The sequence below is a fragment of the Streptomyces sp. NPDC049954 genome (assembly GCF_040656295.1).
GTDB lineage: Bacteria > Actinomycetota > Actinomycetes > Streptomycetales > Streptomycetaceae > Streptomyces.
On record NZ_JBFALS010000010.1, the window covers coordinates 1 to 56125 of the forward strand.

Below are 56125 nucleotides of genomic sequence, written 5' to 3' on the forward strand. Positions count from 1 at the left end.
CGGGGTATCAACATATCTGGCGTTGACTTTTGGCACGCTGTTGAGTTCTCAAGGAACGGACGCTTCCTTTGTACTCACCCTCTCGGGCTTTCCTCTGGGCGCTTCCCTTCGGTATTTCGTGTTCCCGACTCTATCAGATCCTCGCGGTCCTGATTTCCTCGGTGCCTTTCCGGTTCCCGGTCCGGCCTTTCGGCTTTTCCGTTTCCCTTTCCGGCGGTTCCCACCGTATCAGTTCCTTTTCCTGGTTCTGACCAGGGTCTGCGGACATGCAGACGCCAAGCCGGAAGGGAGTGGATCCGAAGTGGTGGGTGCTGCCCATCCGGTCGCCTTCGGCGTGGCCGGTCGCGGGCAGGTCTAAGACTGTACAGGCCCGGGCGCGGGCGGTGCAAATCGTTTCCGCGGGCCCCGTACCTCGGCCAACTGGCCGCTGCCTGCCGGAATCGGGACGAGCTGTGACTTACGCTGCTCGCGAGTGCGCCGTGCCTGATCAGCGGGGGCGGCGCGGGACTTCGCCCCCCTGGGAGGCTTGCCATGACCGATGTGACCTCACCTCTCTCCGGACGTGCCGTCGGACTGTCCGCCGTACCCGACCCGGTGTTCTCCGGCGCGATGGTGGGCCCCGGCACGGCCATCGATCCCGGGCGCGAGCCCTCGGAGGCCGTGTCCCCGGTGGACGGCGTCGTCGTCTCCCTCCACCCCCACGCCTATGTCGTCGTCGACGGCGAGGGCCACGGCGTCCTCACCCATCTGGGCATCGACACGGTGCAGCTCAATGGGGAGGGCTTCGAGCTGCTGGTGAACAAGGGGGATTCCGTGCGGCGCGGACAGCCTCTCGTGCGCTGGAACCCCGCTGCCGTGGAAGAGGCCGGCAAGTCCCCGATCTGTCCGGTGGTCGCACTGGAGGCGACCGGGGAATCGCTGTCGGACATGGTCGAGAGCGGAGACGTCCTCAGCGGGGATGCTCTCTTCCACTGGGAGTGAACCCGACCCGTGCTCCGCACAGGACGAGCCGGACGGGACACCGGGCAGAGCGCGGCGCTCTCGCGCCGTGGTGACAGGAGACGGTGAGATGGAAACAGTGCTGCGGGGCGTAGGGGTCAGTCACGGAGTGGCGATCGGCGAGGTACGGCACATGGGGACTGCCGTACTGGAACCACCCGCCAGACGGATTCCCGCCCAGGACGCGGACCGCGAGCAGGCCAGGGCCCGGCAGGCGGTGGAGGCCGTGGCCGCCGACCTCACGGCGCGCGGCAACCTCGCGGGCGGCGAGGCACAGGCCGTACTGGAGGCCCAGGCCATGATGGCCAGGGACCCCGAGCTGATGTCCGACGTGGAGCGCCGCGTGGCCGTCGGGTCCACCGCCGAGCGCGCCGTGTACGACGCCTTCGCCTCCTACCGCGCCCTGCTCGCCGGAGCGGGCGAGTACCTCGCGGGCCGGGTCGCCGACCTCGACGACGTGCGCAACCGCATCGTGGCCCGGCTGCTCGGGGTGCCGATGCCGGGAGTCCCCGACAGCGACGAGCCCTACGTGCTGATCGCCCGCGATCTCGCGCCGGCCGACACCGCTCTGCTCGACCCCACACTCGTCCTCGGTTTCGTGACCGAGGAGGGTGGACCCACCAGCCACAGCGCGATCCTGGCGCGCGCGCTCGGCGTGCCGGCCGTGGTGGCGCTGCCCGGAGCGGGGGAGCTGGCCGAGGGCACCGTCGTCGCCGTGGACGGCAGCTCCGGAGAGGTGTTCGTCTCCCCCGACGCGCGCCGCCGGGCCGAACTGGAAGCGGCCGCGGCCCAGCGGAAGGCCGCCCTCGCCGCCTCGCACGGCCCGGGCGCGACCTCGGACGGCCACATGGTGCCGCTGCTCGCGAACATCGGCGGCCCCTCCGACGTGCCGGCCGCGATCGAGGCGGGTGCCGAGGGTGTCGGACTGTTCCGCACCGAGTTCCTGTTCCTCGACGACAGCCGACGGCCGCCCTCCGAAGGTGAACAGGTAGCGGCGTACCGCTCGGTCCTCGAGGCGTTCCCCGGGCGCCGTGTCGTGGTGCGAGTGCTCGACGCGGGGGCCGACAAGCCGCTGTCCTTCCTCACCCCCGGCGACGAGCCCAACCCCGCGCTCGGCGTGCGGGGGCTGCGCTCCCTGCTGGAACACCCGGAGGTGCTGCGCACCCAGCTGGCGGCGCTGGCCACCGCCGCCGCCGGCCTGCCCGTGCACCTGGAGGTCATGGCGCCGATGGTCGCCGACCGGGCCGACGCGCGGGCCTTCGCCGACGCCTGCCGGGCGGCGGGGCTGCCCGGGACCTTCGGGGCGATGGTGGAGATTCCCGCGGCCGCCCTGCGGGCCCGGTCGGTTCTCCGGGAGGTCGAGTTCCTCTCCCTGGGCACCAACGACCTGGCGCAGTACACCTTCGCCGCGGACCGGCAGGTGGGCGCGGTCGCCCGTTGGCAGGACCCGTGGCAGCCCGCCCTGCTGGACCTCGTGGCGTTCGCCGCGGAGGCGGCCCGGGCCGAGGGCAAGAGTTGTGGCGTGTGCGGGGAGGCGGCCGCCGATCCGCTGCTGGCCTGTGTACTGACGGGGCTCGGTGTGACCTCCTTGTCGATGGGTGCGGCCTCGATCCCGTATGTACGCGCGACTCTCGCCAAGCACACCCTCGCGCAGTGCGAGCGGGCCGCCGCCGCCGCTCGGGCCACGGATTCGGCCCAGGAGGCACGGCAGGCCGCTCAGGGAGTGCTGTCCGGGGAGTAGGCACGGTTCGGCCGCGCGGCGTCCGCTTCTCGTCGGGGGCGTCCTGCCCGACCGCCCGGGCCGGGCAGGACGCCTCCGGCGCTGTTGCGGGCTCCGCTCAGTCGCTCCTTCCCTCGTGGCCGTGGAGCCGGTCGGGGTGGAACAGGTCGAGGGCGGGCGCGGCCCGGTAGTCCACGCCGGGCTCGGGCGGGATCGGCTCACCCGTCTCGGTGTCCGTGCAGTAGGCGTCGAAGACCTCGGCGGCCGACAGGGGGCGCAGGGTCGCTTCCCGCAGGCGCCAGCCCCGGACGCTGTCGGGTCGGCCGGTGCGGGCCGTGCGCGCGACGAGCCCGGAGGGCGCCTCGGTCGCGAGGGCCGAGGCGAGGACCGTGGTCAGGTCGAGGGCGTCGGTCTCGTCGAGCCGGAAGGCGCCGTCCGGAGTGACGGTGACGTCGAGGTCGGCGAGCAGGGTGCCGGAGGGCGCGCTCGTGCTGCACACGAGGTGGTGGTCCCCCGGCCCGGCGACCTGGAGCACCGCCACGAGGAGGTGGGCCGCGTGGTCGAAGGCGGCGCGGCCCAGGCTCTCGCCGCAGTCCGCGCAGTCCCCCGCGTCGCCGAGCAGTTCGCTCGCGTAGGCGAAGGTCGCCTGGCGGACCGCGGCGTCCACGAGGTGCGGCAGGAGTTCACTCAGGGGGCGGCCCTCGTACGGGACGGCCGGTCCGCAGCTCTGGAGGTGGGCTGTGAACCGGGCGCGGCTGGCCGGGTCGTCCGCTTCGAGGCCGGACTCGGCGCAGAACTCCTCGTACTCCTCGGGGTCGAACAGGGTCAGGGTCGTGTGCCTGCCCTGTGCAGCGCGCTGTTTGAGGCAGCGGTCCGCCTCGTCGAGGTAGGCGGTGTGCGTGTCGAAGGGGAAGGTGCGGTAGCGGCGCATCCGGGCGAAGTCCTCCTCGTCGGTGAGGAGGGCGAGGGTGCCGGTGATCTCGCGGTGCAGACCGCTGTCGCGCTGCCGGGGCCGGGTGCCGCGTGACGATCGCTCGCCGGCCGGCGGCTGGGTGGTGGTCTTCTGTCGTGCCATGGTTCCCCCTGGTGACGTAACGTCATGAGCTGTTGCTCATTCGTCACTCACCGTAATCGCCGGGACTGACAATCGCTTCTCGGCGAGGGGGGCGCGGACCAGGCGGTGCTGGCCGAGACAGGTGCCCGCGAGGGCCGCTCCCAGGATCGCCCAGCCGAGCGGACCGGTACTGATGACGGCCGTGACGGCGAGCGGGCCGAGGCTGCGCTGGGCGGACTGGGCGAGACCGTGCACACCGAGGTAGGCGCCCAGGGCCCGCTCGGGGGCGAGGGCGACGGAGAGCTCCCAGGAGATGGTGGCGTGCAGCATCTCCGCGAAAGTGAAGGCGGTGGCCGCGAGCACGAGGGCGAGTACGGCGGCCCAGGTCCCGACACCGGCGGAGAGGGCGAACGCCGCCGCCCCGGTGGCGAAGGCGAGGCCGAGCGGGACGAGGACGGCGCGAGCCTGGTGGGGCGTGGCGCCGAAGCGGGCGAGGGGGAGCTGGAAGCCGATGACCAGGGCATTGTTGAGGACCAGCAGGATCGGGGCGAACCCGTGGGGGGCGTCGGTGGCGTGGGCGATCCACAGCGGGATACCGACCTTGAACACGGCGTCGTCCACGAAGAGGACGGTCTCGGTCAGCGTGTAGAGGAGGTAGGTCCGGTCGCGCCAGGGGTTCGGGGCCTTGTTCTCCTGCGGGGCCGCCGCGCCCGAGCCCGCGGGCGATCCGCCGACCACCCGGGCGGGGGACCGGGCCTCTCCGCAGCGCAGGACCAGCGCCGCCACGGCGAGGAAGGAGAGGGCGTCGCCGACCAGGAGGGCGCGGTAGACGGCCGTACTCGCGAACCCGAGGGCGACCGCGGCCGCGAGGCCGCCGATCGCGAAGCCGATGTTCATGCCGGTGCGGTTGAGGGCCTGGTACCTGACCCGTTCGGGGCCGGCCACGCGGGTCGCGTACAGCTTGGTCAGGACGTTGGAGGAGCGGTCGCCGAGGCTGCCCACGGCCGAGTACAGGAGCAGGAGCCGGAAGTCATCGGTGGTGAGCAGGGCGAGCGCGCCGAGTACGCGGGGGACCTGGGTCGCGGCCAGCAGCCGGATCAGGGAGAAGCGGTCCGCGAGCAGGCCGCCGAGCGGGGAGCCCGCGACGCCGAGGGCGCCGGAGAGGCCGACGAGCAGGCCGACCTGGGCGACGGAGAGGCCGGTGACGTAGGTGAAGTAGAGCGCGGAGGTGCCGGCCCACATGCCGGTGCCGATCTTGTCGACCAGGTTCACGCGGAGCATGCGGCGGCCGTCGCGGCCCCCGGGTACGGAGTCGAGGGCAGCCCGCAGGCGGCTCGTGCGGTGTGGTGTCGGGCCGCTGCCGGCCATCAGTCCCCCTGATTCGCCGTGGCCCGGTGGCGGCGGAAGCGGCCAACCCCTTGCCTCGGTTTATGTATTGATACATACTCATGTACGTGGCAACACAATATGAGATCAGTGGGGACACTGCCAAGGCCGTTACCGCGTCCGTCGAACGCGGGGTGAGCACGGGTGGGCTGGCGCCGGGGACGGCGCTGCCGCCGGTGCGCCGGCTCGCGGAGCGGCTGGGCGTGAGTCCGGGGACCGTCGCGGCGGCGTACAAGGAGTTGCGCGGGCGGGGCGTCGTCGTCACGCTCGGGCGCGGCGGGACGGTGGTGGCGCCGACCGCCGCCGTGGGTTCGCGGCGGCCGCCCCGGGTGCCGGAGGGGGTGCGGGACCTGGCCGGCGGGCATCCCGATCCGGCCTTCCTGCCGACGCTGACTCCCCCGTCCCCGGTGCCGCCGGTGCCGGGCTCGCACCGGGCCGCTCCCCGGCTGCGCGAGCTGGAGGAGCTGTCGGCCGCCTGGCTGCGGCGGGACGGGGTGCCCGCCGAGGAGGTGTCCTTCGCGCACGGGGCGCTGGACTGCGTCGCGCGGCTGCTGTCCACGGAGCTGAAGCCGGGGGACGCGGTCGCGGTGGAGGACCCCGGCTTCCACCATCTGCTGGACCTGGTCGCCGCCCTGGGGCTGCGTCAGGTGCCGGTGGCGGTGGACGACGAGGGGGTGCGGCCCGGGGAACTGCGGGACGCGCTGCGCGGCGGGGCGCGGGCCCTCGTGTGCAGCCCGCGGGCGCAGTGTCCGCGGGGCGGGGCGTTCACACCCCGGCGGCGGGACGCCCTGCTGGAGGTGTTGCACGCGTATCCGGAGGTACTGGTGATCGAGGACGATCACAACGCGGACATCTCGGGGGCGGACTCGTACGCCCTGGCGGCCTGCGGCCTGCCGAGGTGGGCGCATGTGCGGACGGTGTCGAAGCACCTGGGGGTGGACCTGCGGTGGGCGGTGCTGGGGGCCGATCCCGCGACGCTGGCCCGGCACGACGGGCGGATGCTCATGACCTCGGGGTGGGTGAGCCGGGTGCTTCAGGAGACGGTGGCGCGGCTGCTGACGGACGAGGCCGTGGCGCGGCGCGTCCGCGAGGCCGGTGCGGCGTACACCGAGCGGCGGTCCGCGCTGGTCGGGGCGCTGGAGCGCCGGGGGGTCCCGGCCTACGGGCGCAGCGGGATGAACGTGTGGGTACCGGTGCGGGACGAGTCGGCGGTGGTGGGCGGTCTGCGTTCGCGCGGCTGGTGGACGGCTGCGGGGGCACGGTTCCGGATCGCCTCGCCCCCGGCCGTACGGATCACCACGGCGACGCTGGAGCCGGCCGGTGCGCAGCGGCTGGCCGCCGACTTCGCCGAGGTGCTGCGCGAGGGCGAGGCGACGTACGGGGGGTGAGCGCGGGCGCACCGGGCGCGGTGGGGCCCGGTGCGCCCGTGTTCAGGACGAGCGTTCGCGGGCCAGTTCCTCGTACGTCCGCAGCAGGGTGACGTCGTCGACCGAACCGGGATTGACGGCCTCGGTCAGCGGGGTGCCCTGGAGGAGTCGTTTGACGGGGACCTCGATGCGTTTGCCGGTGAGGGTGTGCGGGACGGCGGGGACCTCGATGATCTCGTCGGGGACGTGGCGCGGGGACAGTTCGGAGCGCAGGGCCGCGGCGACGCGGGCGCGCAGCGCGTCGTCGAGCACGACGCCCTCGGCGAGCTGGACGAACAGCGGCATCCAGTAGCCGCCGTCGGGCTGTTCCACGCCGAGGACGAGGGATTCGCGGATCTCGGGGAGCCGTTCGACGACCTCGTAGATGTCGGCGGAGCCCATGCGGACGCCCTGCCGGTTGAGGGTCGAGTCGGAGCGCCCGTGGATGATCACCGATCCGTGCGAGGTGAGGGTGATCCAGTCACCGTGCCGCCACACGCCGGGGTAGGTGGCGAAGTAGCTGTCGTGGTAGCGGCTGCCGTCGGGGTCGTTCCAGAAGCGGATCGGCATGGACGGCATGGGCCGGGTGACGACGAGTTCGCCGACCTCGTCGACGACGGGCCGGCCTTCGGGGTCCCAGGCCTGGAGGTCGACGCCGAGGCTCGGCGCCTGGAGCTCGCCGAGGCGTACGGGGAGGGTGGGGACGGCTCCGGCGAAGCAGCTGCACACGTCGGTGCCGCCGCTGACCGAGGCGATCCACAGGTTCTCGCCCGCCTCCTCGTGCAGCCAGCGGAATCCGTCCGGCGGGAGCGGCGAGCCGGTGGTCGCGACGCAGCGCACGCGGCTGAGGTCGAAGTCCCGGGCCGGGTGCACTCCCGCCTTGCGGCAGGCCATGACGTATGCGGCCGAGGTGCCGTACAGGGTCGTACCGGTGGTCTCGGCGACGCGCCACTGCCCGGCGGTGTCGGGGTAGCCGGGGCTGCCGTCGTACAGGACGAGCCCCGCGCCGGTGAGCAGGCCGGAGACGAGGAAGTTCCACATCATCCAGCCGGTCGAGGTGTACCAGAAGAAGCGGTCGCCGGGGCCGAGGTCGCAGTGCAGGCCGATCTGCTTGAGGTGTTCGAGCAGGATGCCGCCCTGGGACTGGACGATGGCCTTGGGCAGCCCCGTGGTGCCGGACGAGTAGAGGACCCACAGCGGGTGGTCGAAGGGCACCTGCTCGAAGACCGGTTCGGTGTCGGCGGCGACCAGGCCGGCCCAGTCCAGGGCGCCGTCCGGGGCGGCCGTGCCGAGCAGGGGCACATGGACGAGGGCGCGCAGGGTGGGCAGTTCGGCGCGCAGTTGTGCGACGGTCTCGCGGCGGTCGTGTTCCCTGCCCCCGTAGCGGTAGCCGTCGACGGCGAACAGGACGACGGGTTCCACCTGCTGGAAGCGGTCGAGGACGCCGCGGGCGCCGAAGTCGGGGGCGCAGGAGGTCCAGGTCGCGCCGACCGTCGCCGCCGCGAGGAACGCGACGACGGCCTGGGGCACGTTGGGCAGGTAGCCGCTGACCCGGTCGCCCGGGCGCACGCCGAGCTCGCGCAGGGCGGCGGCGAGGGAGCCGACCTGGCGGCGCAGTTCGGTCCAGGTGACCGGTTCGGGGCCGTGGGTCTCGTCGACGTGCAGGAGGGCGGCCTCACCCGCGCGCAGCGGGTCCTCCGCGGCGCGCAGGGCGTGTTCGGCGTAGTTGAGGCGGGCGCCGGTGAACCAGCGCGCGCCCGGCAGCGCGTCGTCGGCGAGCACCTGGTCGTACGGGGTGGAGAACCGGACGTCGAACCACTCGGCGACGCTCTGCCAGAAGGTGGCGAGTTCGGCGACGGACCAGCGGTGCAGGGCGGCGTATCCGCCGTCCGCGGGGGCGCCGTGGTGTGCGGCGGCCCAGGCCTGGAAACGGCTGACTGCGGCGCTTGCTGCGCGGGCCTCGTCGGGCTCCCAGAGCGGCTGGGGCGGCTGCGGCGCGGCGGTGGACACGGGGGCGGCTCCCTGGTTCTCCGGGGTGGTGCGCGGTCCTCGGCGACGATGCCACGGGTCGCGGTCGCACACCAGGGCAGCCGCGGGTGGGGCGGGTGTGTCGGTGTTCCTCGGCGCCCGGGCGGGCGGGGCTCGCGCGCGGTTCGTGGCGGGGAACGGCCGGGACCGGGTGGCTCAGGTGAACGGCAGCTGAACGCGGGCCCCGTGCGGGCGATTCGGTGACACTCTGGCTCCATGATCGGTCGTGACCTGGTGCGTTCGGTGGCGGCTGCCCGCGCGGGCGGCCCCGCTCTGGGGCTGCGGGCCTGGCGGGCCGCCGTGCGCGCGTGCCGCGCCGAGGCGGAGGTCTCCGGGGCCGCGGGGCGGGGCGGGGAGCGTGCGCGGGTCCCCGGTGCCGTCACGGGGGTCGAGCCGGAGCCGGGCGGCGGCCTGATCCGCTTCGGGCGCTCGGCCCTGTACGTGCGGGTGACCGTGCGGGGCGCGGTGTTCCTCGGCTGGGACGGGGCGCGGCCCGGTCCTTCGTACGCCCTCGCCGAGGCGGGGGCGGCCGATCCGGACGAGCGGGTGCTGCTGGAGCCCGGTACGGAGGGCGGGTACCGGATCGTCGCGGAGCGGGTGACGCTGACGGTGTCGCGGCGCGGGACGGTCGAGGTGTGCACGCCCGGCGGGGTGGTGCTGCGCAGGGACGAGCCGCCGCGCTGGTGGGAGCGGTCGGCGCAGCCGCGTACCGCGCGTCCGGCGTACCCGGCCGGGGACGCCGGCCGGGTCACCGTACCGGGCCGTCGGGCGGCGTCCCCGCAAGGCCGGGACGGGGCGGCGGGGGCCGTGGAGAACCGGGAGCCGCCGCCGCTCCCCGTGGCGGACGCGGAGCGGGACGGCCTGTCCTGGCGGCGGGAAGCCCCCTGGGGCCAGGAGCCGGGTGGGCCGGAGGCCGGAAGCGGGCGCTGGGAGCAGCGCTCCGAGGTGGGCGCGGACGCGCGTTTCTTCGGGTCCCTCGCGGGCGGCGGACCGGCCGGGAGCGCGGGAGGCGGCGCGCGGCCGGACGGGGCGGGGGCCGCCGGGTTCCGGCTGGTGTCGGGCGCGTACCCGCTGGGCGCCCGGGACGCGGCCGGCGGCCTGCGGATGCCGGTGCAGGTCGTGGTGGCGGACGCCGGGGCTCATCTCGTGTTCCACGACACGACCTGGGAGGGGACGCTCACCGTCCGGGAGGGGGTGGAGGGGGCCGGTTCCGGGCACGACCGGCCCGGGGTGGCCGTGCTGGGGATGCGTGGCGGTCCGGTGCGGTACTGGATCGTGGTGGGCCCCCCGCAGCGGCTCGCCTACGGCTGGGCCTCGCTCACGGGGGCGCCGGTGCCGCCGCCGGACTGGGCGCTGGGCCATCACCACGCACCCGGTCCCGCTCTCGGTGCCGGAGAGGTGCGGGAGTTGGTGCGCGGGTTGCGCGCGCGGGCGCTGCCCCTTGACGCGGTGCTTCTCGACCCCGGGGCGGTGGCGGACGGGGCCGGTGACGGTCCGTCGAGTCCCGACCGGGAAGGTTTCCCCGGCCCGGTGGCGCCGGTCGCCGGGCCGGCCGGCCTCGGGGTGCGCACGGTGGCGGTGGTGCGCCGCCCGGACTTCACCGACACCGGCGTACGGGGGTGGCAGGGCGGCCAGGACGGGCGGCGGCCCGCCGAGGGGTACGCCGCCTTCGTCCACGACGAGGGGGCGGGCTTTCCGTCCGCCGCGCCGCGTGTCGGCCCTGGCGTGGCGGGCTCCGTCGTGCCGCCGCCCCGGCGGTCCGAGGACTCGCGCCCCTTCCTCGTCTCGGACTCGGGGTGGGCCGGGGCCCAGCGGTACGGCGGGGTGCGGCTCTCGCCCGCCGGTGCGGCCGACGGATGGGAGGCGCTGCGGGCCTCGCTGGGGCGGGTGCTGGGGCTCGGGCTGTGCGGGGTGCCGTTCAGCGGTCCGCAGGTGTCGGGGGACGGGGAGCTGGGGCTGCGGTCGCTGCAACTGGCGGCGTACCTGCCCCTGTTGTGCACCGGCCCGCAGGCGCTGGCCGATGCCGGACGGGACGAGCAGGTCCGGGCGGTGCTGCGGGAGCGGGCGCGGCTGCGGCCGTACTTCGTGACGCTGGCCCGGTACGGGACGCTGTGGGGCGCTCCGTGGGCGCGTCCGCTGTGGTGGCTCGCCCCGGAGGACCGGGCGCTGCGGGACTGCGAGGACGCCTTCCTGCTGGGTGACGCGCTGCTGGTGGCCCCGGTGCTGGCGGCCGGGCAGCGGCGGCGGACGGTGCCACTGCCGCCGGGACGCTGGTACGACACGGCGACCGGAACGGCGTACACGGGTTCCCGCGGGGTCGAGGTGGCGGCGCCGCTGTCGCGTCCGGCGGTCCTCGCGCGGGCGGGGGCGGTGATCCCGGTGCGGGGCGCGGACGGTGCCACGGAGCTGGAGGTCTGGGCGCCGGCCGAGGGGCAGGCCGGGAGCGGCGGGACGGTCGTCGTCGGCCCCGGGGACGGCTGGGAGCAGCCGGTGGTGGAGCGCTACGTCTCGCGGCGCGAGCCGGACGGGCGGGTGGTCGTGGAGCGGACGGACGACGGTCCGGACACCGGCCGCGCGGTGCGGGTGCGCGGCGCGGGGCCCGGGCCGCAGGCGGCCCGGGGTCAGATGTAGCGGCCCTCGAACCAGGCCTGCGCGGCGAGGGTGTGCAGCGGGAAGCCGAGCCGGGCGGGTGCCCGCAGGACGTGGCGGCCGTCGGTCTCGTCGGTGGGCACCGACCTGGGGAGCTCGGCGGCCGGCCGTACGGGCAGCAGGCCGAACAGGAGCAGGTGGCCGTCGTTCGAGGAGAGGGCGTCGGCGAGCCGTACGTCGCGTACGGCGGCCTCGATGCCGGTCTCCTCGCGCAGTTCGCGTACGACGGCGTGCCGCCAGTCCTCGCCGTGGTCGACGAAGCCACCGGGCAGGGCGACGGTGCCCCGGGCGGGCTCGATCGCGCGGGTGATGACGACCAGTCCGGTGCCGGAGCGGTCGTACACGGGCTGGAGGGCGACCGCCACCGGCAGCGGATTGCCGTAGGCCACCGCTCCGCACGCGCGGCAGGTGCGGGGCCAGCCGGCCGGATCGGGGTAGCGCGCTCCGCAGCTCGAACAGTGGGAGTCCCGCTCCGGCCGGGCGGGGGCGGGGGCGGGGGGACCGTCGGCGGTGGGCTGAGTCCGGGACACGCGCGGACTTTATCCGATCCCGTCGAACCTTTGCTCTCCCCCTCCCCCGCCGTGCCTCCGGCGTGCCGTCAGGGGCGCTGCAGGGAGCGCAGTGCGACGGGGAAGTCGAAGTAGGTGTCGGGGTACTGCTCGGGCTGGTGGGTGAAGTGCCACCACTCCTCGGGGAGGTTGGTGAAGCCCTCGTGCTCCAGGGTGGTCTTGAGGAGCAGGCGGTGGGCGCGCTGGACGCCGGTGACGCGCGGGTCCTCGGTGTGGGCGAGCGTGTCGAAGCAGTCGAAACCGGTGCCGGTGTCGACGGAGTTGTCGGGGAACCGTTCCTTCTTCGGCCCGTAGCACGGGGTGAGCGTCTGGCCCGGCCGGTAGGGGCGGGTGGGCAGGGCCGGCAGCCGCACCACGGTCAGGTCGAGGGTCGAGCCGCGGCTGTGGCCGGACTTCTCCGCGATGTAACCGTCCTCGAACAGGCGGGTCTTGTCGACGCGGGGGTAGAACTCGGCCTTCATCCGCTGGTCGCCGAGGTCCTTGGCCCACGCGACGAAGTGGTCGACGGCGCGCTGGGGCCGGTAGCAGTCGTAGACCTTGAGGGAGTACCCCTGGCGCAGCAGCGTGCGCTGGGCGCGGTGCAGGGCCTCGGCGGTGGAGCGGGTGAGCAGGCACAGCGGCTGTTCGTACCCGGTGACGGGCACGCCCATGAAGTTGTGCGGCGTGAAGTAGCGGATCTCCTCGATGATCGTCGGATCGACCCGGCGCAGCTCGACGAAGGACGCGGGCGCCTTCGGGTCGCGTCCGGCGCCCCGCCCGGCCTGGGCGGGGGCGACGGTCGCGCCGACGGCGAGCAGGGTGACGGTCGCGAGCGTGAGCAGGGCACGCACAGGGGCGGGAAGTCGTCGTCTCATGGAGCACCGGTCTACCAGGAACCACCCTCGTCCCACAGGTGCCTGACAGCACATCGCATACAACCGCGGGAGTGGCCGGACCGCGCGGTGGCACCTGGGGCGGCCTCAGGCGGCGCGCAGCGTGTCGGCGGTGAGGAGGGACCGCAGGCGTATCCCGTCCGCCGCGAGCGCCTCGGTGCCGCCCTGCTGCCGGTCGATGACGCACAGGGCCTCGCGGACCTCCGCGCCGAGCGCGCGCAACTCCCCCGTCGACAGGACGATCTGCCCGCCGCTGGTGACCACGTCCTCGACGACCAGTACGCGGCGGCCGCCGATCTCGGCGCCTTCGGCCAGCCTGCGGGTGCCGTAGGGCTTGGCCTCCTTGCGGACGAACGCGCAGGGCAGCCCGGTGTGCCGGGCGAGGGCGGTGACGACGGGGACACCACCCAGTTCGAGGCCGGCGAGGACCTCGGTGCCCTCGGGCACGAGCCGGGCCATCTCCAGGGTCAGGGCGTCGAGCAACGCCGGGTCCGACGCGAAGCGGTACTTGTCGAAGTACTCGGTGCTCCTGCGTCCCGAACGGAGCAGGAAGTCGCCGGTGAGGTGGGCCACGGCGTTTACCCGGCGGGCGAGTTCGTCAGTTGTCATGATCGGCAGTATCCCGCTCGCCGGAATCGTACGAGCCCTCCCGCTCCCCTCCCGTCCCGCTGTCCCGCGCGCTACCGTGCCCGCATGGAGCAGGGAGCGGAACGGGAGTTCGACGGTTACGAGGAGTTCTGGCCGTACTACGTGGCCATGCACTCCCGGGCGGCGACCCGGTGGGTGCATCTCGCCGGCACGCTGAGCGGGCTCGCGGTGAGCGCGTACGGGCTGGCGCGCGGGCGACGGCGGTACGTGGTGGCCCTTCCGCTCCTCGGGTACGGCACGGCCTGGCCCGCGCACTTCCTGATCGAGAAGAACAATCCGGCGACCTTCGGGCATCCGGCGTGGTCGCTGCGCGGGGACGTGCGGATGATCCGGATGATGCTCGCCGGGCGCGACGGGGAACTCGCCGAGACCGCGCGGAAGTGGCTCGCCGAGCACCCGTGAAACGGGCGGGGCGACCGGCCTCACCTGGCGGCGGTCGGCTGCCCGGCCGCCGCGACGAGGGCCCTGGCGTGTTCCACGACCTCGATGAGCACCGTCTTGGCCGAAGCCCGTTCGCGCGCGTCGCACAGCAAGACCGGGACGTGCGGGTCGAGGTCGAGGGCCTCGCGGACGGTGTCGGCGGGGTGCCGGTTGGCGCCCTCGAAGCAGTTGACGGCGACGACGAAGGGGATGCCGCGGCGTTCGAAGTAGTCGACGGCGGAGAAGGAGTCCTCCAGTCGGCGGGTGTCGACGAGCACCACCGCCCCCAGCGCGCCCTGGGCCAGTTCGTCCCACAGGAACCAGAACCGGTCCTGGCCGGGGGTTCCGAAGAGGTAGAGGACGAGGTCCTCGCGCAGGGTGATGCGGCCGAAGTCCATCGCGACGGTCGTGGTGCGTTTGTGTTCCACCCCCCGGACGTCGTCGACGGGGCGGCTCGCCTCGGTGAGCGTTTCCTCGGTGCGCAGCGGACGGATCTCGCTGACCGCGCCGACGAGGGTGGTCTTGCCGACCCCGAACCCGCCGGCCACCAGGAGCTTCAGGGTGACCGGGGGCGCGGCGGAGGCGAGTGAGGTGTTCATACGGCCTCTTCTCGTGCCGTCCCCGCCGGTGTGCGCGACGGGGACGTGCGGGGTGAGCGGTGCGGGCCCCGGTTCACAGGGCGCGCAGCCCGTCGATGACATCGCGCAGGATGCTCTCGTCGGGCAGTTCGGCGGGCGGTACCGGCCGGGTGACCGTGACCAGTTCGCCCTCGGCGAGGTCGCCGATGAGCACCCGGACGACGCCGACCGGCAGGTCGAGCCCGACCGCGAGTTCCGCCACGGACTGCGGCGCGTCGCCGCAGAGCCCGAGGATGTCCATGTGCTCGGGGGACAGCAGCGCGTCGCCCGTCGCGTCCTGCGGGGGCGAGGCGGCGGTGACGAGCGCGATGAGGTCGAGCCGGTGCTGTCCCGCGCCGCTGGTGCGGCCCCGGGTCATCGCGTAGGGACGTACGACCGGGCCCGCCTCGTCGTCGAACCAGCGGGCGCTCTCGTGACCGGCGTCGCTCATGTCCTGCCTCTACCCCCCGGCGGACACGTCGGAGCGGGGGGCCTGGCCCAGATGGGCGCCGACCCGCTTGACGAGCAGGGTCATCTCGTAGGCGATCTGGCCGACGTCGGCGTCGGAACCGGCCAGCACGGCGAGGCAGCTGCCGTCCCCGGCCGCGGAGACGAACAGGAACGCCTCGTCCAGTTCGACGATGGTCTGGCGGACGCTGCCTGCCTCGAAGTGCCGCCCCACCCCCTTGGCGAGGCTGTGGAACCCGGAGGCGACGGCGGCGAGATGCTCGCTGTCCTCACGGTCGATGTCCTCCGAGACGCCGGTGGGCAGCCCGTCTCCGGACAGGACGATCGCCTTGCGGATGCTCGCTACCCGCGCGACCAGGTCGTCGAGGAGCCAGTTGAGTTCGCGGGTGCCGCCTGGGGCATTCGCGGGTGACGTAACGGCCCTTGGTGCAGTCATCGACCGTCCCTTTCCGGTGTGGTTCGTGGCGCTGTGCTGTCGGAGGCGGGTCCGGTGGCACCGGCCCGCCCCGCGTTCTGGCCGGCCGGTCGGGAACCGGCCGTCGTGTCCTTCGCCGTGCCGCCGGGCTCCTCGCCCGTCTCGACGCGGCCGCGCTGCCAGCCCTGCTGGAGGGCCGCCATGCGCTCGCGCACCTCGTCGGCGTCGCGTTCGGCGTTCTGTGCCGTGGACGACGCCGCCGGGGCGGGCGGCGGTTCCTCGCGCAACTGCCGCGCCAGGCTGGCCTGCCGTACCCGGCGGGGCAGCCCGCCCGGTCCGGCCGGCGGACGTCCGGGGGCCGTGGTGGGCGCCGAGGCCGGGGCGCGGTCCGGGGCGGGGCTCGTGGCCGAGGCCCTGTCCGGTGCGGACGACGGCGCCGACGACGCTTCCGGGGAAGGCTCGGGCCGGGCGGCGCCCGGGGACGCGGTTCCCGTCCGCGCGCGTTCCGCCTCCGCCGCGCCGTCCGGGCTCTCCCCGCGCACCGGCCTGCCGTGCGAGCTGACGAGCTTGGGCACCGGCCGGCGCGGCAGGGCGCCGAGGTCCGTCAGCGGGCCCCTCGGCCGGTCCCCGCCCTCGGTGGCCCCGGCGATCGCGGTCTCGCGTTCGTCCCTGGCCTGTTGGTGCTGTTCGCCGCCGTTGTCACCGGCGGGGCCCCTGCCGTTGCCGCGGGCGCGGAACAGTCCGCCGTGCTCGGTGCCGTCGTCGTCGGTCTCGTCGGGCTCGTGCGGGGCGTCGAGGCCCGTCACGCCGAGCGGGGCCTCCAGTTCCACGGGGCCGTCGAGCACCGCGTGCGCGGCGGCCGGGACCCGGCCCGGCTCCTGTGTGCCCGCGCCCTTCCGGGTCGTGCGGCGCGGCAGTCCCTTCTCCTCCCGGGACGGCGGCAGGTCGCCGATCCGCAGTCCGGCGCCGTCGGTGTCCCCGGCCTCCGTCAGCAGGGCCTCGGGCAGGAACACGACGGCGGTGGTCCCGCCGTACGGGGAGGGCTGGAGGGAGACCCGCACGCCCCGGCGCCGGGCCAGCCGGCTGACCACGAACAGGCCGAGACGGTCGGTGTCGGAGAGTTCGAACTCGGGTGTCTCGGCGAGGCGCTGGTTGGCGTCGAGCATCGCCTCGGGGGCCATGCCGAGGCCGCGGTCGTGGATCTCAAGCGTGAACCCGTTGCCGACGTGCTCGCCGAGGACCTGGACGGCGGTGTGCGGCGGGGAGAACACCGTGGCGTTCTCCAGCAGTTCGGCGAGCAGATGGGTGAGGTCGCCGACCGTGGGGCCGGTCACCGCGATACGGGGCAGCCGGCGCACCTCGACGCGTTCGTAGTCCTCGACCTCGGAGACGGCGGCGCGCACGACGTCCATGAGCGGCACCGGTCTGCGCCACTGCCGCGAGGGCGCCGCGCCCGACAGGATGACGAGGCCCTCGGCGTGCCGGCGCATACGGGTCGTGAGGTGGTCGAGGCGGAAGAGGTCGGCGAGTTCGTCGGTGTCCTCGGTGCGCCGTTCCATCGCGTCGAGCAGGGTGAGCTGCTTGTGCAGCAGCACCTGGCTGCGCCGGGCCAGGTTGACGAAGACCTCGGAGACGCCCTGGCGCAGCTCCGCCTGCCGGACGGCGGCCTCCACGGCGGCCCGCTGGAGCGTGTTGAGGGCCTGGCCGACCTGGCCCATCTCGTCCTTCTCGTAGGTCAGGCGCGGGGTCTCCGTCTCTACGTCGATCTCCTCGCCGGCCGCGAGTCTGCGCATGACGGCGGGCAGGCGCACCCCCGCCGCCTCGTGCGCCTGGCGGCGCAGCCCGGACAGGTCCCGCACGAGGCTGCGGCCGATGCGCAGCGACAGGTAGACGGAGAGCAGCAGCGCGAGCAGGCCGAGGACGCCGGCCAGGGTGGCACGCAGCAGCACCCCGTGCGCGTACGGGCTGATCTTGTCGCGGTAGCGGGTCTCGGCCCGGTCGTTGCGCGCGGCGAGGGTGTCGAGGACGGTGCCCGATGCCTCGGACCACATGCGGGCGCTCACCGAACTCGGGGCGCTGGGCACGGACTGACTCACTCCGTACTCGGCGTCGCGCAGCGCCGAGGTCCGGCCGCCGGACCAGTACGCCGTGAACTCCTTGCGCTCGCTCTCGGGCAGCAGCGCGAGGTTGGTCTCGTAGACGAGGTCGCGTTGCGCGACGAGGTCGGAGACGCTCTGGATCTCCTCGCGCCCGAGCCGTTCCTGGGTGAGGGCCGCGGTGACGACGGCGTCCTCGCGGGACAGGAGTTCGCGTGCGCGGTCGATGCCGACGACGCCCCGGCCGTACTTGTCGAGGGCGACGTCCTTGACCGAGCGCAGGTCGGTGAGGAAGCCGAAGCAGGGGTTGATCAGCCGGGTGTACAGGTCGAGCGCGGTGGTGCGCGAGACGCGGTTGTCCTCGACGGTGCTGCGGATGGATTCGAGGTCCTTGAAGCCGTCGACGAGGTCCGTGAGTTCGGACCGCGAGGTGGGGTTCATCCGTTCGCGCAGCCCGCGGTCGCGGGCCACCTCCTCGACCTTCGCGAGCGCCGTGTCGGTGCCGGTGCGGCTGCGCCGCAGCGCTTCGAGGACGTCGGCGCCGCGCGGGTCGGCGAGGTAGACGAGGGTGCGCAGGCGCTCGTGCTGGAGGGCCCGGGTGGCTTCCTGGACGGGGCGCGCGCCACGGTCGAGGAGTTCGCTCACGCCGAGGACCTGGTAGGCCTCCTGGCCGCTGATGACGGTGGCGTAGGCCCAGACCGCGCCGAGCGAGAGCAGCGGCACCAGGAGCAGCGCCACGATCTTCCTGCGGATCGATTTCCCGCGAAAGCGCATGGTCTCCCCCAGATCCGACCCCCTGCCGGCCCCGGACCGGCAGCCGGCCACCGGGAACCGGCCCCGTTGGGAGGGGCGCACGTTCCTCGTGAATCGGCGTGACTCTACTACTGCCTCAGCGACAACTCGAAGACATGTCCGGATACTTTTCGGCCGGATCGCGTGGGAGCATTCGGGAGGTGTCAGGTCATTGCGCGAGATGGCAGGTCAGTGGGGGGATGCCGGAGACCGCGCGGGAGAACCTCGCGGCCCTGCCGTACGTCTGTCCGTAGGGAAACGGTTCCGGTACGGGCCGCAGGTGAGCGGCGTGCCGCGGCCGTACGGGTAAAGCCGCGCGGGGCGGGCAGCGAAGAGAAAGGCCGCCCGCAGCCCCCGGGCGGTGGCCCGGTCCGTGAGAGTGGGGAGTTGACGGGTTGATGAGCACGGCAGAGCGCGGGACGGAGGACGTCCGGGAGAGTGCGGGGGCCCGCCCCGGGAAGCCCGCGGAAGAGGACTTCGACACTCCGCTGCCCGACTGGAGTCTCGCGGAGTACGGGGAGGACATGGAGGCGGACACGGAAGTGGCGCGCCGGCGGCGGGAGTCGGTTCGCCGGGACTCGCTGTGGGTCGAGGAGCCCGCGGTACGGCGGCGGCTGCCCGATCCGGTGCGCACCTCCGCGGTGCGCGCGGTCATCGTCGTGGCACTGACCCTGAGCCAGGCGGTGACCGCCTTCCTGTGCACGCTCGCCGGTTCCTGGCTCGCCTTTCCCATGGTGATCAGCAGTGTGGCGAGCACCGTGGTGGCGACCTGGGCGGTGCTCGACGTGTGGGTGACCCGCCAGGTGTGGAACCAGCGCAACGGTGTGGAGTCCCTGCCCGGCAGCACGGCACGGCAGTTGCGCCGGGAGCGGCGCCGGGCCCGGCGGGCGGCCCGTGCGGCGGCCAGGGACGCGGCACGCGGAAGGACCGGGGAACCGGCCGGCGCCGACGGGGACCCCGGTGTGGGCGGATCGCAAAGGACGGTCGCCGCCGCGCGAGCCGCCGCCCCGGCCGCCGCCGGGCGCCGGGCCCCGTCCAACGGTGTTCCCGCCGCGCGGCGGTCCGGTGAGGCTGCCGCGACGGGCGCGGAGACCGGGGCCGGGAGCGAGGCCCGCCGCCGCGAAACCGGCCGCACCGAGGCCGCTCGTCGGGCGGAGACGGAGAGCGCGGCCGCGTAGGGCCGCGTACGAGGGCGGGAGAGCCACCGGAGCCGAGTAGATCGACTCGGCTCCGGTGGCTCTCCCGTCTCCCGGTTGCCTCAGAGCGTGGCCGTGCCCCGGGCGCCCGTGTCGCCGGCCGGTCGCTTGTACATGCGCGTGGCGGTGATCTCGCCGTGCACGGCTTCCGCGTCGGTCGGGCCGGGCAGTCCCGGGCGCAGGTGCTCCTCGACGCTGATGTACTTGAGCCCGGCGCGCAGGTCCGCGTCGTTGCGCAGGCGGATGACGAGGGGGAACTCGGCGAGCGCCGTCGTGTCGAACAGGCCGGTCGTGTAGAGCAGCTGGACGCCGAGCGCGTCGGCCACGGCGCGCTGGAGTTCCAGCAGGTACGTCGCGTTGGCCCGGCCGATGGGGTTGTCGAGGAACAGCGTGCCGGCGTGCCGGTGCTTGTCGCGGCCCCGGTCGTTGGAGCGCAGCGCGGCCATCGTGCAGTACAGGGCGATCGCCGCGGTCAGCAGCTGGCCGCCGGAGAACACGTCCCCCATCTGTCCGACCGGGACCCGCTCGGCGCGCAGCACCGCGTCCGGCTTGAGGATCTCGACGCTGATCCCGCGCGGCTGGAGGGCCGCGTGGACCGAGCGCAGCAGCAGCGACATCCCGTCACGGCGCAGGTCGGAGTTCTTGCGGACGGCGGAGCGGGTCGCCTCGTCGATGACCTCGCCGAGGCGTTCGGCGAGCGTCGCGTGGTCGGGCTCCTCGAAGCGGATGCGCAGGAACTCCTGTCCGGACCACTCCCCCAGTCCTTCCGGGAGCCGGGACAGGCGCTGGGCGGAGCGCAGCGTCGCGAGGGAGGACTCGACGAGGCCGCGCAGCCGGTCCACGATCGAGTCCCGGTTGCGTTCGAGCTGGTCGAGTTCGTCGGTGAGGACGCGCAGCCGGGGTGCGAAGGCCTCGGCCCACTTCGCGGCGTGTTCGGGCAGCGCGGCGGCGGGCAGTTCGCGGATCTGCTGGCGCGCGGGGGTGCGGACCTGTTCGTAGCGCGTGGAGTTGGCGTGCCGCACCAGGATGTCGCTCGCCTCGCGGACGGCGGCCTCGGCGGCCGACAGGTCGGCCGCGCAGCCGCGCAGGGAGCGGCGCGCCTCGGCGGTGGCGGAGCGGGCCTCGGCGAGGGGGCCGTCGAAGGGCTCGGGCGTCTCCGCCGCGGCCTCGGGTCCCGAGGCTTCGGGATCGGCCGGGTCGCGCAGCAGATCGCGCAGCGCGGCGGTGCTCTCCTCGAAGCCGGCGGTGGCCTCCTCGGCGGAGCGGTGGGCCTGCTGGAGCTGTGCGTGGGCGGCGCGGGCGGTGTCGAGGGCGGCGGTGTGCTCGGCGAGTTCCCCGGTCGCGGTCCGCAGCAGGGCCTGGGCCGCTTCTGCGTCGGCCGGGACGCGTTCCTCGGGCAGTTCGGTGTGGGCGGTGCCCTCCTCGGGGGCGAGACGTTCGGCTTCTCCGCGCAGTCGGCCGAGCTGTTCGCTGGCCGTGGAGGCGCGGGTCTCCAGCATCTGGACGAGGGCTTCGGCGCGTCCGGCCGCGGCCTGCCGGGAGGGGCCGTCGGCGCCGTCGGGGCCTTCGAGGAGCTGGGCGGCGCGGGTGCGGACCTTGTTGCTGAGCCGGTGGAGTTCGGCGAGCGCGGCGCTCTCGTCGCTCTCCGCCCGGGCCTGTTCGGCGCGCAGGTCGGCGCCGACGCCGACCTTCTCGTACAGCTGGGAGGCGGCGCGGTACGCCTCGCGCAGGTCGGGCAGGGCGGCGCGGGCGGCCTGTTCCGAGGGTTCGGGCAGTTCCTCCGGGGCGCCGGCGATCTCGGCGCGCTCGGCGCGCAGGGCGCGGGCGGTGCGCCGGGCGTCGTCGGCGGCGCGCTGGGCGGCGCGGCGGTCCTCGTCGGCGGCGCGGGCGCGCTCCAGACAGGTCTGGGCGCGGGCCTCGGACTCGGCGGCGTCCTCGGCGAGTTCCCGCAGTCGGGACGTCCACCGGGCACGTTCCCGCAGCCGGTGGGCGAGGCCGGCGAGGGCGTCGGCGGCGCGGCGGGCGCGCTGCGCGGCCTCCTGGCGCTGGTCGCGGACGGCTGCGGCCTCGGCGGAGCTCTCCTCGGCCTCGGCGCGCAGGGTGTGGGCCTCGGCGCGCTGCCGCTCCGCCTCCTCGGCGGCCTCTCCTGCCTCGCGGGCGGCCGTCTCCAGTTCGCGCAGACGGCCGGGCGGGCACGCGGAGCGCCAGGAGGCGAGCCGGACGGACAGCTCGCGGTCCTTGGCGAGACGCGCGGCGAGCGCGCGGATGTCCTCGTCGCGGGCGGCGGCCCGGGCGCGCAGTTGCTGACGTTCCTCGTCCGCGGCGTGTTCGTCGTGCATCGCCGGGTTCGGCGGTACGAGGAAGACCCCGGATTCCCCGGTGGAGTCGGTGGCGGGGGCGAGGAGGGCGGCGGCGGTGCCGACGGCGACCGTCGAGCGGGGCAGCAGGGCGGCGCCGGCCAGGACCTCGCGGGCACGGCCGTGGGTGTCGGGGTCGGTGATGACGACGCCGTCGACGAGTTCGGGCCGGGCGGCGAGCACGGCGCTGTGGTCGGCGGGGTCGACGGCCTGGGCGAGGTAGCGCCAGCCGGGCAGGGCGGGGATGCCGTGCTCGCCGAGGTACTCGACGGTGGCGAGGACGTCGGGGCCCGGCGGCAGCAGTCCGCCGTCGCCGAGGGCGCCGAGGATGCGCGAGTCGTCGGCGGCGGCGGTGCGCAGGTCGAACAGCTGCCGTTCGGCGGCGGTGACGGACTGGTCGAGGAGTTCCCCGAGCGCTTCGGCGTTGTCGTCGAGTCCGTACGCGTCCAGGCCCGGGGCGAAGGGGTCTCTCTCGCCCCCGTCCTTGGTGCGCGGGGACGTACCGGTCCGCGCGCCCCCGCTGCCCGCGGCCCGCCGGGGCTGGGGTACGCCGGCCGCGTGGCCGGGCAGGCCGAGGAGTTCGGCGAGGCGTTCCTCGCGGGCGAGGGCGGCGGCGGTGGCGTACTCGGAGCGGTGGGCGTGGTCGGCGGCGTGCGCGGCGTCGGCGGCGCGGGCCGCGGCGAGTTCGGTGCGGGCGGCGGCGGTCGCGGTCTCCTTGGCCTGGTCGTTGGCGCGGGCCGCGGCGGCGCGCGCGGTCTCCCACGCGGCGGTCGCGGCCTTCTCCGCGTCGCTCGCGGCGAGCGCGGCGCGGGCCGGGTCGGCGTCGGGGGCGGTGTCGTCGAGCCAGCCGGCCTCGACCGCCTCCGCGGTCTCCTGCTCGACCTCGGCGAGGCGCTGGCGCAGGTGTCCGGTGTCGCTACGGGCGCGCTGGGCGTCGGTGGCGGCGGCGGTCGCGTCGCGGTGGGCGCTCTCGCTGTGTTCCTGGAGGGTCGCGGAGCGCTCCTCCTCCACGTTGGCGTGGCCCTCGGCGGCGTCGGCCGCGTCCTGGAGGGCGCGGACCAGGTCGGCGGCCGCGGCGGCGCGGGCGGCGAGCGCGGGGGCGGCGTCGCGTTCGGCCTCGCGGATGGCGGCGGAGACGCGTGCGGAGCGGTCGGCGGCGGCGCGCGAGCGCAGTACGGTCTCGGCGGCCTGCCACGCGGAGTGCAGCGTGCGGGCGTCGGCGAGTTCGCGGCGCTGGGCGGCGGCGGACTTCTCGGCGGCGGCCAGCGCGAGGGAGGCGTGCCGGTAGGCGAGTTCGGCGGCGACGAGGACGGCGCGGCCACGGGCGCCGCCCGCCTCGGTCACGGTGTGCTCGGCGGCGGTGACCTGTTCGGCGAGCTCGGCGGCGCGGCCACGTTCGAGGGTGGCGCGGGCGGCGAGGCGGCGGCCCAGGGTACGCGTGCGGCGCTCGGCGGCGGCGTGGATCTCGCGGCTGCGGGAACGGCTCGCGGTGGCGTCGACGATGCGGCCGAGGAGGTCGACGGAGCCGGCCGTGAAGTCCCGTTCGGCGATGAGTTCGGCGCGCCGGCCGAGCTTCCCGCCGAAGCCGTGGACGAGGTCGGCGAGTCCGTCGGTGTCCCGGGTGTCGGTGACGGCGCGCAGCAGCAGGTCGGTGAAGTCGGAGTCCTTCTTGACCGCGAAGAGCCCGGCGGCCTCTCCCTCGTCGGCGTTCATCTCGCGCTGGTAGCGGAAGAGTTCGGGGTCGAGGCCGAGTTCGCCGAGGTGTTCGGTCCAGCGCTCGTGGGTCTCCTCCCAGTGCACGTCGAGGTGGGCGTAGAACTTGCCCGCGTCGACGAGGGCGTCCCGGAAGCCCTTCATGGTGCGGCGCCTGCCCTGGGCGGCGGAGACGCCTTCGGCGAGGGGCCGCACGGCGGTGGACTCGGCGACCGGCAGCGCGTCGAGGCTCATTCCGGGCCCGGGCCGGAAGGAGTACCAGGCCTCGGCGAACTTCCGCGGGTCGTTGGACACCTGCCGGCCGCGCCACTCGCTGACCTTGCCGACGACGACGTACTCGCCGGTGCGGGTGTGCTGCCACTCCAGGGCGACGTGTCCGCAGTCCTCGGCGAGCAGGAACTTGCGCAGCACCCCGGAACTCGCACCGCCGAGGGTGTTGCGGTGGCCGGGCAGCATGACGGAGAAGATGAGTTTGAGCAGGACGGACTTGCCGCCGCCGTTCTCCAGGAACAGCACGCCGGCCGGGGCGGGCCGGCGCGGCGGGCCGACCGGCTCCTCCTCGAAGAACTCCGCCTGGGCCGGGGCGGGATCGGGCACGGGTTCGCCGACGCCCCGCAGGTCGAGCACGGTGTCGGCGTAGCGCGCGCCGGCCGGGCCGATGGAGTAGAGGCGGATACGGGACAGCTCGTACATGGCGGCGGACTCTCGTGGACGGTGCGGGAGTGGGGCGGGACGGTGCGGGGCGGGTCAGCCGTGGAAGGGGAGCCCGGCGTCGGCGACCAGGTCCAGGTCCTCGGTGTCGTCGGGCGGCAGCAGGCTCGCGCTGCCGTCACTGACCGGCACGATGCCGAGTTCCAGCAGTTCGGCCATGGCGGCGCTGCCCGCCATGTCGCGGACCTGGAGCTGGTAGCGGGCCGTGGTGCGGTAGGTGCCGCCCGAGTCGTCGCCGGTGCGCTGGAGGAAGCCGGACTCGGTGAGGAAGCTGACGGCCTTGGCCACGATGCCGGTCGTGGAACCGGCCAGCCGCCGGGCGTCCTTGGTGGCGCCGGTCGCGCTGCGCCGGGCCCAGACGCGCCAGGCCGCCTCAAGTCCGGGGGCCTCGGTGGCGGGGTCGGTGTTCTCCCCGGCGGCCTCGGCGCGCTCCTCGATGCGGCGGCAGGCCTGGCGGACGAAGGCGTCGACCCCGTTGACGGTGAGGCGGCCGATGTAGCCGTCGTCGGCGAGGTCCTCGGGGCGGGGGAAGGCGAGGGCGGCCACGGACAGGTGGGCGAGGCCGTGCAGGAAGCGGTCGGCGGTGTCGGTGGAGGCGCGGCGCGCGTAGTCGCCCATGCGGACCGCGAACAGGGAGTCCTCGGCGGCGGTCACGGCCATCCCGGCGCGCGGGGACACCTCCAGGACGATCAGCCCCAGTCCGGTGGCGACGGCGTCGGCCAGGCGCGCGAAGGCCGGGTCCTCGCGGTGCCGGCGCAGCAGTTCGGCGTACTCGGCGTCCCGGGCGGGCTGGAGCTTGGGCTGGAGCCCGAACGCGACGAGCCGCGCCGCGTCCGCCGCGTCGGCCGGGGTGAGGGCGGCGGGAGCGGGGGCCGGGCTCTCGGGCTCTGCCCAGGCGGGCGGCTCTGCGGCGTACTCGGTCACGGCTGGGGCTCCTGGGCGGTGGGACGGATCGGGGCGTACGGGGAAGGGTGCGGGGCTGGGGCCCGGTGCGGCGGGCGGGCGCTCACGCCGGCTCGGTGCGGTCGGCGGCCATGCCCGCCGCGTCGAGGAGCGCCGTGCCCAGTATCAGGTCGGCGCCGCCGAACTCCGGGTCGTCCAGCCGCGCGCCGTCGTCCACGGCGAACAGGAGGCTGGGCTCGCCCTGGCGGTAGGCGGTGCCGAAGGGGGGGCTGGCGGCGTGCACGGCGAGCAGCGCGACGAGGTAGGGCAGTTCGGGGTCCGTGTGGCCGTGGCGGTCCGGGCGGCGGGCCTCGGCGAGCAGTCCGGACAGGCGGCGCGGGGCCTCGTACTCCAGGGTCAGCAGTGCGGTGGCGCGGGCGAGTTGTTCCTCGCTGAAGCGGCTGTCGTCGGGGGTGGCGACGAGGTCGGGTTCGGGCATCTCGACGCCGAGGTGCTCACGTTCCTGCGGGGGTGTCAGGAGGAGGTCCACGAGGTCGCCGACGCGGACCGAGACGGGGGTGCGCAGCCCGGTGCCGCGCGCGAAGAACGCGTCGGTGACGCGCAGGGCCGCTTCGACGGGCAGCGGCAGCACGGGGGCGAGCAGCTGGCCGTAGAGGTCGAGCCCGGGGCGGCCGGAGCGGGTCGCGAAGGACTGCCGGTCCTGTTCGGCGCGGAACAGGGGGCCGGCCTCCAGCAGCCGGGACTGCAGCTGGGTGTGGCGGCGGATGCAGTCCTTGACGATGTCGACGAGCTCGGCGGCGCGCCGCTTGTTGTCGGGCTCCTCCGCCTCGTCGCGGGCCTTGCGGATGTTGGTGAGGATCGCGTTCTCGTGCCGGTAGCGGTCGGCGACGTGGTCGAGCGCCTCGGCGATCATGTCGGGCACGGTGTTCAGCCAGTCGACGGCGCGTACGTCGCGGCGGGTGGCCTCCAGGGCGCGGCGCAGCGTCTCGGAGTACTGGACGGTGCGGTAGCGGGCCTGTTCTGCGGCGAGCTGGGCGTCGGCGAGCCTGCCCCGGCTCACCAGCACCTCCAGCTTGACCTCGGCGGCGATCTGGGCGCTGGTGACGTCCGTGTCGAGGGCGCCGACCAGGACGTTGACGGCCTCGTCGGTGGTGCGCAGGTAGACGCTGCCGCCGGTGCCGGGCACCTCCTCGATCAGCTTGAAGTCGTAGTCCCTGCGGACGTAGCCGCCGTCCTGTCCGAAGGTGCCGTAGACGGCGCGGAAACCCCGGTCGGCGCTGCCGACGTTGATGAGGTTCTCCAGGACCCAGCGGGCGACCCGTTCGTGTTCGGCGGCGGGCCGGTGCGGGGCCTGCGCGGCCACCCGGGGCAGGAGTCTGGCCACTATCTCGTCGTGGTCGGCTCCGGTGTCGAAGTCCATGTGGAGGGTGACGAGGTCGATCGCGGAGAGGGCGACCTCGGCCATGGCGTACCCGGAGTACTCGCCCGCGAGGTTGGCCTTGCGGGTGTCCAGGTCGTGCAGCGGGGCGGTGCAGGCGAGCGCGCGCAGCCGCCGGGCCAGCCCCTCGTCGGCGGCCGGGCCCGGAGCGGGGCGCGGCCCCGCGCTGAGCTGGGACGGAAGGAGATCCGGGACGGCAGGCGAAGTCACGCCGAACAGAGTAGATCCTCGGTCCGACAACGGTCGAAACGGCGCTTTTTCGCGCGGACGGGCCCGGCCGCGCGAAGGCGGGGGCGGGCCCACGCCTGAGGGGTGCCACGGCTGACCCGTGACACCCCTCGGGCGCTGGTTTCCGGCCTCGGGCCGGGTGTCCTCGGGCCGTACGGCCGGTCAGGCGGCCGCCGTGTCCGGGCCGATGCGGCCGCGTACGGCGGTCTGCACCTCGTCCTCCTCGGCGGGGTCGGTCGCGAGGCGGCGGAGCTGGGCGACGACGCGGGCGTCGGCGGTCTCGGCGTGCCGGGCGGCGATCTCTCGGGTGGACTCCTCGCAGTCCCACAGGCATTCGACGGCGAAGCCCGCGGCGAAGGAGGCGTCCGTCGCGGCGAGGGCGCGGGCGGCGCGGCCGCGCAGGTGCGAGGAGGAGGTCTCGCGGTAGACGTGCCGCAGCACTGGCGCCGCGCACACGATGCCGAGGCGTCCCGCCCCGTCGAGCAGGGGCCCGAGCCCCGTGTGGTCGGTGCCCTCCCCGCGTACCGCCTCGCGCAGCGCGCCCAGCACGAGCGGGGCGTCCTGCGTGCCGCCCCGGCAGGCGAGCAGCCGGCCGGCCGCGGCCCCCAGGCGGTCGGGGCGGTGCGCCCAGCGGCGGGCACGGTCGACGGCGGCGACCGAGGCCATGCGTTCGAAGAGGTCGAGGGCGACGTCCGCCACGAGGGAGGAGCCGCCGAGCGCGGCCTCCTCGACGAGGTCGAGGGAGAGCGGGTCGTGCGCGTCGACGAGGTAGCGCAGAGCGGCGCAGCGGGCGCCGTCCACTCCGTCGGCGGCCGCGGCCAGGAGTGCGGCGCGGTCCTGGGGACCGGCCACGGCGACCAGACAGCGGGCGGCGGGCACGTGCAGGGCCGCGCCGCGTTCCAGTCCCTGCTGGGCCCAGTCGAGGACCGCCTCGACACTCCAGCCGGGCCGGGGCCCGCTCGGGGCGAGCTGGCGCTGCCAGCGGTCGAAGGAGCCGCGTTCGAAGGCGGCCCGCACCCGGGTGCCGGCGCGGGAGGCGGTGTCCTCGGCCCACAGGCGCCAGGGCCGCGGCTCGTAGGAGTCCCGGACGGCGGCGGTGAGTTCGGCCTCGCCCTCGGGGTCCTCGGGGAAGCGGGCCAGTACCGGTGCGGCCAGGGCGCGCAGCGCCTCGTCCTCGTCGCGTACGGCCAGCTCGTCCAGCGCCCACGCCCAGTTGGCGCCCTGGGCGGCGTACCGGCGCAGCAGCGCGAGCGCGTCGGCCCGGCCGTAGGAGGCGAGGTGGCCGAGGACGGACAGGGCGAGCCCGGTCCGGGTCTCCGCCGGGTCGAGGAGGTCCTCGGGCCCGAGGAGGTGGCGCTCGACGCGGTCGAGTCCGCCGTCGAGGTCGATGTAGAGCCGGGCGTAGTAGAGGGAGCGGTTCTCCACCTGCCAGTCGGCGCGGGGGTCGTGGCACACGCACTGGTCGAGAGCGGCCAGCGCCTCGGCGCGGGGTGCGGTGAGCGCGTGCAGGGTGCCGTCGCCGCGCCCGCGTTGCAGCAGGCCGAGCAGCGTCCCGCTGGGCGCTATGACCGGTTCGAACATGGGAAGGGCCTCACATCAAGCTGTCGACGCAACCGGGGACTCACGCGTTACCTGGTGCGACAACACGTCAGTGGGCCCGTGGTCCTGTGCTTGTCGTCAGACATCTTCCTCTGCCTCTCGTCGGTGGCCCCGAGGGGGGCCGGAGCGCGGTGCGGGTGGTGCGCCCCTTCTTCCCGGGGCGTACCGGCGCGAACCATGTCGTCATGATGACCCAGCCGTGAAGGCTGTGGCGAGCGCATTTACGGCGGCTGCCCAAAACCCCCGGAACCGACCTCCGTTTATTGCTGTTCACGCAGGTCGGGAGGGGGTTTGATCAATTGACGCCGAAGCGGGCCACCAGCTCGTCCCTGCCGAACATCCGGGCCGTCTCGATCGCCGAGGGGGCGCCGGCGGCGGGGTCGGCGCCGCCGTCGAGGAGGGCGGTGATCACGTCGTCCTCGCCCTTGAAGACGGCTCCCGCGAGCGGGGTCTGTCCGCGGTCGTTGGGCCGGTCCGCGTCGGCTCCGCGGGCGAGCAGGGCACGCACCGCCTCGGCGTGGCCGTGATAGGCGGCGAGCATGACGAGGGTGTCGCCCCGGTCGTTGCTGAGGTTCGCCGGGACGCCCGCGTCGACGTAGGCGGCGAGCGCCGCGGCGTCTCCGCCGCGGGCGAAGTCGAAGAGGCGTCCCGCGAGTTCCACGACCTCGGGGCCGGGCGTCTCTTCCGGTGCCTGGGCGTTGTCATTCACAGTCGATGGCCGCCTTGTCCATGGGGGTGAACGTGGGTGGTCCGGGAGCGTACCCGGCGGGAGACGGCACCACGGCCGTCCGGGTGAATCGCCAGGGTACTGCCCGGTACGGGCCGGGGGCCGTCGCCGGGGCGGCAAAGATCGACAAGGCCGCGCGAGGGGCGGAATTCCGGGCTCCACCGGTGTACGGAGCACCGGCCGGAGGCCCGGCACACCACCAAAAAAGTCCGTTGTTCACTCATTTGCACCTTTTGTCGTATAGATACATGCTGTGAGCCTGGAAGAACTCATGGTGACTGTCCCCTCAACCAGGAGAAACCCTCATGATCCTGTCCATCTCCGGCGTCATCCTGCTCGGCATCATCGTCTTCCTCTTCTTCAGGAAGGACGGGCTGAAGCCCTCGCACATGGTGGTGTGCGCGCTCTTCGGCTTCTACCTCGCGGGCACCGCGATCGCGCCGAGCATCAAGGCGGGCGGGGCGAGCCTCGCCGGTCTGCTGGGCGGCCTGAACTTCTGACCGGCTCCGCGCACGCCGGGCCCGACGCGTCCCGGCGTGTGCCCCCCTTCCCCATGGATTCCCCGCGGCACCGACGGGGCCGCACGGCCCTCGGCGGCGACGCGTACGACTCACCAGGAGACCGACGTGGCACGGCGACCACTCCCCCGCATCCTCCGCGACGGCGGCGTCCCCCTCGCCCGGGGCCGGGACCTCGCACGGACGGCCGCCGACGGCGCCACCGACGTCCTGCACCCGCTCATCGCCCTCTCCCGGGGGCTGGGCCGGCTCGCCGGGGCGGGCCGCCGCAAGTGGAGCGGCACGCCGAAGGACCGGCGCGGCCCGCTGCTGTTCCTGGTGGCCGCGCTCGCCCTCGTGGTGGGCCTGCTGCCCTACGGGCCGGCCACCGCCCTCGTCACCCTGCTGGCGGCGGCGGCCTGGCAGGGACGGGACCGCACCCCGCCGGTCCCGGAAGGGCCCGACGAGGACCAGGTGGTGCGGCTGTCCTCCCTGTACGAGGCCCTCGTCCCGTACTTCTCGGTCCCGGAGGACCCGGACCCGCTCTACACGTACGGCGGCGCGTGGGACCGGGCGCTGAGCGACCCGGTGTTCGACGACTCCGGCAGGCTCACCGAGCTGACCGTCACCTATCCCGCCTACTTCGACGACGGCGATCCCGGGGCCCGGGCGGGCGTCGAGCGGCTGCTGCACAACAAGTCCGGCCGGGGACGGGAGTACCACTTCGCGTGGGAGGAGGAGGCGAACCGGCTGACCGTCACGGCGCTGCCCCCGCTGCCCACCGACATCGCCGCCCAGCGCTTCGTGACCTCCCCGGGCGAGACGGTGCTCGGCTTCTGCGACCCGCTCGGCGTACGGCGCACCCTGCCGGTGGTGGACGCGAGCGGCACCGGCTCGCGCGACGTGCCCCCCGTCGTGTGGCGCACCGGGCCGCGCTCCGCCGAACCGCACCTGCTGGTCACGGGCCGGCCCGGGAGCGGCAGCAGCACCCTGCTGCGTTCGATCGCCCTCCAGGCCCTGCCGCACGGCGAGATCCTCGTCGTGGACGGCGGCGGCAGCGGTGACTACGCGTGCCTGAGCGGACGGGACGGTGTCCTGGGCGTCGAGTGCTCGCTGGCCGGGGCCCTGTCCAGCCTCACCTGGGTGGTCCGCGAGACGGAGCGGCGGCTGGTGGCGGCGAACCTCGCGCGGCAGGCCGGTGACCCTCCGCCCGAGGACACGCGGCGTCCGCTGTGGGTCCTGGTGGACCGGCCGGCGGTGCTGACTCACCTCGCGCGCTCCGAGGGCGTGGCCGATCCCCAGAGCCTGCTCCAGGTTCCGCTGCGTCACGGCAGGGCGGCCCACGTGACCGTCGTCGTCGCCGAGCAGTACGACTGCTTCGACGCGCTCACCGAGCCGGTGCTGCGCCACACCCGTGCCAGGGCCGCGCTGGGCCAGGTCGGCCACGAGCAGGTCGCCGAGGTCCTGGGGGCGCGCCCGGGCACCACCGCGGCCGGCGACATGCCGCCGGGCCGGGGCTACGCGCGTCTGGGCACCGGACCGGTCCTGCGCCTGCAGGTGCCGGCCACCCCCGACCCGTACGACGAGGCGGCCGCCGACAGCCACCGGCAGGCCGTCCTCGACCTGCTCCCGCAGCGTTTCGGCGTGCCTCTGGAGAAAAAGGCGGGCGCCCCGCCCGCGCGGGAGCCCATGCAGGAGCCCGCGCGGGAGCCCGTGGAGGAGGCGGACTGCCTGCCCGCACAGGAGGAACCCGACACCCGGCCGGTCCCCCGGGCGGTGTCGGTCGCCGAGGCGTAGGCGGGCCCCCGCCCCGGAGGCCGTCTCCCCGTCCGGGCCGCAGCCTCGGGCGCCCCGCCCCTCCCGCCCTCAGGCGATGAGGGTGCGGGGCGTCGCCGTGTGCGGACCCGCGCCGGAGCGCACGAGGTCCACGGCCGCCGCGAGCCGGGCGGCCGCCTCGTCGGCGAGCGGTCCCGACACGGTGAACGGCAGCCGGACATAGCCCTCGAAGGCCCCGTCCACCCCGAACCGGGGCCCCGAGGGGACCCGTACGCCGACGCTCTCCCCGGCCGCCGCGATCCGGGAGCCGGACAGCCCTCCGGCGCGCACCCACAGAGTGAGCCCGCCGCGTGGCACGGTGAACTCCCAGTCGGGCAGCTCGCGGCGGACCGCTTCGACGAGCGCGGTCCGGTTCTCCCTGGCCTGGGCCTTGCGCAGGGTCACCGCCGACTCCCAGCCGCCCGTGGTCAGCAGCCAGTTGAGGGCGAGTTGTTCGAGGACCGGCGTGCCCATGTCGGCGTAGGCGCGGGCGGCCACCAGGCTGCGGATGATCTCGGGGGCGGCGCGCACCCAGCCGATCCGCATCCCCGCCCAGAACGCCTTGCTCGCGGAGCCGACGGTGATGACGCTCGACCCGGCAGGGTCGAAGCCGCACACCGGCCGGGGCATCGCGGCCCCGGCCTCCCGGTCGAGTTCCTCGTCGAGCCGCAGTTCCGCCATCGTCTCGTCGGCGAGCAGCACGGTGCCCGCGTGCCGCGCCGCGTCCACGAGCGCGCGCCGCTGCTCGTCGCCGGCGAGCGCCCCGGTCGGGTTGTGGAAGTCGGCGACGACGTAGGCGAGCCGGGGCGCAGCCTCGCGCAGCACCTGCCGCCAGCGGTCGAGGTCCCAGCCGCTCAGCCCCTCCCCCATCGCGACCGGCACGAGCCTGCTGCCCGCGTCGCGCATGAGCTGGAGGATGTTGGCGTAGCTCGGCGACTCGACGGCGATCCGCTCCCCGCGCGGCGCGAACAGCGTGCGGATCGCGTCGATGGCCCCCATCGCCCCGGTGGTCACCATGATCTGCTCGGGCATCGTGGGCACCCCGCGTGCCGTGTACCGGTCGGCGAGGCTCCGGCGCAGCGCGGGCAGCCCCGCCGGGTAGTCCCCATGGGTGTGCGCGTACGGAGGCAGGGCCTCCAGCGCTCCCTGGAAGGCGCGGGTCAGCCACGGCTCGGGGGCGGGCAGCGAGGCGCAGCCCAGATCGATGTGCGAGCCCTCCTGTTCGGGCGGCAGCGGGGCGAGCCCCCGCGCGGGCAGCGGGGAACCGGCCGGGGCGGCGGTCCAGCTGCCCGCTCCTCGGCGGGATTCGAGGAAGCCCTCGGCGCGCAGCGCCTCGAAGGCGGTGGCGACGGTCGTGCGGCTCACGGAGAGCGCGAGGGCGAGTTCGCGTTCGGCGGGCAGCCGGGTGCCGACCGGGACCCGCCCTTCGAGGACGAGCAGCCGTATCCCGTCGGCGAGCGCCCGGTAGGCGGGCAACCTGCGCCCGTCCCCCGGCCGTTGCTGGGACTCCAGCAGCCGGGCCAACTGTGCGGAACTGACCGCGGAGGTCCACTGCGCCGCCATGGAAAATCAGTCCACCTTTCTTGGATTGGCCCTGTCGAGGCCAGGATAACGAGCCACAGAGTGCGGAGAGCAGTCCACTTCCGCCCTGGGGGCCTCTTGTGACCGCACCGCACGCCTCGTCCGATTCCTCCGGCACCGCCACTGCGCCCCTCCCCTCCCGTCGCTTGCCGCGCCGGCTGGTCCAGCTCTACGCGGGGCTGGTGCTGTACGGCGTGAGTTCGGCGCTGCTGCTGCGCTCGGGCCTGGGCCTGGAGCCGTGGAACGTCCTGAACGAGGGCGTCGCCGAGCGCACCGGTCTCAGCATCGGCACGATCACCGTGCTGCTGGGCGCCGTGATCCTGCTGCTGTGGATACCGCTGCGCCAGCGGCCGGGGCTGGGCACCCTGTCGAACGTGGTGCTCGTGGGGGTCTCGATGGACGCGGCGTTGTCCGTGCTGCCGGACGCGCACGGCTGGGCGCCCAGGGTCGGCGTGATGGCCGGGGGCATCCTGCTCAACGGCGTGGCGACCGGCCTCTACATCGCCGCGCGCTTCGGCTCGGGCCCGCGCGACGGGCTCATGACCGGTCTGCACCGGGTCACCGGCCGTTCCCTTCGGCTGTGCCGCACGGCGGTCGAGGTGGCCGTCGTCGTGACGGGCTTCGCCCTCGGCGGGACGCTGGGCGTGGGCACCGTCCTCTACGCGCTCGCGATCGGCCCGCTCGCGCAGTACTTCCTGCGGTTGTTCGCCGTGCCGGAGCCGGCCGCCACCTGAGCCAGTACCCCGCCCCCGGGGTGCCGGGCCATACTGCCGCCGTGATCACGCCCGTACGCCATCCCTTTTTCGACCGTCCGGTCCCGCTCGCGTTCGCCCACCGGGGCGGTGCGGCCGACGGCCTGGAGAACACCGTCACCGCCTTCCGGCGAGCCACCGATCTCGGCTACGTCTACCTGGAGACGGACGTGCACACGACGTCCGACGGCACCCTGCTCGCCTTCCACGACACGACGTTGGACCGGGTCACGGACGGGGCGGGGCGGATCGCCGACCTGCCCTGGTCCGAGGTGCGGCAGGCGCGGGTCGGCGGCGTGGAGCCGATCCCGCGGTTCGAGGAACTGCTGGAGGCCTTTCCCGCCGCGCGGTGGAACGTCGACGTCAAGACGGAGAGCGCCCTGCTGCCGCTGCTCGGCCTGATCCGGCGCACCGGAGCGTGGGACCGGGTGTGCGTGGGCTCCTTCAGCGAGGGGCGGGTGCGCCGGGCCCAGCGGCTGGGCGGCCCCCGGCTGGCGACCTCGCTGGGCACGTCGGGGGCGCTCGCGTTGCGCCTGCGGGCCTGCGGCCTCCCGGTCGCGCCGCGCCGCTCCGCCCTGTGCGCCCAGGTCCCCGAGCACCACGGCCGGGTCCGGCTCGTGGACGCCGCGTTCGTCCGGGCCGCGCACCGCCGGGGCCTGCAGGTGCACGTGTGGACGGTGAACGAGGCGGCCCGGATGGAGCGGCTCCTGGACCTCGGCGTGGATGGCATCATGACCGACCACACCGGGACGCTGCGCGAGGTCCTTCAGCACAGGGGCCAGTGGGACTGACGCGTCCCGGGGGGCGCGGCGGCCGGTCCGGACGGACGAGGGGCGGGGATGGGCGCGGACACCATCGGTACGGGGGCGAGGGGCGCGGACGGGGGCTCCGCCCTGGAGCGGCGGCGCCGGGAGCAGCGCGGCTGGTACTTCTACGACTGGGCCTGCTCGGTGTACTCGACGAGCGTGCTGGCGGTGTTCCTGGGGCCCTACCTCACGGAGGTCGCGAAGTCGGCGGCCGACGCCGACGGCTACGTCCACCCGCTCGGCATCCCGGTGCGGGCCGGTTCCTTCTTCGCCTACTCGGTCTCGCTCTCGGTGATCGTCTCGGTCCTGGTGATGCCGCTGGCGGGCGCCCTGGCCGACCGGACGGGACGCAAGAAGCCGCTGCTCGGTCTCGCCGCCTACCTGGGAGCCGCGGCCACGGCGGGGATGTTCTTCCTGGACGGCGACCGCTATCTGCTGGGCGGTGTCCTGCTGGTCGTCGCGAACGCCTCGATCGCGGTCTCGACGGTCGTCTACAACGCCTTCCTGCCCCAGATAGCCCCGCCCGAGGAGCGCGACGCGGTGTCCGCGCGGGGCTGGGCCTTCGGCTACGCGGCAGGCGCCCTGGTCCTGGTCCTCAACCTGGTGCTCTACCTCGGTCACGACAGCTTCGGGGTGAGCGAGTCGACGGCGGTGCGCATCTGCCTGTCCTCGGCCGGACTGTGGTGGGGCGTGTTCACGCTCGTGCCGCTGCGGCGCCTGCGGGAGCGGCCGGTGGCCGGGGCGGAGGGCGGCCGGGTGGGCAGCGGCTGGCGGCAGCTCGCCTCGACCCTGGGCGACATGCGCCGCCGCCCGCTGACCCTGTGGTTCCTGCTCGCCTACCTGGTCTACAACGACGGCGTCCAGACGGTGATCTCGCAGGCGTCGGTGTTCGGCTCGCAGGAGCTGGGGCTGAGCCAGTCCACGCTGATCGTGGCGATCCTGCTGGTGCAGGTGCTCGCGGTGGCGGGGGCGCTGGGCATGGGCCGGCTCGCCGCGCGGTACGGCACCAAGCGCACCATCCTCGGCTCGCTCGGCGCCTGGACCCTGATCGTTGCCTGCGGCTACTTCCTGCCCTCGGGGGCGCCCGTGTGGTTCTTCGTGCTGGCCGCCGGGATCGGCCTGATCATGGGCGGCAGCCAGGCGCTGTCCCGTTCCCTGTTCTCGCATCTGGTGCCCGCGGGGAAGGAGGCGGAGTACTTCTCCGCGTACGAGATGAGCGACCGGGGGATGAGCTGGCTGGGCCCGCTGCTGTTCGGGGTGACCTACCAGCTCACCGGAAGTTACCGGGACGCGATCATCTCGCTCGTGCTGTTCTTCGTGGTCGGTTTCGCCCTGCTCCTGCGGGTACCCGTACGGCGTGCGGTGCGCGAGGCGGGCAACCCGGTACCCGAGAGGATTTAGCGCCGGGCCGGGAAGGACGGTAGTGTACGCGTTTGGCCTGCGAGGCGTACCGTTACTGCGCGTCAAAGACAGGGAAACGGCACCTGATGTTCAGCACGATCCCCTGTCAGACGTGACAAACCGGACGCCGGTGGGTAAACAATGGGGCGGCTACGACGGCGACGCTTGACCCTGAACGGGAATCTTTACCGCCGACCGGACGTTGACCGGATGACGACGACAGCGACATACCTGTCCTGTGGGCGACCAAGCCCGGGAGGCACGATTCATGAGTGAGCGAGCTCTTCGCGGCACGCGTCTTGTGGTGACCAGCTACGAGACGGACCGCGGCATCGACCTGGCTCCGCGCCAGGCCGTGGAGTACGCATGCCAGAACGGACATCGCTTCGAGATGCCGTTCTCGGTGGAGGCGGAAATCCCGTCGGAGTGGGAGTGCAAGGTGTGCGGGGCACAGGCACTCCTGGTCGACGGCGACGGGCCGGAGGAGAAGAAGACCAAGCCCGCGCGTACCCATTGGGACATGCTGATGGAGCGGCGTACGCGGGAGGAGCTGGAGGAGGTCCTGGCCGAGCGCCTGGCCGTCCTGCGCTCCGGGGCGATGAACATCGCCGTGCACCCGCGCGACAGCCGCAAGTCCGCCTGACGGGCGGCAGCCGCCCCGCTGGGGCGGTTCACCGGCCTTGAAGGGCTGCGGGCCGGGACACGTGAGCGTACGTGTCCCGGCCCGCAGCCCTTTCGGCATGTCGGGGCCCGGTTGACGTGCAGGAGGCCCGGGCAGCCGCTGCCCGGGCCTCCTGCACACTCTGTTGGTCACCGTCCCGCCCCGGCCGGGCACTCACCGGTCCGTATCACCGGGGAGGCCGGCTCACTTCGTCAGCGGCGGCCTGGGCCCCTCGCCCTCGTCAGGACCGGGCGGCTCGGTGCCGTCCTGGTGGATCACCTCGCCCTGGACGACCTTGCCGTCCGGGCGGTGCATACGCGCCTGCTGGTAGGCCGTGCCGAAGGTGCCGCCACCGGCCCGGTCCAGCCTCCACTGGAAGCCGCGCTCGATCCTGCGGCTGAGCACCGAGCGGACCGGCGGGATCAGGAGGAGCAGGCCGAGGGCGTCGGAGAGCACACCGGGGATCATGATGAGCAGGCCACCGAGCATGAGCAGCCCGTTGCCGTCCCCGCGTCCGCGCTGCTCGGCGGCCGGGTCCTGGCGCTGTTGCAGGGTCTCGCTCAGCGAGCGGAAGGCCCGCCGCCCGGCGCGCTTGACGACCACGGCTCCGAGCACCACCCCGGCCACCAGCAGCAGGAACACCGTGAATCCGCCGGCCGCCCCGCCGATCAGGGTCAGCAGCCAGATCTCCAGCACGATCCACGCGGCGATGCCGAGCGGCACGAAGGTACGGGCCCGGGATCGCCGGGGTCGCTCGGGCCGGGGCGGCGGGCTGCTCGTCGTCATGCTCCCAGTGTGCCTGCCCGCCCCGGCCTCCGAAATCCGGGGGACGATCAAGGACGTGTCCTGGCCGCGGCGGTCAGGGCCGGACCGGGTCCGCGGGCTCGGCCGCCGCGGCGGCTTCCGGCTCCTGGCGGGCGCCGGCCCGCTCGCCGGCCGGCCTGCGGCCGAGGACACGGCCCACGCGCGCCCCCACCCCCCAGGCGGTGACCCGCCACAGCGCCTCGACCACGATGTCCTTGCTCATCTTGCTGTCGCCGCGCTCGCGCTCCACGAAGGTGATGGGCACCTCGACGACCGTGTAGCCGGCCCCCAGCGCGCGCCGGGCCAGGTCGACCTGGAAGCAGTAGCCCTGGGAGGAGACCTCGTCGAGGCCGAGGCCGCGCAGAGTCTCGGCACGGAAGGCGCGGAAGCCCCCCGTGACGTCCCGGATCGGCACGTCGAGCAGCAGCCGGGAGTACGTGGAGCCGCCCCGGGAGAGCAGTTCGCGCGACTTGGGCCAGTTGACGACCCGGCCGCCGGGCATCCAGCGGGAGCCGAGGACGAGGTCGGCGTTCTTGAGGGCGGTCAGCAGCCGGGGCAGTTCCTCGGGCTGGTGCGAGCCGTCGGCGTCCATCTCGGCCAGCACCCCGTAGCCGTGCTCGATGCCCCAGGCGAAACCGGCCAGGTAGGCGGCGCCGAGGCCCTCCTTGCCGGCCCGGTGCAGGACCTTGACCGCGGGGTCGGCCCCGGCGAGTTCGTCGGCGATGCCGCCGGTGCCGTCGGGGCTGTTGTCGTCCGCGATCAGCACGTGGGCCTCGGGCACGGCGGTACGTGTGCGCTCCACGATGGCGCGGACGTTCTCCGCCTCGTTGTACGTCGGGATGATCACCAGGGCCGTGCCCAGCGGCTCGCGCTGCCTGCCCCGGGCCCCCGATGCGGCCGGACCACCGCCTGTGTTCACTGCTGCCCCTCACTCCTGTACGCGGGTGACCACCTTAGTTGCCCACGACCGGGCGGACGGCGGCGGCGCGACACGGCGGGCCGGCCGAGAAGACGGGACAACCACACGAGCGGCGGGCACCATCCGCCCGGCGCCCACGAGAAGCGGGGAGAGTCCCGGGCGGCAGCGGGTGCTGCGGATGAGGGCCCGGCGCCCTTCGGGCCGGCCCGGGACCCGCTGGCTGCGGATCGACCGAGAACCGTTGTCTACTGAGCGGCCGGACCCCACCCGGGTCACACCGTCCCCCACGCCCGTGGCGGGCGGGGAGGGACCCCTGTTCGGCCGGCACGTTCCCGTGTCCGGTGGCGCGGGCGCTGGACCTGGCTGCCTGGGGAGAAGCTCCGGCGCGCTCCTCCCGTGGCCCAGTCGCGCTCAGCGGACGCACGGGACGTCGCCGATCGGTTGTCCAGTGGTGGACCCGGCCGAACCTACCCGCCGACCGCCGCACCCTGTCAACACCCCTGCTCACCGGCCGTCTCCTGAAGGGCACGGAAAAGCAGCAGGTCATGGCCCGGGGGGCGCGGCGGTGGCGGGGCGGCCCTCGCCAGCCGTCCGGCGTAGGCGCCGCAGGCCACATCACTCAACCGGCCGTACTGAACACGGTGCGGCCTGCCACGACCGTGCGCAGGCACTCGGGGAGCGCCCTTCCGGGGGTGAGATCGGGCAGGCCGGGGGTACCGGAACGCGGGTCGGTGGACCAGCGCGCGACCCGGTCGTCGGGGGCCTGGACGATCAGCTCGCCGGTGCGCCACACGGCGTAGTCCGCCGGGGCACCGGGCACCAGGGTGCCGGCGTCGTCACGGCCCATGGCCCGCCAGCCGCCCCGGGTGTGGGCGGTGAACGCCGCGCGTACCGAGACGCGGTGCTCGGGCGTGCGGTGGAAGGCGGCGGCCCGCACGGTGGCCCACGGGTCGAGCGGGGTGACCGGGCTGTCGGAGCCGAAGGCGAGCGGCACCCCGGCCCGCAGGAGGGCGGCGAAGGGGTTGAGGGTCCTGGCCCGCTCCACCCCGAGGCGACGGGCGTACATCCCGTCCTCGCCGCCCCACAGCGCGTCGAAGGCGGGCTGCACGGAGGCGGTGAGCCCGAGGTCGGCGAAGTCCGCGACCGTCTGCGGGGTGAGCATCTCGGCGTGCTCGACGCGGTGCCGCGCCGCTCGTACGCGCGCGATGCCGAGTTTCTCCGCCGCCGCCCGGACGCCGTCGACCACGGCGCTGAGCGCCGCGTCCCCGATGGCGTGGAAGCCCGCCTGGAGCCCGGCCTCGGTGCACGCGGTGACGTGGGTGGCGACGGCGGCGGCGTCGAGACAGGGGGTGCCCCGGTGCCCGCTGCCGGCGTCGGCGTAGGGCGCGTGCAGGCAGGCCGTGTGGGAGCCGAGCGCTCCGTCGGCGAACAGGTCGCCGGCCGCACCGTGGGCTCCCAGGGCCCGCACCCGGGCCGCGTCGGCGGCGCTCGCCACCTCCTCGGCCCAGTAGCCGGTCACCCGCGGTCCCGGCTCGGCGGCCGCCAGCCGCAGCAGTCCGGTGAAGTCCTCCTCGTCGGAGATCTCGGGGCCGCCGCACTCGTGCACCGAGCCGATACCGCGCGAGGCGGCGTGCCGCAGGGCCGCGCGCTGCGCCTCCGCACGCTGGCCCGGGGTGACGGCCCCGTACGCGGCGGAGCGGACGGCGTGGTGGGCGTCGCCGGTGAGCGGGGCCTCGGCGGCGAAGCCGGTGCGGGAGGTGACGCCGGGGACGAGGTCGAGCAGCGCGGAGGTGACCTGTGCGGAGTGCACGTCGATGCGGGACAGGTAGAGCGGCCGCCCGCCCGCGGCGCGGTCGAGTTCGGCCCGGGTGGGCGGCCGTCCGTCCGGCCAGCGCGCCGCGTCCCAGCCGTGGCCGAGCAGCACGCGGTCGCCGGGGCGGCTGCGCGCGTGGGCGGCGACGCGCTCCAGGGCCTCGTCCAGGCTGCCCGCGTCGGACAGGTCGAGACCGGTCAGCGCGAGTCCGGTCCCGGTGGTGTGCACGTGGGCGTCGGTGAAGGCCGGGGTGACCAGGGCCCCTTCGAGGTCGATCACCTCGTCGGCCCCGTCGGCGAAGGCGTCCGCGGCGCCCTCCGAGCCGACCCAGGCGATGTGACCGTGCTCCACCACCATGGCGGTGGCGAAGGGATCGGCCGGGCTGTGCACCTCGCCGCCGCGCAGGAGGACCGTGGGCGGGGGCGGAGGGGATGTCGTGCGGTGGGTCATGCGCACCAGTCTGACGGGTGGGGCGCGGGGGCGGACGCGCGCCCGCCCGCGGGACGATCCCGCCGCCGCAGATCTGCGGCGGGCGCGCCTCAGATCTGCGGCGGGCGCGCCTCGTAGGGCGTCGAGAGGACCACGGTGGTGCGGGTGGAGACCCCGGCCAGCGAGCGGACCCGGGCGAGCAGGTTCTCCAGGTCGAGCGGGCTGTTGACGCGGACCTTCAGTATGTAGTTCTCCTCCCCCGCGACGCTGTGGCACGCCTCGATCTCCGGGACCGGGGCGAGGCGTTCGGCGATGTCGTCGGGGGCGCTCGGGTCGAAGGGTTTCACGGAGATGAACGCGGTCAGCGCGAGCCCCACCGCCTCGGGGTCGACGACGGCGGCGTAGCCGCGGATGACGCCCCGCTGTTCGAGTCGGCGCACCCGCTGGTGCACCGCCGATGTGGACAGGCCCGTGGCCTTGCCCAGGTCGGTGTAGCTCATCCGCCCGTCCTTGACGAGCAGCTGCACGATCTGCCGGTCCAGCTCCTCCATGGCCGAGAACCTACAGGCCAAAGGCGGTGTGGGACAGCGGCTGCGGCTCTTGTCTCGCCCTGCGGCCACCGGGCCGCCCGGTACGCGAGGGAGGGAAGCGCCGAACGGGGGCGTGCGCCCCGGCGCAGGAGGGCGCGAATCTACGCGTGGTGAGTACCCGTCACCAGCGGCTGAGCCGGTCGCACCTCCTCGCCGCGCCAGCTTTTCACCCTTTTAACCGACGGGTGTGATGAACGCCACACCTGTCGGGTCGGGTCCGCACATGTGTGGCGATTACCGCGCGTACCGCGGGGGAAGTGCTTGCTGTGGTCGAGGCCGCAGCGCCTTGTCGGCCCACCCGAGGGGGAGAAACCCATATGCAGAATCCCAAGCGATCCGGTCGTGCCCAGCACGCGCGTCGCCAACTCGCCGAGCCCGTCGCCCCGGAGGGCGTCGATCCGGCCGAGGACGAGTTCGACGCGTACGACACCTTCGAGATGTACCGGGTGGTCTGCCCGCACTGCGACCAGCCCATCGCCCTGCTCGCGGACGAGGACGTCCTGCCCGAGCACGCGCTGTGCGCCTCGCCGTTCAATCCGTTCGGCCTCACCGTGTGCACGGGTACGGGCAGCTCGGCGACGTCCGCCAGGCCCGCCGAGGACGGCGCGCTCCAGGAGCAGGAGACGGCAATGCTGCTGACGCTCCCTCAGGGGCTCGACTGGCGCACGCAGCCCTTCTCGCACGTGGGCGGCCCCGGTTCGCGCCCCCTGAAGGTCACGCGCCCGGCCGCCTACCGCCGCGCGGCCTGACCGGCGCGTCACCCGTCACCGGGCCGGCGCCCGTGCGCTCCGGCGCCTCTCCCGGCTTCAGGGGACCCGCACGCCCCGAGCCCGAGCATCACCGCCGAACCGGTCGCCCGCAGGACGCGATGGCCTGATCCGCCCTCACCTGACGCCGGTCTCGGTCGTCCTCGCGTGGCGCGGGACCACCTCGGCGAGTTCCGGGGTGGCCGCGTCCGGGAGGGCGTGCACCAGGCCGGGCAGGGTCCCGAGGCGGCAGTCGCCCGGGAGGGCGGCCAGGTGCCGGGCGTGCGGGTCCGGCGACGGGGCCGGCCGGTGAGCCGATCACCAGGGCATGGCGTGGCGCCGTCGGCGGCCTGCGCCGCCTGGTTGAGTCCGTCCGGTCAGGGCGTGCGCTGCGGGGCGGTCGGGCGGCCGGCGCGGGTGATCAGCCGCTCCTCGCGACGCCGGAACCCCGCCACGGCGACAAGGGGTGCGTGGCCGTTGAGAGCTCGATACCGGGCGACGCGCCAGGCCGGTTCGGCCTCGCTGCCCTTGGGCTCGAACATGGTCTCCTCCAGGGCCGTCACAGCCGGGGCGATCCCGGGCAGGCCGGCGGAGTGCCGCCGCCCAAGGGCTGGGCGCCGATGCCCAAGGGCTGGGCGCCGATGAAGGTGACCGGCCTCAGCCGTTCCGGGTGGTCGGGCACGAGAAGCCGCGCCGGCCCGCCGCCCATCGACCTGCCGCCCCCGTGCGCCCGGCCGGCCTCCAGGGCGTCGAGGATCTTCACGCGTGCGTCGCGAGGCCGGTGAGCGCGTAGAGGTGCTTCTCGAAGGCCCGGGTCGAACGCCCCGTCTCCCGGTGGGGGTCGTAGCGCACCGCCCGCGTCCATGACGAGCCAGGGTGCGGGCGCGGCCCGGTGCCCCCGCTCCCCGCCCCGGAGCCGGAGGAGACCGGGGCGCAGGTCGATCAGGCGCTCCATGGCTTCCTGGTGTGCGCCGGCCAACCGCCGGGCCGGTGACCGGCCCAGGTGCGGGCGGCGGCCACCCGGTTCCCCCGCGCGGCCACTGAACTGATGCGCGAAAAGCCGCCGCGGTGACCGGGTGCGGGGCCGCGCGTTGGGACGGGCATGAGTTCCGCCCAGGCACCCGCCGGAGGCCGGCGTCGCCTCCGTACCCCCGCGCCCGCCCCGCCGCCTGCCCAGACCCCCGCAGAATCGGTTCCGCAGCAGTCGGCCGACTCGGCCGTGCCCTCCGGGCCGTACTTCTCGCGGCAGGCACCCGCGCCGCCCTGGGCGCGCGGTGAGCGGCCGGGCGGCGATCCCCCCATCTACCGTGCGATGCTCGCGCACTGGGCGGAGCTGGGGCGGAGCCTGCCGGGGCGTCACGATCCCGACTGGGAGGGGCTCACGACGCCGCCCGGCCGGTCCTTCAGCGGCTCTCGGGGCCCAGCAGCTGGCGGCCGATGACCATGCGCTGGATCTGGTTGGTGCCCTCCACGATCTGGAGGACCTTCGCCTCGCGGAGGTAGCGCTCGACGGGGAAGTCGGCGGTGTAGCCGTAGCCCCCGAAGACCTGCACGGCGTCGGTGGTGACCTTCATCGCGTTGTCGGTGCACAGCAGTTTCGCCATGGCCGCCTGCCGGGAGAAGGGCAGTCCCGCGTCCTTGCGGCGGGCCGCGGACAGGTAGAGCGCACGGCCGGCCTCGACGGCGGTGGCCATGTCGGCGAGCAGGAAGCGCAGCCCCTGGAAGTCGCCGATGGGCCGTCCGAACTGGCGGCGTTCGGCGACGTACGCGAGGGAGGCGTCGAGGGCGGCCTGGGCGAGGCCGACGGCGCAGGCCGCGATGCCCAGCCGGCCGGAGTCGAGGGCGGCCAGAGCGATGGCGAAGCCCTGCCCCTCCTCCCCGATCCGGCGTTCCTCGCCGATCCGGACGCCGTCGAAGTGCACCTGTGCGGTGGGCGAGCCCTTGAGGCCCATCTTGCGCTCCGGGGCGGCGGCGCTGAGCCCGTCCGCCTCCCCGGGGACGAGATAGGCGGTGACGCCCTTGGCTCCGGGGCCGCCGCTTCGGGCGAGGACGGTGTAGAAGTCGGCGATGCCCCCGTGCGTGATCCATGCCTTGGTTCCGGTCAACCGCCAGTGACCGCCCTCCCGTTCGGCCTTGGTGTGCAGGGAGGCGGCGTCCGAGCCCGAGGCCGGTTCGGACAGGCAGTACGCACCCAGGAGTCCGCCGCCGAGCATGGCCGGCAGATGGGCGGCCCGCTGTTCCCCGGTGCCGTAGGCGGCCAGGGCGTGGCAGGCCAGGGAGTGGACGCTGACGCCGAGGCCGACCGTGAGGCGGGCGGCGGCGAGTTCTTCGAGGACCTGGAGGTACACCTCGTACGGCTGGTCCCCACCGCCGTACTCGGCGGCGTAGGGCAGTCCGAGCAGTCCCGACTCGGAGAGCAGGGCGAACAGTTCCCGGGGGAAGGTCCCGTTCTCCTCCTGCTCGGCGGCGCGCGGGGCGATCTCCCGCCGGGCGATGTCCCGGACCAGGGACAACAGTTCCCCGGCTTCCTCCGAGGGCAGTTGACGTTCCACCGGCTGCGGGGCGTGGTCGGTCATGGCGACGCTCTCCTCCCTTGTCGGGCGCTGCGGCGGGCGCGCGCTCAGGGTGGGGCGACGCCGCCGGTCTCGATGCCCAGCCGATGCTGCCTTCCCGGATCGCGGGCGACACGTCCCCACGCCGGATCGGCGTATCGGAGGTGCGGCTGACCAGCGGCTGTGGCGGCACGAGTATGCCCGATCGAGTGGTCCGCGTCACGGGTGTGCGAACGGGGTGATCACCAGCTCACACTTGCCCGCCTGGCCTTGACGGGGAGGGGGCGGGGCCCTGGTCCCCTCGGTGCGGGACAGCGGGCCGCGCGAGCCGGAGCGGGACTCGGCGCACGCCGACCGCCGCGAGCGCACGGTGCCGCGCGGGGCTCGGGTGCGCCGGGAAGTACGGGCGAGTCCATCCGGCGGTTGTGGTGCGGGCGCGCGTTCCGCGGTGCTGCCCCTCTCCGCATGCGCAGTGACCGGCACCGGTCCTGGTCAGCGCAGCGCCTTCGTGAAGACAGCGCGGTGTTTGGCCGTGTGGTCGTGTTCACGCCGGGACCAGTCGATCCTGGCGAGGATCTGCTCACGGCCGGCCACGCGCGGCTCTGGACTGCTGAGCTGCTGTTGCCACCAGAGCGCGTTGCGGTTCTGTCTGTCCAGGACGGCCTCGACAAGGTTGCCGCGCTCGGAGTTCTCCAACCCGTAGGCACGGGCGAGGATGCGTACGTGGTCTGCCTGCGCGCGAGGAGGTGGCGCTTGCGCACCGGAGGAGACGCACCAGGTCCAGGCCATGTATCCAAGATCTTCCAGGGGATCGCCGGGGGCGGCGGTGTCGAAGTCGATGAAGGCCGCGGGGCGTCCCTGCTGGAAGACGACGTTGTTCGGCCCGGGATCGTGATGGCAGACGACCGGAGAGGCCCCGGTGAGGCGACTGCTACGCGTGGCCTCATGGAACGAGCGCAGAAGAGCACCGGCGTCCGCGACCTGATCGTCGTTCCACTGCTGGAATCTGGCGGGCACCCAGCCGGGTACGTAGGTGAACGTGTCGCGGCCCGCGCTGTCGAGTCCGAGGTACCTCGGCGCGCCGGTGAACCCGCGTTTCTGCAGGTGCTGCAGCAATTCGGCGACGAAGGGTGCGCCGGCCGCGACCGGTCGGCGCACGGTGTCCCCCACGCGTACCACCCCCGGGGTGATCCGGCCCCCGGACAGGGGGACCTCGCCCTCCATCTCGTTCATGGCACCAGCCTCCCTCCCCCGGACCGTTCCGGGTCGCGTTCACCGGAGCGTCGGCAGGATCTGCAAGCCGGTGCGCGCATACCCAAGGGATCTTCCCGGACGCTCCCCGGACCACGTCCGGCCGCAGCACGGGCCCCTCCCGGGAGCGTTCCGGAGGGGCCCGTGCTGTGCTCAGCGGATGCCCACCGCGGCAAGTGCGCGTCGCTGAGCGGGGGATACGTGCGCCGGGAAGTACAGGTAGCAGACGCCGCCGGTGCCGGAGAGGATCTTGCCGTCGGCTCCCTTGCGCTTGGTCCTGAGCCAGATCGTCTCCCATTCGGAGCGCCGGTAGACGCGGCGGACCGCCTCATCGCTCGGGGAGGCCGGGTCGTTGGCGACGACGTCGCCCTCGGCGGTGAAGCCGATGACGGTCATGAGGTGGCCCGAGGTGCCGTAACCGGCGCCGGTCAGTTCCTCCTTGAGGAAGGACTGGGAGGTGATGACCGGGATGCCGGCACGCACCAGCGTCTCCAGGTCGGTGAGCGAGCCCAGCCGGGTCACGACGCCCTGGAGGTCCGGGTACGTCGCCGCGTAGGCCGCGTTGAAGGGCCAGTTGCCGCAGCCGTCGTACTGGTAGTCGAAGGTGTGGCGGGCCGCGTGGCACACCTGGGGGTCGACGGTGCCCGGGGCGACCCAGGCGAGTTGCCCGGCGGTGGGCTTGCGGCCCCAGTACTCGATGATCATCTGCGAGGAGGTGGGGCTGCACCACGCCTCTCCGCCGTTGTCGTACTCGGGGTACTGGCCGGCGTGGATCTCCTGCGAGTAGCGCGGGACGGCCAGTTCGTGCACGAGCCCGGGCGTGGAGGCGGGCACCGTGTAGCGGTCGGGGATGTCGGAGCCCATCGCGCCCACCCGCCACACTGTGGGCGTGGCGCGGCTGCCGGGCCTGCGGTACAGGCTCAGCCGCAGCCGGTAGGAGACGAGCCGCAGGCCGGAGGCGGCGTCGTCGATCGAGAAGGTGTCGGTCCAGACGCTGCTGCGGCCGTCGCTCTGGTCGTCGACGGAGGTGCGCCGGATGTCGTGCTGCGCGTCGTCCCCCGAGGTCCAGCGGCCCATGACGTACCACGGGGTGTCGGTGCCGTCCGAGTAGGTGCCCGACAGTTCGACCTGGACCCAGGTGCCGGTGGGGGTGTCGGCGTTCCAGGAGGCGATGACCTCGGTGGCCGGGACGCTCAGCCGGTGGCGGGGCCCTGTCCAGCGGGCGTACTCGTAGCGCGTGGTGGTCTTCAGGTGCGGGTCGTCGTAGTCGGTGCGGCCGCTCGCCTGGCCGATCGCGATGCCGGGGCGGCGCCCCGCGAGGACGCGGACGCCGTCGGCCGCGCCGGAGCGCCAGTCGGCCGCACTCGTCCAGGCGCGGTTGTCCACCGGCCGGGTGGGGGCCTGGGCGCCGTGGGAGGGGGCGGCGGCCAGGGCGGGCGAGGCGATGCCGGCGGCGGCGACGGCCACGGCGGCGGTGAGGACGGTGCGGCGGGAGGTGGAGGCGGTCATGGGCGGGGTCCCCCAGTCTGGGTGAGTCCGGAGCGCGGCGGGACGGGCACCGGAACAGCGGTACGAGGGGTGCGGCAGGTGCACGTCAGCGCCCACTATCGCCCTCGTGCGGGCCCGCTGCCAGCCTTTCCGGGCTCGCCCCGGTCACCAATATTGGCCTGTACCTCTGGGAACGGGGAGGGGCCGCGCCGTGGGCGGGGCGGTGACGGGGCCGATGGAGTGGGGCGCGCCCCGCCTCACAGGCCCGTACCGGGGGGCGTCGTCCCCCCGGCCCCGTGCGGGCGGCACGCCGGTGAACCGTACGCTGGGCCGGTGAAACCCCCGCTCTCCGCCGCCGTCTCCGCCCCGTCCCCCGAGGATCTCGCCGGGATGCTGCGCGGCCTCGCGCCGTCCTGCGGGCCGGTCCGGCTGATCGGTGTGGACGGGCACGCCGGTTCCGGCAAGTCCACCTTCGCGCGCCGGCTCGCGCGGGCGCTCGGCGGGGCACCGGTGCTGCACCTGGACGACCTCGCCTCCCACGAGGCCCCCTTCGACTGGACGAAGCGGCTGGACACGCAGGTGCTGGAGCCCTTCGCGCACGGGGCGGCGGCCTCGTACACGCCGTACGACTGGGTGGAGCGCCGCTTCGGCGCGCCGCGCTCGCTCGCAGCGGCCCGCCACGTCCTCGTCGAGGGCGTGGGCGCGGGCCGGCGGGCCCTGCGGCCGCGGCTGGCGTACCTGTGGTGGATGGATCTGGCCAGGGAGCGGTCCTGGGCCCGGGGGCGCGCACGCGACGGTCCGGAGCTGGCGGGCTTCTGGGACGGCTGGGTCCAGGACGAGCGGCGGCACTTCGCCGATGATCCCTCCCGCCCTTTCGCGGACGCGTGGGTGCGGGAGCGCGGCGAGGGGTACGAGGTACACAAGAGGGACGAGCCGGACACCTCGACGACTACACCGTGACGCACCGTGATGGCCCGTCAGCAGGGCGCGGAACAGCCGAAAGCCGCCCCTCGAAGTTCCACAACTCGTCTTGACCGGGGGGCCGTACAGGTCTTACGTTCACCATGTGCGGCCAGGCGGGCCGCACTCCAGACGCGAGGCCCCCGGTTGTTCCCCCGTGACCGGGGGCTTCGTTCTGTCCACTGTGCGGCTTTCGTCTCGCTTGACGCACTCGTGCACTCACCCTCGGTCACCGGGCGCCGTGCCCCCCGTGTGCGCCCCAGTGCTTCACCCGTGCCCCCACAACCGCTCTGCGGCACTCTTCGGTCCGGCCCTCCCTCGCAGGTACGATGCCTTGCGGTGCGGTCCCGCTTGGGCGGGCGGCCCGCGTGTGGGGGGCAACATCCGTGCGTGGCACGGCGGTTCCACGCACAGTACGGCGAGGGACGAAGGCCGGCCGGCGCGGCCCGGCGGCACACCACGGGGGCACCGTTTGTGGGGGACGTGATGGACTTCGGCACGCACGGCGCACCGGGCCCGGCCGACCTCGCCTGGCTCCGGGGGGTGGACGCCTACACGATGGGCGCGTACCCCCAGGCCGAGGAGGAGTTCAGGTCGGCGGTGCGGATGGACCCGGGCATGGCGGACGCCTGGCTCGGGCTGCACGCGCTGCGCATCGACACTCCGACCGCGCTGTTGCGGATGTTCCGCCACCGCGACCGGTTCGGGGAGCAGCGCGCACGGCACCACAGGTCACTCAACTCCTGGTACTGGCTGGGCTGGTGGGTCCAGCCGGTGCTGGAGAGCGCGCGCGATCTGCTGCTCGCGCACGCCTCGCACTGGCTGGACGGGCGCCATGTCCCGGAACTGGACGGGGCCCTGGCGGGTCTCGCGCCCGTGGAGACGGACCGTCAGGTGCGGTTCCTGCACGCCTGCCGCGCCTATCTGGTCAAGGACTGGGACCAGTTGGTGCGGCACACCGATCCGCTGATCGACGACCCGCTGCTCGGCATCGAGGCGGGGCTGTTCGGCGGGATGGCCCGGGTGCGCCTGGAGATGTACGGACAGGCGGAGCCGCTGCTGTCGGCGGCTCTCATGCGCTGCCGCAGCGAGCAGCCCCAGCGCAAGGAGCTGCGTTACTGGCTGGCCCGCGCGCACGAGGGCAACGGGCGCAGCGCGGCGGCGCTTCCGCTGTACCGCGCGGTGCACCGGGTGGACGCGGGCTTCATGGACACCGCGGCCCGGCTGGCCGCGATCTCCGAGGGCGACGGATACCAGGACCTGGGTGAGGCGGTCGACCTCGCGGCGATCGCGCTGGGCGGCGGCGTCGGCCAGGACACCGCCGCCGGACCCGAGCCCGATCCGGTGTTCGGCGGGGACGGGAGCGGCGGGGAGGGCCTGCGCCCCGGGCCGGAGAGCGGCCCGCCGGTGCCCGGGCAGGACCTCGGCGACGTACGGGAGAAGGCGGTGGTGCCCGCGCAGCCGGGGCCGCAGCGGATACCCTCGGGCCCGGCGGACCCGGCGCTGCTCCAGGAGGCGCTCGCCGAGCTGGAGCGCATGGTGGGCCTGGAGCCGGTGAAGCGTCAGGTGCGGGCGCTGTCGGCGCAGTTGAAGATGGCGCGGCTGCGCACCGAGCAGGGCCTGCCGGTGCAGCCGCCGAAGCGCCACTTCATCTTCTCGGGGCCCTCGGGGACGGGGAAGACGACGGTCGCGCGCATCCTGGGCCGGGTCTTCTACGCCCTTGGGCTGCTCGGCGGGGACCACCTCGTGGAGGCCCAGCGCGCCGATCTGGTCGGCGAGTACCTGGGGCAGACGGCGGTCAAGGCGAACGAGCTGATCGACTCGGCACTGGGCGGTGTCCTGTTCGTGGACGAGGCGTACAGCCTGTCCAACTCCGGTTACGGCAAGGGCGACGCGTACGGCGACGAGGCGCTGCAGGTGCTGCTGAAACGGGCCGAGGACAACCGGGGGCACCTCGTGGTCATCCTCGCGGGCTATCCCGAGGGCATGGACCGTCTGCTCGCCGCGAACCCGGGGCTCGGCTCGCGGTTCACGAGCCGCGTCGACTTCCCCTCGTACCGTCCCGCGGAGCTGACCGCCATCGGCGAGGTGCTGGCGGCGGACAACGGCGACTGCTGGGACGAGGAGGCGCTGGAGGAGCTGCGCTCGATCGCGGAGCACGTGGTCGAGGAGGACTGGATCGACGAGCTGGGCAACGGCAGGTTCCTGCGCACGCTCTACGAGAAGAGCTGCGCCTACCGGGACCTGCGGCTCATGACGTGTCCGACGGCGCCGACCCGCGAGGATCTGTCCACGCTGCGGCTCGCCGACCTCATGCAGGCGTACGGCGAGGTGCTCTCGGGCCGGGGCGGGCTGCCGCCCGCGTCGTGAAGGGCGGACGGCGTCCGGCCCCGGCACCCGGCCCCCGCGCGGGGGCCGGGTGCCGGGGCCGGTTCGCCGGGCTCAGCCCGCCAGCGCCTGTTCCTGCGAGCCGGTACGGCCGCCCGCCGGGGACTCGGAGAGGATCACGACGGGGGCCGGGACCGGGTCCTCCGCGCGGTGGGCGGGGTCGTTGACCTCGCCGACCAGGAGTTCCAGCACGTCCTCCAGGGTCACGAGGCCGAGCACCCGCCCGGAGGCGTCGGCGACCTGCGCGAGGTGGGTCGCCGCACGCCGCATGACGGTCAGCGCGTCGTCGAGCGGCAGCTCGGCCCGCAGGGTCGTCATCCGGCGCCACAGGTGCTGCGGCACCGCCCGGTCGGCCTCCTCCAGGTCCAGGACGTCCTTGACGTGCAGGTAGCCCATGAACGCCCCGCCCGCGCCCTGCACGGGAAAGCGGCTGTAGCCGGTCTCCACGGTCAGTTCCTCGATGCGGCGCGGGGTGACGGCCGGGTCGACGGTGACGAGCAGGGAGCGGTCGAGCAGGACGTCGGTGACCGGGCGGGAGCCGAGTTCCAGAGCGTCCTCCAGCCGTTCCTGGGCCTCCGCGTCGAGGAGTCCGGCCTGTCCGGCGTCCTCGACGAGGTGGCTGAGCTGGTCGCTCGTGTAGACGGCCTCCACCTCGTCCTTCGGCTCGACCCGGAACAGCTTCAGCACGAGCCGCGCGCAGGCGCCCAGCAGGGAGGTCACCGGGCGGCACAGCCGCGCGAAGGCCACCAGGCCGGGGCTGAACCACAGGGCGGTCTTCTCCGGGGCGGCCATCGCGAGGTTCTTCGGGACCATCTCGCCGATCACGAGGTGGCAGAAGACCACGAGGGCCAGGGCGATGACGTAACCGAGCGGGTGCACGGCGCTCTGCGGCATCCGGATCGCCGTGAACACCGGTTCCAGCAGGTGCGCGATGGTCGGTTCGGCGACGGCGCCGAGGGTCAGCGAGCACACGGTGATGCCGAACTGGGCCGCCGCCATCATGCGCGGCAGGTGTTCGAGTCCGTACAGGACGCGGCGGGCGCGCGCCGACTCGGCGGCGAGCGGTTCGATCTGGCTGCGCCGCACGGAGACGAGGGCGAACTCGGCGCCGACGAAGAAACCGTTGACGAGGATCAGGACGACGGCGAGCAGGAGTTGGAGGACGCTCATCGTGCGGCCTCCAGGACCGGGGCGGCGGCGCCGCGCACGGCGGCCCCGTCGAGCCGGACGAGCCGGACCCGTTCGGCCCGGTAGTGGCCCACCTGACGCACGTCGAGCCGCCAGCCGGGCAGCTCCGCGCGGTCCCCGGGGGCCGGGATGCGGCCCAGCAGGTCCGCGACGAGGCCGGCGACGGTCTCGTAGGGCCCTTCGGGGACGTCGAGGCCGATGCGCAGCAGCAGGTCCACGCGCAGGCTCCCGTCGGCCTCCCAGGCGGGGCGGCCCTCGTCGGCGGGTGCGGGCAGGAGGTCGGGGACGTCCTGCCCGTCGTGCTCGTCGCGGACCTCGCCGACGACCTCCTCGACGATGTCCTCGATGGTGACGACGCCCGCGGTGCCGCCGTACTCGTCGATGACGACGCCCATGGGCTGCTGGCTGCGCAGCAGCGCGAGCAGGCGGCGCACCGGCATCGTCTCGGGCACCAGCAGGGGGGTGCGGGCGATGCGGCTCACCGGGGTGCGCAGCCGCTCGTGCGGGGGCACGGCGAGCGCGTCCTTGAGGTGGACGGTCCCGGTGATCTCGTCGATGCGTTCGCGGTAGACGGGGAAGCGGGAGAGCCCGGTGGCGCGCGTGAGGTTCACGACGTCCTCGGCGGTGGCCGTGGTCTGGAGACTGCTGACCTTCACGCGCGGGGTCATGACGTGCTGGGCGGTCAGTTCGCCGAGCGAGAGGGTGCGCACGAAGAGGTCGGCCGTGTCCTGTTCCAGGGCGCCGGCCCGGGCGGAGTGCCGGGCGAGGGAGACCAGTTCGCCCGGGGTGCGGGCGGAGGCCATCTCGTCGGCGGGCTCGACGCCCAGGGAGCGCACGAGGCGGTTGGCGACCGTGTTGAGCAGGGAGATCACCGGGCGCAGCACGCGGGCGAAGGCGTACTGGGGCCCCGCGACGAAGCGCGCGACCTGGAGTGGCCGGGCGACCGCCCAGTTCTTCGGGACGAGTTCGCCGATCACCATCTGCACGGCCGAGGCCAGCAGCATGCCGAGGACGACGCAGACGCCGGGCGCGGCGGCCTCGGGCACGCCGATCGCGGTGAACGGGCCCTCCAGCAGTCCGGCGAGCGCCGGTTCGGCGAGCATGCCGACGACGAGCGAGGTGATGGTGATGCCGAGCTGGGTGCCGGAGAGCTGGAAGGAGAGCTCCCTGAGCGACCGGGCGACGGTGGCGGCGCGGCGGTCGCCCTCGGCGGCGGCGCGCTCGGCCTCCGGCCGCTCCACGGTGACCAGGCCGAATTCGGCGGCCACGAAGAAGCCGTTGGCGAGGATGAGCAGGAATGCCGCCCCGAGGAGCAGCAGAGAGGTGGTCATACCGCCGCCTCCGTGCTGGGTCGGGGGGCGGCGCAGGTACTACCGGACGATCCGTCCATTGCCGGAGGGTTTCACTCCTCGGTTCGAAGGGACCCCCGCGGGCCGGGCGGCCGGGCGGGGGCGGCGACACTCGGCGTGTGTCGCGCTACCAGATTAATCACGAAAGGGGGCGGAGTGTCAGGGGCGACGGCCCCGAGTCCTCCCCGAACGGGTCTCGGGGATGTCCCCGATCACTTCCCCTACGGGGCCGGCCGGGGTCCTCCGCTTCCGTTCCGTCCTGTTCAGTCCTGTACGGCGGTGCCTCCGGCCCCGCGTGCCTCGACGAGGTCGCGCAGGGCGCGGGCGTCCACGAGGGCCTGTTTGCGGGCCAGTCCGGGCTGGATGCCGAGCGCGGGCAGGCTCGTGCCGTCGCTCAGGTTGAGGAAGACCCAGGGGTCGCCGGGGCGCAGGGTGACCTGGAGGACCTGCGCCCATTCGAGGGAGCGCCGTGTGGTGAGGTTCACGACGGTGATCCCGCTCTCGGTCGCGACCACTTTGGGCCGGGCCAGCAGGAACAGCACCCCGGCCAGCAGCGCGGCGGTCACCACGAAGCTGGCGCGTTCACCGCCGTGGAGCTGTTCGAGCAGCAGCGCGACGGCCGTGATGACGACGAACAGCGCCACCCCCGAGGCCAGCAGGATCACCCGGGACAGGGTGGGCCGGAAAGTCACGGGAAGGGCGGGCTGCCGGGCGGGGGCGGGCGTGGTCATGGGCGGGTCTTCCGGTGGGCGGCGGGTCAGAGCCGGCAGGCGTGGATGGCCGTGGTGAGGATGGCGCGGGCACCGAGGGCGTAGAGGTCGTCCATGATCCGCTGGGCCTCCTTGGCGGGGACCATGGCGCGGACGGCGACCCAGCCCTCGTGGTGCAGGGGCGAGACGGTCGGGGACTCCAGGCCGGGCGTGAGGGCGACGGCCTCCTCCAGGTGCTCGACCCGGCAGTCGTAGTCCATCATCACGTAGGAGCGGGCCACCAGGACGCCCTGGAGCCGCCGCAGGAAGCGCTGGACCCGCTCGTCGTCGGTGGCGGCGCCGGTGCGGCGGATCACGACGGCCTCGGAGGTGAGGATCGGCTCGCCGACCACCTCCAGGCCCGCGTTGCGCAGCGAGGTGCCGGTCTCGACGACGTCGGCGATCACCTGGGCGACGCCCAGTTCGATCGCGGTCTCCACGGCTCCGTCGAGGTGCACGACGGAGGCGTCGACCCCGGCGTCGGCCAGGTGCTTGGCGACGATCCCCTCGTACGAGGTGGCGACCGTGAGGCCGTCGAAGCCCTGGGGGGCGCGGGCGTCCGTCACCGTGCCGGGGCGGGTCGCGTAGCGGAAGGTGGAGCGGGCGAAACCGAGCGGCAGGATCTCCTCGGCGTCGGCGCCGGAGTCCAGCAGCAGGTCGCGGCCGGTGATGCCGATGTCGAGCTTTCCGGAGGACACGTAGATCGCGATGTCGCGAGGGCGGAGGTAGAAGAACTCGACCTCGTTCTCCGGGTCGACCAGGACCAGTTCCTTGGACTCCTTGCGCTGCTGGTAACCGGCCTCATGGAGCATCGCCGACGCAGGTCCGGAGAGGGAACCCTTGTTGGGCACGGCGATGCGCAGCATGGCGGGGAGGTCCTTTGCGAAAGGGGATACGGGGGGATTACGGGGTGTTGCCCGGAGGGTGCGTGCGGGGCGCGAGGACGGCCGGGCGGCCCGCGAGCGGGTCACGGCGTGTGCGCCCGGATCACGGACGCACGCGCATGCGGCCTGTCACAGATGCGCGTACACGTCGTCGAGGCTGATGCCGGTGGCGACCATCATCACCTGTACGTGGTACAGGAGTTGGGAGATCTCCTCGGCGGCGGCCGCCTTGCCCTCGTGCTCGGCGGCCATCCAGACCTCGGCGGCCTCCTCGACGACCTTCTTGCCGATGGCATGGACGCCCTTGTCGACCAGCTCGGCGGTGCGGGAGGTGGCGGGGTCGCCGGAGGCGGCCTTCTGCTGGAGCTCGGTGAACAGCTCCTCGAACGTCTTCTTGGACATGGTGTTCTTCACCTTACGCGGCCGGGCGGGCCCGGCGCGAAGCCGGGTCCGCCGCCGCTCACGATGCGGACAGGGTGCGGACGGGCGGCGGCCGGCGCGCCCGCCCGGCACCCGCCGCTCAGCGCTCAGCGCTCAGCGCCAGGGTTCGACGACGCCGCGCAGCACGGTGGCGGTCGCGACGGCGGCGGTGACCGCCTCGTGGCCCTTGTCCTCGTGCGAGCCGGGCAGCCCGGCCCGGTCGAGGGCCTGCTCCTCGTCGTCCACCGTGAGCACGCCGAAGCCGACCGGGACGCCGGTCTCGACGGCGACCTGGGTGAGGCCCTGCGTGACCCCCTGACACACGTAGTCGAAGTGCGGGGTGCCGCCCCGCACGACGACGCCGAGGGCGACCACGGCGTCGTAGCCGCGCGCGGCCATCGCCTTGGCGGCCACGGGCAGTTCGAAGCTGCCGGGGACCCGCAGCAGGGTGGGCTCGCTGATGCCCAGCTCGTCGAGGGCGCGCAGGGCGCCGTCGGTGAGGCCCGTCATGATCTTCTCGTGCCACTGGGCGGCGATCACGGCGACCCGGAGGTCCCCGCAGTTCTTGACGTTCAGCTCGGGTGCGCCTTTTCCGCTCACGCGCTGCTCCTCGGTGTGTGGGTGTCGGGATGGAAGGGGTGGAAGGCCGGGGGCCCGGCGCTCACTGCTCGCCGCACGTGGCCGGGGCGGCGTCGAGCCAGGGCAGCTCGTGGCCCATCCGGTCGCGTTTGGTCCGCAGGTAGCGCAGGTTGTACTCCCCGGCCTGCACGGGCATGGGCTCGCGGGCGAGGACGGTCAGTCCGTGCCCGGCGAGGGCCTCGGACTTGTCGGGGTTGTTGGTGAGCAGCCGCAGCGAGCGCACCCCGAGGTCGTCGAGGATGCGGGCGCTCGCGCCGTAGTCCCGGGCGTCGGCGGGCAGGCCGAGTTCGAGGTTGGCGTCGAGCGTGTCCCGGCCGCGTTCCTGGAGTTCGTAGGCGCGCAGCTTGGACAGCAGCCCGATGCCGCGTCCCTCGTGGCCGCGCAGGTAGACCACGATGCCCCGGCCCTCCTCGGTGATCCGGCGCATGGAGG

General features: G+C 74.2%; 47 protein-coding genes and 1 pseudogene (1 of these 48 cut by a window edge). 16 read left to right on the plus strand and 32 right to left on the minus strand.

Annotation, left to right across the window (positions count from 1 at the left end; all coding sequences use genetic code 11):
* From AB0J21_RS23000 to ptsP, 3 genes are all read left to right on the plus strand, one after another.
* On the plus strand, positions 1–358 hold a 358-nt coding region (locus tag AB0J21_RS23000; protein WP_363147955.1), incomplete at its 5' end, for a hypothetical protein.
* 173 nt (positions 359–531) lie between these two features.
* Complete coding sequence (locus AB0J21_RS23005) at positions 532–981, plus strand: PTS glucose transporter subunit IIA (protein WP_363147956.1); 450 nt, start codon at positions 532–534, stop codon at positions 979–981.
* An 88-nt stretch (positions 982–1069) separates the two neighbouring features.
* A complete protein-coding gene (ptsP, locus tag AB0J21_RS23010; protein ID WP_363147957.1) occupies positions 1070–2740 on the plus strand; it encodes a phosphoenolpyruvate--protein phosphotransferase in 1671 nt (556 codons plus the stop codon).
* 97 nt (positions 2741–2837) lie between these two features.
* Here ptsP and AB0J21_RS23015 read toward each other — a convergent pair whose 3' ends face one another.
* A complete protein-coding gene (locus AB0J21_RS23015; RefSeq protein WP_363147958.1) occupies positions 2838–3794 on the minus strand; it encodes a hypothetical protein in 957 nt (318 codons plus the stop codon).
* Between the two features lie 36 nt (positions 3795–3830).
* Positions 3831–5054, minus strand: coding sequence for an MFS transporter (locus AB0J21_RS23020; protein ID WP_363147959.1), 1224 nt, complete (start codon positions 5052–5054; stop codon positions 3831–3833).
* A 173-nt stretch (positions 5055–5227) separates the two neighbouring features.
* Here AB0J21_RS23020 and AB0J21_RS23025 point away from each other — a divergent pair, with 173 nt between their 5' ends.
* A complete protein-coding gene (locus tag AB0J21_RS23025; RefSeq protein WP_363147960.1) occupies positions 5228–6547 on the plus strand; it encodes an aminotransferase class I/II-fold pyridoxal phosphate-dependent enzyme in 1320 nt (439 codons plus the stop codon).
* Between the two features lie 42 nt (positions 6548–6589).
* Here the strand turns inward: AB0J21_RS23025 and AB0J21_RS23030 are convergent, their stop codons facing one another.
* Entirely contained in the window at positions 6590–8575 is a 1986-nt protein-coding gene (locus AB0J21_RS23030) for an acetoacetate--CoA ligase (RefSeq protein ID WP_363147961.1), read from the minus strand.
* 234 nt (positions 8576–8809) lie between these two features.
* Between AB0J21_RS23030 and AB0J21_RS23035 the strand changes: the two genes are divergently transcribed.
* Positions 8810–11224, plus strand: a complete 2415-nt coding sequence (locus tag AB0J21_RS23035; RefSeq protein WP_363147962.1) for a TIM-barrel domain-containing protein — start codon at positions 8810–8812, stop codon at positions 11222–11224.
* Here the strand turns inward: AB0J21_RS23035 and AB0J21_RS23040 are convergent.
* From AB0J21_RS23040 to pyrE, 3 genes are all read right to left on the minus strand, one after another.
* Entirely contained in the window at positions 11215–11772 is a 558-nt protein-coding gene (locus tag AB0J21_RS23040; protein ID WP_363147963.1) for an NUDIX domain-containing protein, read from the minus strand. The genes AB0J21_RS23035 and AB0J21_RS23040 overlap by 10 nt on opposite strands.
* A 68-nt stretch (positions 11773–11840) precedes the next feature.
* Entirely contained in the window at positions 11841–12665 is an 825-nt protein-coding gene (locus AB0J21_RS23045; RefSeq protein WP_363147964.1) for a M15 family metallopeptidase, read from the minus strand.
* A 105-nt stretch (positions 12666–12770) separates the two neighbouring features.
* On the minus strand, positions 12771–13292 hold the full coding sequence (pyrE, locus tag AB0J21_RS23050; RefSeq protein WP_363147965.1) for an orotate phosphoribosyltransferase: 522 nt from the start codon (positions 13290–13292) through the stop codon (positions 12771–12773).
* 84 nt (positions 13293–13376) lie between these two features.
* Between pyrE and AB0J21_RS23055 the strand changes: the two genes are divergently transcribed.
* A complete protein-coding gene (locus AB0J21_RS23055) occupies positions 13377–13733 on the plus strand; it encodes a DUF962 domain-containing protein (protein ID WP_363147966.1) in 357 nt (118 codons plus the stop codon).
* A gap of 20 nt (positions 13734–13753) precedes the next feature.
* Here AB0J21_RS23055 and AB0J21_RS23060 read toward each other — a convergent pair whose 3' ends face one another.
* The 4 genes from AB0J21_RS23060 to AB0J21_RS23075 form a co-directional block, all read right to left on the minus strand.
* Positions 13754–14350 carry an ATP/GTP-binding protein gene (locus AB0J21_RS23060; protein WP_363147967.1) on the minus strand — a complete coding sequence of 199 codons (597 nt, stop codon included), beginning with the start codon at positions 14348–14350 and terminating at the stop codon, positions 13754–13756.
* A gap of 73 nt (positions 14351–14423) precedes the next feature.
* A complete protein-coding gene (locus AB0J21_RS23065) occupies positions 14424–14819 on the minus strand; it encodes a DUF742 domain-containing protein (RefSeq protein WP_363147968.1) in 396 nt (131 codons plus the stop codon).
* A gap of 9 nt (positions 14820–14828) precedes the next feature.
* Positions 14829–15272 carry a roadblock/LC7 domain-containing protein gene (locus AB0J21_RS23070; RefSeq protein WP_363147969.1) on the minus strand — a complete coding sequence of 148 codons (444 nt, stop codon included), beginning with the start codon at positions 15270–15272 and terminating at the stop codon, positions 14829–14831.
* Positions 15269–18121 carry a nitrate- and nitrite sensing domain-containing protein gene (locus AB0J21_RS23075; protein WP_363147970.1) on the minus strand — a complete coding sequence of 951 codons (2853 nt, stop codon included), beginning with the start codon at positions 18119–18121 and terminating at the stop codon, positions 15269–15271. Before AB0J21_RS23075 ends, AB0J21_RS23070 begins: the two co-directional genes overlap by 4 nt.
* Before the next feature lie 542 nt (positions 18122–18663).
* Here AB0J21_RS23075 and AB0J21_RS23080 point away from each other — a divergent pair.
* Positions 18664–19047 (plus strand): annotated as a pseudogene (locus AB0J21_RS23080) (hypothetical protein); the annotation flags it as partial.
* A gap of 350 nt (positions 19048–19397) precedes the next feature.
* Here the strand turns inward: AB0J21_RS23080 and AB0J21_RS23085 are convergent.
* The 5 genes from AB0J21_RS23085 to AB0J21_RS23105 form a co-directional block, all read right to left on the minus strand.
* Positions 19398–24098: a hypothetical protein gene (locus AB0J21_RS23085; RefSeq protein ID WP_363147971.1), complete on the minus strand. Its 4701-nt coding sequence runs from the start codon at positions 24096–24098 to the stop codon at positions 19398–19400.
* A 54-nt stretch (positions 24099–24152) separates the two neighbouring features.
* A complete protein-coding gene (locus AB0J21_RS23090) occupies positions 24153–25040 on the minus strand; it encodes a hypothetical protein (RefSeq protein ID WP_363147972.1) in 888 nt (295 codons plus the stop codon).
* Between the two features lie 82 nt (positions 25041–25122).
* Positions 25123–26667, minus strand: coding sequence for a hypothetical protein (locus AB0J21_RS23095; protein WP_363147973.1), 1545 nt, complete (start codon positions 26665–26667; stop codon positions 25123–25125).
* A gap of 180 nt (positions 26668–26847) precedes the next feature.
* Positions 26848–28266 (minus strand): HEAT repeat domain-containing protein, encoded by a 1419-nt coding sequence (locus AB0J21_RS23100; RefSeq protein ID WP_363147974.1) that lies wholly within the window; start codon positions 28264–28266, stop codon positions 26848–26850.
* A 313-nt stretch (positions 28267–28579) separates the two neighbouring features.
* Positions 28580–28993: an ankyrin repeat domain-containing protein gene (locus AB0J21_RS23105; protein ID WP_363147975.1), complete on the minus strand. Its 414-nt coding sequence runs from the start codon at positions 28991–28993 to the stop codon at positions 28580–28582.
* Positions 28994–29316: 323 nt separating this feature from the next.
* On the opposite strand from AB0J21_RS23105, the gene AB0J21_RS23110 reads away from it, so the two are divergent.
* Together AB0J21_RS23110 and AB0J21_RS23115 are read left to right on the plus strand one after the other, a co-directional pair.
* The gene (locus AB0J21_RS23110; RefSeq protein WP_363147976.1) at positions 29317–29511 is read left to right on the plus strand and encodes a hypothetical protein; all 195 of its coding nucleotides are present in this window, start codon (positions 29317–29319) and stop codon (positions 29509–29511) included.
* Positions 29512–29637: 126 nt separating this feature from the next.
* Positions 29638–31305: a hypothetical protein gene (locus tag AB0J21_RS23115; RefSeq protein WP_363147977.1), complete on the plus strand. Its 1668-nt coding sequence runs from the start codon at positions 29638–29640 to the stop codon at positions 31303–31305.
* 69 nt (positions 31306–31374) lie between these two features.
* Here AB0J21_RS23115 and AB0J21_RS23120 read toward each other — a convergent pair whose 3' ends face one another.
* Positions 31375–32886: a PLP-dependent aminotransferase family protein gene (locus tag AB0J21_RS23120; RefSeq protein ID WP_363147978.1), complete on the minus strand. Its 1512-nt coding sequence runs from the start codon at positions 32884–32886 to the stop codon at positions 31375–31377.
* Between the two features lie 164 nt (positions 32887–33050).
* Between AB0J21_RS23120 and AB0J21_RS23125 the strand changes: the two genes are divergently transcribed.
* From AB0J21_RS23125 to AB0J21_RS23140, 4 genes are all read left to right on the plus strand, one after another.
* Entirely contained in the window at positions 33051–33638 is a 588-nt protein-coding gene (locus AB0J21_RS23125) for a hypothetical protein (protein ID WP_363147979.1), read from the plus strand.
* A 41-nt stretch (positions 33639–33679) separates the two neighbouring features.
* Positions 33680–34447, plus strand: a complete 768-nt coding sequence (locus tag AB0J21_RS23130; RefSeq protein WP_363147980.1) for a glycerophosphodiester phosphodiesterase — start codon at positions 33680–33682, stop codon at positions 34445–34447.
* 48 nt (positions 34448–34495) lie between these two features.
* On the plus strand, positions 34496–35863 hold the full coding sequence (locus AB0J21_RS23135) for an MFS transporter (RefSeq protein WP_363147981.1): 1368 nt from the start codon (positions 34496–34498) through the stop codon (positions 35861–35863).
* A gap of 268 nt (positions 35864–36131) precedes the next feature.
* Positions 36132–36506 carry an RNA polymerase-binding protein RbpA gene (locus AB0J21_RS23140; RefSeq protein WP_363147982.1) on the plus strand — a complete coding sequence of 125 codons (375 nt, stop codon included), beginning with the start codon at positions 36132–36134 and terminating at the stop codon, positions 36504–36506.
* A gap of 222 nt (positions 36507–36728) precedes the next feature.
* On the opposite strand, the gene fxsA is transcribed toward AB0J21_RS23140, so the two are convergent.
* The 4 genes from fxsA to AB0J21_RS23160 all read right to left on the minus strand — a co-directional run bounded on the left by fxsA (position 36729) and on the right by AB0J21_RS23160 (position 41040).
* Positions 36729–37310, minus strand: coding sequence for an FxsA family membrane protein (fxsA, locus tag AB0J21_RS23145; RefSeq protein WP_363147983.1), 582 nt, complete (start codon positions 37308–37310; stop codon positions 36729–36731).
* 73 nt (positions 37311–37383) lie between these two features.
* Positions 37384–38247 (minus strand): polyprenol monophosphomannose synthase, encoded by an 864-nt coding sequence (locus AB0J21_RS23150; protein WP_363147984.1) that lies wholly within the window; start codon positions 38245–38247, stop codon positions 37384–37386.
* 619 nt (positions 38248–38866) lie between these two features.
* Positions 38867–40510 (minus strand): amidohydrolase, encoded by a 1644-nt coding sequence (locus AB0J21_RS23155; RefSeq protein WP_363147985.1) that lies wholly within the window; start codon positions 40508–40510, stop codon positions 38867–38869.
* An 89-nt stretch (positions 40511–40599) separates the two neighbouring features.
* A complete protein-coding gene (locus tag AB0J21_RS23160) occupies positions 40600–41040 on the minus strand; it encodes an Lrp/AsnC family transcriptional regulator (RefSeq protein WP_363147986.1) in 441 nt (146 codons plus the stop codon).
* Between the two features lie 356 nt (positions 41041–41396).
* Here AB0J21_RS23160 and AB0J21_RS23165 point away from each other — a divergent pair, with 356 nt between their 5' ends.
* On the plus strand, positions 41397–41828 hold the full coding sequence (locus AB0J21_RS23165; protein ID WP_363147987.1) for a hypothetical protein: 432 nt from the start codon (positions 41397–41399) through the stop codon (positions 41826–41828).
* Positions 41829–42202: 374 nt separating this feature from the next.
* Here AB0J21_RS23165 and AB0J21_RS23170 read toward each other — a convergent pair whose 3' ends face one another.
* From AB0J21_RS23170 to AB0J21_RS23190, 5 genes are all read right to left on the minus strand, one after another.
* Positions 42203–42367 (minus strand): hypothetical protein, encoded by a 165-nt coding sequence (locus tag AB0J21_RS23170; protein ID WP_363147988.1) that lies wholly within the window; start codon positions 42365–42367, stop codon positions 42203–42205.
* Positions 42368–42384: 17 nt separating this feature from the next.
* Positions 42385–42588 (minus strand): hypothetical protein, encoded by a 204-nt coding sequence (locus AB0J21_RS23175; RefSeq protein WP_363147989.1) that lies wholly within the window; start codon positions 42586–42588, stop codon positions 42385–42387.
* Between the two features lie 640 nt (positions 42589–43228).
* Positions 43229–44401, minus strand: a complete 1173-nt coding sequence (locus AB0J21_RS23180; protein ID WP_363147990.1) for an acyl-CoA dehydrogenase family protein — start codon at positions 44399–44401, stop codon at positions 43229–43231.
* A gap of 468 nt (positions 44402–44869) precedes the next feature.
* On the minus strand, positions 44870–45610 hold the full coding sequence (locus tag AB0J21_RS23185; RefSeq protein WP_363147991.1) for an aminoglycoside phosphotransferase family protein: 741 nt from the start codon (positions 45608–45610) through the stop codon (positions 44870–44872).
* A 171-nt stretch (positions 45611–45781) separates the two neighbouring features.
* Positions 45782–47137 carry a peptidase C39 family protein gene (locus tag AB0J21_RS23190; RefSeq protein WP_363147992.1) on the minus strand — a complete coding sequence of 452 codons (1356 nt, stop codon included), beginning with the start codon at positions 47135–47137 and terminating at the stop codon, positions 45782–45784.
* A gap of 369 nt (positions 47138–47506) precedes the next feature.
* Here AB0J21_RS23190 and AB0J21_RS23195 point away from each other — a divergent pair, with 369 nt between their 5' ends.
* The gene (locus tag AB0J21_RS23195; RefSeq protein WP_363148182.1) at positions 47507–48076 is read left to right on the plus strand and encodes a hypothetical protein; all 570 of its coding nucleotides are present in this window, start codon (positions 47507–47509) and stop codon (positions 48074–48076) included.
* A 486-nt stretch (positions 48077–48562) separates the two neighbouring features.
* Positions 48563–50446: an AAA family ATPase gene (locus AB0J21_RS23200; protein ID WP_363147993.1), complete on the plus strand. Its 1884-nt coding sequence runs from the start codon at positions 48563–48565 to the stop codon at positions 50444–50446.
* A 72-nt stretch (positions 50447–50518) separates the two neighbouring features.
* On the opposite strand, the gene AB0J21_RS23205 is transcribed toward AB0J21_RS23200, so the two are convergent.
* From AB0J21_RS23205 to AB0J21_RS23235, 7 genes are all read right to left on the minus strand, one after another.
* Positions 50519–51634, minus strand: a complete 1116-nt coding sequence (locus AB0J21_RS23205) for a hemolysin family protein (protein WP_363147994.1) — start codon at positions 51632–51634, stop codon at positions 50519–50521.
* Positions 51631–52983: a hemolysin family protein gene (locus tag AB0J21_RS23210; RefSeq protein ID WP_363147995.1), complete on the minus strand. Its 1353-nt coding sequence runs from the start codon at positions 52981–52983 to the stop codon at positions 51631–51633. Before AB0J21_RS23210 ends, AB0J21_RS23205 begins: the two co-directional genes overlap by 4 nt.
* A gap of 281 nt (positions 52984–53264) precedes the next feature.
* Positions 53265–53732 (minus strand): PH domain-containing protein, encoded by a 468-nt coding sequence (locus AB0J21_RS23215; protein ID WP_363147996.1) that lies wholly within the window; start codon positions 53730–53732, stop codon positions 53265–53267.
* Between the two features lie 26 nt (positions 53733–53758).
* Positions 53759–54616, minus strand: coding sequence for an ATP phosphoribosyltransferase (hisG, locus tag AB0J21_RS23220; protein WP_363147997.1), 858 nt, complete (start codon positions 54614–54616; stop codon positions 53759–53761).
* 147 nt (positions 54617–54763) lie between these two features.
* Complete coding sequence (locus AB0J21_RS23225) at positions 54764–55036, minus strand: phosphoribosyl-ATP diphosphatase (protein ID WP_363147998.1); 273 nt, start codon at positions 55034–55036, stop codon at positions 54764–54766.
* 132 nt (positions 55037–55168) lie between these two features.
* Entirely contained in the window at positions 55169–55654 is a 486-nt protein-coding gene (gene ribH / locus AB0J21_RS23230; RefSeq protein WP_363147999.1) for a 6,7-dimethyl-8-ribityllumazine synthase, read from the minus strand.
* Between the two features lie 61 nt (positions 55655–55715).
* On the minus strand, positions 55716–56125 hold the 3' portion of the coding sequence (locus tag AB0J21_RS23235; protein WP_363148000.1) for a bifunctional 3,4-dihydroxy-2-butanone-4-phosphate synthase/GTP cyclohydrolase II. It continues 892 nt past the right edge of the window; the window shows 410 of its 1302 coding nt (coding positions 893–1302); the start codon falls outside the window, past its right edge — the gene reads right to left on this strand; its stop codon occupies positions 55716–55718.

Excerpts from the sequence above, each read along its gene's own strand:
- AB0J21_RS23005 (WP_363147956.1), top strand. The coding sequence starts at position 532 with ATGACCGATGTGACCTCACCTCTCTCCGGACGTGCCGTCGGACTGTCC.
- ptsP (WP_363147957.1), top strand. The coding sequence starts at position 1,070 with ATGGAAACAGTGCTGCGGGGCGTAGGGGTCAGTCACGGAGTGGCGATC.
- AB0J21_RS23015 (WP_363147958.1), bottom strand. The coding sequence starts at position 3,794 with ATGGCACGACAGAAGACCACCACCCAGCCGCCGGCCGGCGAGCGATCG.
- AB0J21_RS23020 (WP_363147959.1), bottom strand. The coding sequence starts at position 5,054 with ATGCTCCGCGTGAACCTGGTCGACAAGATCGGCACCGGCATGTGGGCC.
- AB0J21_RS23035 (WP_363147962.1), top strand. The coding sequence starts at position 8,810 with ATGATCGGTCGTGACCTGGTGCGTTCGGTGGCGGCTGCCCGCGCGGGC.
- AB0J21_RS23045 (WP_363147964.1), bottom strand. The coding sequence starts at position 12,665 with ATGAGACGACGACTTCCCGCCCCTGTGCGTGCCCTGCTCACGCTCGCG.
- pyrE (WP_363147965.1), bottom strand. The coding sequence starts at position 13,292 with ATGACAACTGACGAACTCGCCCGCCGGGTAAACGCCGTGGCCCACCTC.
- AB0J21_RS23055 (WP_363147966.1), top strand. The coding sequence starts at position 13,377 with ATGGAGCAGGGAGCGGAACGGGAGTTCGACGGTTACGAGGAGTTCTGG.
- AB0J21_RS23060 (WP_363147967.1), bottom strand. The coding sequence starts at position 14,350 with ATGAACACCTCACTCGCCTCCGCCGCGCCCCCGGTCACCCTGAAGCTC.
- AB0J21_RS23065 (WP_363147968.1), bottom strand. The coding sequence starts at position 14,819 with ATGAGCGACGCCGGTCACGAGAGCGCCCGCTGGTTCGACGACGAGGCG.
- AB0J21_RS23070 (WP_363147969.1), bottom strand. The coding sequence starts at position 15,272 with ATGACTGCACCAAGGGCCGTTACGTCACCCGCGAATGCCCCAGGCGGC.
- AB0J21_RS23075 (WP_363147970.1), bottom strand. The coding sequence starts at position 18,121 with ATGCGCTTTCGCGGGAAATCGATCCGCAGGAAGATCGTGGCGCTGCTC.
- AB0J21_RS23085 (WP_363147971.1), bottom strand. The coding sequence starts at position 24,098 with ATGTACGAGCTGTCCCGTATCCGCCTCTACTCCATCGGCCCGGCCGGC.
- AB0J21_RS23100 (WP_363147974.1), bottom strand. The coding sequence starts at position 28,266 with ATGTTCGAACCGGTCATAGCGCCCAGCGGGACGCTGCTCGGCCTGCTG.
- AB0J21_RS23110 (WP_363147976.1), top strand. The coding sequence starts at position 29,317 with ATGATCCTGTCCATCTCCGGCGTCATCCTGCTCGGCATCATCGTCTTC.
- AB0J21_RS23120 (WP_363147978.1), bottom strand. The coding sequence starts at position 32,886 with ATGGCGGCGCAGTGGACCTCCGCGGTCAGTTCCGCACAGTTGGCCCGG.
- AB0J21_RS23135 (WP_363147981.1), top strand. The coding sequence starts at position 34,496 with ATGGGCGCGGACACCATCGGTACGGGGGCGAGGGGCGCGGACGGGGGC.
- AB0J21_RS23140 (WP_363147982.1), top strand. The coding sequence starts at position 36,132 with ATGAGTGAGCGAGCTCTTCGCGGCACGCGTCTTGTGGTGACCAGCTAC.
- fxsA (WP_363147983.1), bottom strand. The coding sequence starts at position 37,310 with ATGACGACGAGCAGCCCGCCGCCCCGGCCCGAGCGACCCCGGCGATCC.
- AB0J21_RS23155 (WP_363147985.1), bottom strand. The coding sequence starts at position 40,510 with ATGACCCACCGCACGACATCCCCTCCGCCCCCGCCCACGGTCCTCCTG.
- AB0J21_RS23160 (WP_363147986.1), bottom strand. The coding sequence starts at position 41,040 with ATGGAGGAGCTGGACCGGCAGATCGTGCAGCTGCTCGTCAAGGACGGG.
- AB0J21_RS23165 (WP_363147987.1), top strand. The coding sequence starts at position 41,397 with ATGCAGAATCCCAAGCGATCCGGTCGTGCCCAGCACGCGCGTCGCCAA.
- AB0J21_RS23170 (WP_363147988.1), bottom strand. The coding sequence starts at position 42,367 with ATGTTCGAGCCCAAGGGCAGCGAGGCCGAACCGGCCTGGCGCGTCGCC.
- AB0J21_RS23180 (WP_363147990.1), bottom strand. The coding sequence starts at position 44,401 with ATGACCGACCACGCCCCGCAGCCGGTGGAACGTCAACTGCCCTCGGAG.
- AB0J21_RS23185 (WP_363147991.1), bottom strand. The coding sequence starts at position 45,610 with ATGAACGAGATGGAGGGCGAGGTCCCCCTGTCCGGGGGCCGGATCACC.
- AB0J21_RS23190 (WP_363147992.1), bottom strand. The coding sequence starts at position 47,137 with ATGACCGCCTCCACCTCCCGCCGCACCGTCCTCACCGCCGCCGTGGCC.
- AB0J21_RS23195 (WP_363148182.1), top strand. The coding sequence starts at position 47,507 with ATGCTGCGCGGCCTCGCGCCGTCCTGCGGGCCGGTCCGGCTGATCGGT.
- AB0J21_RS23200 (WP_363147993.1), top strand. The coding sequence starts at position 48,563 with ATGGACTTCGGCACGCACGGCGCACCGGGCCCGGCCGACCTCGCCTGG.
- AB0J21_RS23205 (WP_363147994.1), bottom strand. The coding sequence starts at position 51,634 with ATGAGCGTCCTCCAACTCCTGCTCGCCGTCGTCCTGATCCTCGTCAAC.
- AB0J21_RS23210 (WP_363147995.1), bottom strand. The coding sequence starts at position 52,983 with ATGACCACCTCTCTGCTGCTCCTCGGGGCGGCATTCCTGCTCATCCTC.
- AB0J21_RS23215 (WP_363147996.1), bottom strand. The coding sequence starts at position 53,732 with ATGACCACGCCCGCCCCCGCCCGGCAGCCCGCCCTTCCCGTGACTTTC.
- hisG (WP_363147997.1), bottom strand. The coding sequence starts at position 54,616 with ATGCTGCGCATCGCCGTGCCCAACAAGGGTTCCCTCTCCGGACCTGCG.
- AB0J21_RS23225 (WP_363147998.1), bottom strand. The coding sequence starts at position 55,036 with ATGTCCAAGAAGACGTTCGAGGAGCTGTTCACCGAGCTCCAGCAGAAG.